Here is a 57,671-nt window from a genome sequence, read left to right on the forward strand (position 1 = left end):
TGGGTGCATCATTTCTGATGCTGTTCTTAAAAATTTTCTCTATAAGAAATTTTCAAGGGTTTGTTGTCTATTGTTTAATTATCAAGGTTCTTTTTTTGTCGTTTTCTCTTCAAGCGACAACTTCCATATTCTATCATGTCCGTTTCATCTTGTCAAGAACTTTTTTATTTATCTTTTTTAGTGCTTTTCTGACCGCTTATGGGTCAGCTTTGATATATTATCATTTTCTGCATCAATTTGTCAAGACATTTTTTACATTTTTTTCATCTTTTCTTAACAAAACTTTCAGCAATACCTTACCGCTTCTAAAATCAGTGTTTCGCAGGCAAGATAAACGGAGAAGGAGGGATTTGAACCCTCGCGCCGCTATTAACGACCTACTCCCTTTCCAGGGGAGCCCCTTCGGCCAGCTTGGGTACTTCTCCAAAATGTCCGTTATTAAATATACACGAAACTGAGTCTCTTGTCTAGTCCTTTTTCCTGTTTTTTTATTTTTCTTCTCTTTTTGCTCTTTATTCCAATTTTCAGACATCTTTTTTCTGCCATATCAATTGCTCCGATACCAATTCGTGTCAAATCTTTTCAGTATTTTGGGATATATAAAACTTCAAAACCTCCTTTCAATTTTAAATAGAATTAATTTAATATCTGATTTACCTCATACAGATTTAGAAGTTATAATAAATGCAGACATAGTATTAACATTATTAATTCGGGAGGGCTTAATATGGAGAACTATCATTTTTTAGTTATGGGATCAGATATGAGGCAGCAATATTTGGCTGAGCTGCTATTGAAAAAAGGTAATCAAGTAACTCAGGCTGAATATTGCCAAGGGGCGATTTACAATGCGGTCTTACTGCCGGTATCCGCTACAGAGGAATATCTGGAAGCGAACTTGAAACACTTTCCAGACAGCCAGCTTATCTATGGCTGCAATTTCCCAAGCAGGCTCGATGATATTTGCCGAACAAAAAATTTTCGTTGTGTAGATTATATGTCTGTTGAAGGAATTGCTGAAAGAAATGCAATTGCCGCATCAGAAGGGGCAATTGTTGAAGCTCTCCTGGCTGGTGAATTGTGTATTGATGGAAGCCTCTGCCTGGTAGCCGGTTATGGACGTGTGGGCTCGGTACTGGCTTCAAAGCTCAAAGCGCTCAATGCTGAAACATCGGTAATGGATCTTAATATCGAGAAACTAGAAGAAGCAAACCAAAGCGGCTATGCTATTATAAGTGTGAACGATAGCGAAAAAGAGCTGCATAGATTTGACTATATTTTCAATACTGTACCAGCTCTGGTATTCACAGAACCTCTTTTAAAAAGAATTGACAAAAATGCAGTCATTATTGATATAGCCTCCAAACCTGGCGGTGTTGACTATGAGTATTGCCGTAAACATAACATAAACGCGAATCACTGCCTTGGTTTGCCAGGTAAATATATGCCGCGGACGGCTGCACTGACGTTATTAAATGCTATTGAAAAGTCAATAAGAACGATTTAATCAGAACAGCAGTGCCCGATGACATCAAATATTTAAAAGGAGAAAGCAAAAGGAACCCTCTCTGTTAATAGGGGGTTCCTTTCAAATTGTGAAACGGAGAGGGTGGGATTCGAACCCACGCGCCCTTGCGGACAAACGGTTTTCAAGACCGCCTCGTTATGACCACTTCGATACCTCTCCAACTTCCTGTATGCTTTTATAACTGTACAGGTTTTCTTTTGTCTGCTTCCGCGACAATGAGTATTTTAGCATATACTTGAAATATATGTCAATATGTTTTTTAATTATTTTTGTCACATTTTAGCCATTCAAATTTTCGACAGTATAGCAAAACGAAGTCAAGCTATGACTGAGCTGCGGCTTACTTTCCTTTATCGTCTTCTTTTAAGGAATACTTCTGCCATTTCCAAGTCTTCGGGAGTCGTTATTTTGATGTTCTCATAAGACCCGCAGACAAGCTTGATTGGAAAACCAAGCATCTGCTCTACTACCATTGCATCGTCTGTCACATTGGTATAGCTTTCCCTCATCAGCATAGAATATGCACCTTTTACTAGGTCATTTTTAAATACCTGAGGTGTCTGTATCATCCATACTCTTCTTCTATCCGGCGTATTTTCCACAAAGTCACGTGCGTCTGCAACCTTAATTGTATCTTTCACCGGCATACCTACTACACATGCTTTATTTTTACAAACCACATCAAATGCTCTTTGTATGATATCTCCATCTACAAACGGACGCGCTCCATCATGAATAAAAACATAACCGTCATCTCCCAATTCCTGAAGTCCGCTCCAGACAGAATTATAACGTTCCGCTCCTCCGGGCAGTATCTTGGTCACCTTGGTAATGTGATACTTGTCCACAATTGTCTGCTGACAATACTCCTCTTCTCCGGCTCCGGTTATGAGATATATTTCATCTATTATATCTGAATCTTGAAATTCTTTCAGCGAATAGTACAATACAGGCTTTTCGTCAAGCATCAGATATTGTTTATGTACCTTTGTTCCCATTCTTCTGCCCTGGCCTGCTGCCAGTACAATTGCCGTACAATGTGCTTCTTTCATATAAACACTCTCCTACCGCTCTCCCAGTCTGAGATTGGGAACTGCGTTCAAATCCCAGCCATGCCTGGTTCCCGCCAAATATTCATAATAAGCGGCGGTGCCTATCATAGCAGCATTGTCCGTACAGTAAATTGGAGATGGACAATAAAAGTCTGCCCCTCTCTCCTCACATGCCCTTTTCATTTCTGCTCTGAGCGCACCATTCGATGCAACCCCGCCTGCAATAGCAAATTTATTCATGCCATACTCTTCCAAAGCATTCATAGATTTTTCTACCAAAACATCTACAACTGCCTTTTGGAAAGCTGCAGCAATATCAGCCGGATTATAATTTTCCCCTTTCATTTTGCATCCATTAATGTAATTCAAAACCGAAGATTTCACACCGCTGAAACTAAAGTCGTAGGGTGCCCCATCGATATTTGCTTTGGGAAATAAAATCGCCTCCGGGTTTCCTTCTTTTGCGAGCCGGTCTATTTTAGGCCCTCCCGGATATCCAAGTCCGATTGCTCTTGCAACTTTGTCATAAGCCTCCCCTGCAGCATCATCCCTGGTCCGGCCTAAAATTTCATAGTCACCATATCCTTTCACACAGACTAAATGTGTATGTCCGCCCGAAACTACCAGGCATAAAAAAGGAGGCTCCAAATCAGGGTGCTCAATATAATTTGCAGAAATGTGTCCTTCAATATGATGCACTCCTACCAGAGGAAGTTTTTTCGCATAGGCCAGAGCCTTTGCCTCTGCTACTCCCACCAGCAGTGCGCCTACAAGTCCGGGGCCATATGTTACACCTATAACATCTATATTATCCAGCGTCATCTTTGCTTCTTTCAACGCTTCTTCTATTACCTGATTTATCTTTTCAATATGCTTTCTCGATGCGATTTCAGGAACCACGCCTCCATACAATTTATGAAGCTCAATTTGTGATGAAATCACATTCGATAAAATTTCCCGCCCATTATGCACAACTGCAGCCGCAGTTTCATCGCAAGAACTTTCAATCGCCAGTACATTAATATTTTCAATCTCTCTCATACATACCTCTGTCTATCTTTTTAACATTCAAATACCAGTTCTGCCGACATCCTATCTTTTCCTGCTTTCGCTCCAGGAAAAATGCTGCGTACTTCTTCCATATATTCTTCCGGCCTGGTCAGGGAAGGACTGTAATGCGTCAGCCACAATTCCTTTACCTGGGCTTCTTTTGCAAGATGTGCCGCTTCATAGAAGGTCATATGTTTATATTCTACGGCCTTCGAAGCTTTTTCCTTTTCTCCGTACATTCCTTCACATATAAACAAATCCGAACCTTTTGCATTTTCACGTATAGAATCTGTAGGCCTTGTATCTGTCGTATAAGTAATCTTAATTCCTTTTCTGGGAGGACCTAAAACCATATCCGGCGTTAGAACCCTGCCGTCAGCCTCCACAGACTCTCCCTTTTGGAGAGGGTTCCAGTATTTTTGCGGAATTCCATGTTCCATGGCTCTTTCCACGTCAAATTTACCTGCGCGGTCGATTTCCAGAGTATATCCATAACATAACACATTATGATTTACCCGGAATGCCGTCAGGCGGTATCCATTCATCTCAAATGTCTGCTGTGGTCCTTCTATTTCCACAAAATGAATTGGGAAAGGAAGCTCCGGGGCTATGACTCTCAAAGAATTCACTACCCTTTCCAGACCTTTTGGTCCAATCAGGGTAAGGGGTTCCCTGCGGTCCGCATTCCCCATAGTAAGAAGCAGACCCGGAAGTCCGCTGATATGGTCACCATGATAATGGGTAAAGCAGATAACGTCAATCGGCTTAAAACTCCACCCCTTTTCTTTAATCGCAATTTGTGTTCCTTCTCCACAATCTATCAGCAGGCTGCTGCCTCCAGTTCTTGTCATCAGGGCAGTCAGCCACCGATAGGGAAGCGGCATCATTCCACCGCTTCCAAGCAAACATACATCTAACATATTATTCCTCTATCTCTACCGGTAGCCTGAAAGAAGCGAGCATTTTATTATAACAGGATTCACATAAATCAAAAGAATGTTTCTCACCATCCTTTTCAGAAAAATATCCCCATGCATAATCTACACTGAAAACACCTTCCTCTGCACGCCCATTCACAACCGGTATTTCTTTCCCGCATTTATTGCAAATAATTTTTGTTACTTCTTTTGTTTCTTTTAATTGATACTGGCGCATACAAATTCCTCCTGTGTTATTTGAATTTCAATTTTGCTACGCCTTCATTATATCGTCTTTAGCCTTGGTTTCCTACTGGGAAGTACTTCCTCGATTATAGGTCGTTTTCCATTGTGGCGATAAAACCTACTATTTGACAGGTATTATGCATTATTTTCCCAGCTCTCTGCTCATCAGCACAGCATCTTCCCTGGGATTATCATAAAAATTCTGCCGGATGCCATCCTCCAGGAATCCTTCTTCCTGATAAAATACCCGGGCTGTCTTATTACTTTCCCGCACATCAAGAAGTATTTTCCGTATATTCTTTTCTTCACATATATCTTCCAATTTCAACATCAGGCGGCTGCCTACCCCTTGCCGCTGCATTTCTTTATCTACCGCGATGCGGAGAATCTCTGCCTCACCTGCTACTTCATAAGCCAGTATATATCCTGCAAGTCTTCCCACTTTCTCTGCGGCTATACAAATAGACTGTGGCTGGCTGATTGTCTCCAATACGCTTTTTTCACTCCAGTAATCTGAAAATATCTTAAATTCAAGTCCGGCAACTGCAGCAGCATCCTCAGCGCTTAAAGCCCTGAGAATCAGCTCCGCTTCCCTTTCCTTCTGGGCACGTTCACGCTCTGCCTGAGATACCCTCAGGTAGTCCGGCTGGTGCTCCATGGCAGTTTCTATTTTTCCTGCTTTATAATACCGGATACCCAGGGCCCCTACTGCAGCAGCTCTCTGCCGGCTCATATGAGGCGGGGCAAAAGAATAAGGAACCTTGAGATTTTGTTTAATTATATCGCTGAATACAGGGACGCCGTCTCCAAGAAACACCACTGGTCTTCTGTACACATTCAAATGACGGATTAGTTCTTCAATGGACACCGCCATCTGCATTTTCAGAACTTGAAATACAGGCTCTACCTGATTTGTGCCTTCTTTTGTTCCGGCCCGTTTTGAAAATGTATACAAACCCGTGTATACCTGGTTCCTTCTGGCATCCATAATTGGACATATAATATCTTCACAGCCATAGACCTGATATGCCAGTCCGTCCACAGTCGGAATGTGTATCAGAGGCTTCTCCAGAGCCAGGCCCAGTCCTTTGGCCGTAGCTGATCCTATGCGCAGCCCGGTAAAAGATCCTGGTCCTCCCGCCACTGCAATTGCATCTATGGTTTCCAAGTCCAATTCAACCATCTTTACCACTTCGTCAATCATCGGCAGCAAGGTCTGGGAATGAGTCTTTTTATAATCAATGGTATATTCCGCTATGGTCCTGTCCTCTTCCACAACTGCCACAGTTGCTGTCAGTCCGGAGCTGTCGATTGCTAATACCCGCATGTTATACTTCCTCTCTAAAGGGGCCAGCACCTGTCTGACCCCTGCTTCTTTTCCTATTAGAGCCCCGCTTTGCAGGCGAGGGGCATCTCTTCAATTGTTATTCTGCGATATTCAAATCCCTGTTCCAGGTCCTTTTCAATCGTAATTTCCGTTCGCTCTCCTGGAAGGATTTCTTCAATAAGGTTTGCCCATTCAATGAGACACACACCCTCACCCATGACATAATCCTCATATCCCACTTCATACATCTCCTCCACGTCACCGATACGGTAGACATCAAAATGATAGAATGGCATGCGCCCCTTATCATACACCTGTACAATCGTAAATGTAGGACTGCTGACAGGCTCTTCTATCCCCAGTCCTTTCGCAAAACCCTGGGTAAATAAAGTCTTTCCGACCCCAAGGTCACCGGTCAATGTATAGACTTTTCCAGGTTTTGCCCGCTTTCCCATATTCACGCCAACCTGAAAGGTCTGGTCGGGGCTTCTTGTTTCTAATACCATACCGAATCCTCTTTCCGATTCTATTTTCAATGAAGTTCTAAACCTCGCTAAGCTCAAAGAACGACCTGCGTGCCAGGCTCGACAATACCTCGCCAATCACTATCAAGAATGAAGTTCTTTTCGCTAAGCTCGTGAAAAACCTTGCTAAGCTCAAAGAACGACCTACGTGCTAGGCTCGACAATACCTCGCCAATCACTATCGGTCAATGATGGAATAGGCGGAGGCCTGTGAAGGTCATGGCCATCTGGTATTTATTGCAGGTCTCGATGACATGATCATCTCTCACAGAGCCGCCAGGCTGTGCTACGTATTTTACGCCGCTTTTATGTGCGCGTTCGATATTGTCACCAAATGGGAAGAATGCATCAGAGCCAAGCGCAACGTCTGTCATTTCATCCAGCCATGCACGTTTTTCTTCCCGTGTAAATGCCTCCGGCTTCTTTTCAAATATATTTTCCCATACACCATCTGCAAGAACATCCATATATTCCTCTCCGATGTATAAGTCAATGGCATTGTCCCTGTCTGCTCTTCCTATGCCTTCCTTGAACTTTAATTCCAGTACTTTGGGATACTGGCGCAGCCACCAGTTATCTGCTTTTTGGCCTGCAAGTCTTGTGCAGTGGATGCGGGACTGCTGTCCTGCACCGATACCAATTGCCTGTCCGCCTTTTACGTAACATACAGAATTAGACTGTGTATACTTCAGTGTAATCATGGCGATGGCAAAATCTATTTTTGCTGATTCCGGGATATCTTTATTTTCAGTTACCACATTGGAAAAGAATTCTTCATCAATCTCCAGTTCATTGCGCCCCTGCTCAAACGTGATGCCAAACACCTCTTTACGTTCCAGCTGTGCGGGTATATAATCCGGGTCTATCTGAATTACATTATAATTGCCTTTCTTTTTCTGTTTCAGCAGCTCAAGAGCCTCTGGTTCATATCCGGGTGCAATAACGCCATCGGAAACTTCTCTTTTAATCAGTCTTGCAGTGTCTGCGTCACAGACATCGGACAGGCAGATGAAATCTCCGAAAGAGGACATTCTGTCCGCACCTCTTGCTCTTGCATAGGCACATGCAAGGGGGGAAAGCTCTCCTAAATCATCCACCCAGTAAATCTTGGCCAGTGTCTCACTCAGAGGAAGCCCCACGGCGGCTCCTGCAGGGGATACATGTTTAAAAGAAGTTGCTGCCGGAAGACCTGTCGCCTTCTTTAATTCCGTTACCAACTGCCAGCCATTGAAAGCATCCAAAAAATTAATATACCCAGGGCGGCCGCATAATACCTGAATAGGCAGTTCACTTTCATCCTGCATATAGATTCTGGATGGTTTTTGATTTGGGTTGCAGCCGTATTTTAATTCCAATTCTTTCATTTATCCTCTGCTCCTTACTGGTTCTTATTTACAATCTTTGTCTCATATGTACCTGATGCAATGTCGATGTAGCGTACAAACAGTGAAACCTTGTTATCCTCATTCAGACTATTCCACAAAAGCTCTGTAAAATCTTCTATATCATCCGGGATGGAAATCCACTTTGGTTCACCCTCAAAGCTTGGCAGCGGGTCACCGTCACACATATACGTGTGAATAAAATGGCCCTCTCCTGCCACAGCGTCCTCATAAGCGAACGTATACCGGCTGCAGCTTCCGGGATTTCCATTGCTGCTCTTCAAAATTGACATTGCATAATTGTATCCGTTCTCGATATGCATAATCCCAGAAATACGAGGTGTATAGTTAGGGCCATCCGGTTCAAATTCCCTTGAGCGCAGGCTTTGCTCAAATGTCATCTGCTTGTCCATACATTCGTATATGGTATCTGTCTGATCGCCATTTGTTACAATCGTCTTATTGCCCAGCACGCGCACCGGAGCATAAATAATAAGGCTTGGATCTGTCAGCTTAGAAGGGTCAAACGCCTGGGTTCTGATTCCTTCCCCATCCTCCACAAATATCCGGTTTCGGCTATTCTCACTTCTTCCCATAATAAAATAAGCAGTTACAGCCTTTTTACCGTCTTTACTCTTTCCGATAACAATGCCTCTTCCAGGATATGAGTTACTTTTCAATTCCTGCTCAATGGATAACATTTTCATAAGATGGCTCTCCTTTGATTCTATGTCTTGTTTACTGAATACAGCTTTATTATACCTTTGATAGAGTGTAAGTTCAATAACTAAGGTGAGATTTTTCTCATGCGGACCTTTGTAATACGGTTTCCTTTGACCTCTTCAATTATAAATTCCATGTCATCTGCTGCTATTGTTTCCCGGCTTTCTTTTCCCGGGATGTATCCGAGACGTTCAATCAGGTATCCCGACAAGGTATCGTAATTCTCCGTTACCAGCTTCAATCCCATCTCCTCATTTAAGTCACTAATCAGAATGCCTCCGTCCAGCAGATATTCTCCGTCACCCAGTACAACAATTTCCTGGACCACCTCTTCATATTCCTCGCTGATTTCACCCATAATCTCTTCCACAAGGTCCTCCACTGTAACAATTCCGGAGAAGCCGCCGTATTCATCTACGAGAACAGCCATATGCTTTCTGGACTTCTGCAGCTCCCGAAACAGCTCATCCGCATCCCTGCTGTCAGGAACAAAAAATGGTTCTCTCAGCAATTTTCTGATATCCAAAGTTTCCCAGCCATTTTTCCGAACTTCAATCATAACATCCTTGATATGTAGGATACCAATAATGTTATCTATATTTTCTTCATAGACAGGAATCCGGGAATGTCTGGATTCTAAGATTTCATCTACCAGCATATCAAAGGGTTCCTCTATATCCAGTACATGCACATCACGTCTGGGCACCATGATTTCCCTGGCACTTCTGTCATCAAATGAAAAAACAGAGTTTATCATTTCCCGTGCCTCATCCTCAAAAGTACCATTTTCATTTCCCATTTTCAGAAGAGCTTTGATTTCTTCTTCTGTGACAGCCTCTTCCTGGTCCTCTGTCTTCAATCCAAGAAGTCTGAGCACCCCCTTTGTAGATACGGACAAAAGCTTAATGAAAGGTGAAAGCAGCTTTGAAATGTAATGGACTGGCATTACCGTTACCATACAGAATGTTTCTGCCTTCTGCAATGCAATCCTTTTTGGTACAAGTTCTCCAAATACAAGATTAAAGAACATCAAAACTAGTGTCACCCCGTTACCGGCGATGGCAGTACTGTACGGTATATGCATTCCTCTCATCCATTCTGCAAGAACCGGCGCAATTCCCGCCGCCGCAGATGCACTGGAATAGAATCCTGCAAATGTTATGGCTACCTGAATTGTTGAAAGAAACTTCGTTGAATCCTCAAAGAGGCTCTGAACCACGGTTGCTTTTTTATTTCCTTCTTCCGCCATGCTGCGGATTCTGTTTTTATTCACAGAAACCACTGCCATCTCGGCACCGGCAAAAAAAGCATTCATGAGTGTGAAAAATAATAAGAGTAACAATTGAAACAAAATCGTGTTCCCATCAGGGTCTGCGTCCATAAAAAAAATAATCCTCCTGTGTTATGTTTATTACGCCTGTGGCGTTTCATCTGAGGGAGAATTTTCCTCCCCCAAAATATTTTTAGAAGAAGTATAACACGAACCTTTTCATTTCGCAAGACTAAATCTTATCGGATTCTGTATACTATACCTCATACTCATATTCTGTCTATGCCAATATCCACGGTTTCTAAAGCTGTGATGTCTGAAATAAGCTCTCTATACCACAGCTCGGCCTGCCCCTCTTCCATGCTGTTGATAAGCACCGTATACTCCGGTAATTCTATCTTCAATATAGGGGAATATCCCCGATACACATAAACTCTATAGTCCCCGGTCTCCTTTTCCCGGAATTTCCCAACAAGCTGCCTGTCATCTGCAAGACCATTCGTTCTGGTAAAGTTACCTTCCGGCATTTCATCCAGCAATTGAAGCCCTTTTATATCATTCACCTTAAACGTAACAGGATACATCGGAGATGATACTTTTGCTATATCTCCATCCAGTTCCAGATACCTTGGCATAAAATCCATCCTGAAAAATATAATAAAGAGTACAAGCATCATAACTGCAGCTCCCCCCAATAATCCAAATGTAAATATCTTTCCGGCTGGTCTTGCCATATTAGTAGAATAATTTAAGGAACAAAATCTGTCCGGTACCCACACTCTTTTATCATTGGGATTGCTGTACCATCCGTTCTTCCAGTACACATCATCCTCCTCAGATGTTAACTGAGTATCAGCCCGCCAGTCATTCTCCATCTTTATGGCATAAAGTCTCTTATGTGTACCAAATAGAAGCCACATGCCCCCTACGCATAGTTCTGCAAGCCACAAGGTCCACACGACTAAAAACACAGAAAAATACCAGAAATTCAAAAGACAGATTGCAATGGAAGCAATACCATTTATGGAATAAAACCATTTTGTTTTCTTGCTGTATTCTTCCACTAAGGATTCAACCTCAGGCTCCCGTACTGCATAATCTGGAATATGTACCCCAAAAAGCATCCCATCATTGTAAGATTGCTTTCCTCCATATACTGCCATACAGATTGCTATGATAAAGATATTTGTAAAAAGAAAAATAATGGAAATTACCATCCCAGGGCTCCCCTTCCACTATGTCTTATAAGAATATCCACTCTGCTCTTGGAAAACACTAATATGTATTTTCATTAGAATCCCAACGGCTGGTCCACAAAGATAATCTCACACTCCATCCCCATAGGGGCACGGTCAATGATAACCGTCATCCGGCAAATACGCCCTGGACTGTTGCAATTATAGCATTTATCTGCCTTTTTAGCGCATGGAGTGTCTGCGCCTACTCTTTGGGCATTTTGTGGAGCAGCCACATTTTTGCACCGGTAAATTGCATCTTCCAGATTTGGAGTTATCTTATTTTTACCTATCACGTAGTAGCACTTTTGAGGACCAAAGGCGGTCATAGACACGCGGTTTCCAGTTCCATCAATATTTACAATCTCCCCGGATTCGGTCACAGCATTTGCACTGGTTATGTATATATTTGCGCCGCTGGCCAAGCGCCTTACATCCGCGGAAGACACCTTATTATGCCATATTACTGCATTGTTTTGCTGTAGTACTTCAAACAAGCCCATCTCAGCAAGAGTCACGCTTCCTCCAAATCCAATGGTTTGTTTTTGCAGGATATTTGAAAGATAATCACAGACCTCTTCCTTTTCGGAAAAAAGCTGCGTGGTAAATCCATGCTTTTCAAAGTTTTTTCTAATCAAAGAATATTCCATTCCTATACCACCTTTCTGTATACTTAGCATTTTTAGTATCATAACGTTGCAATCATTCAGTATATGCTCTCTGTAACTTTCTAGTAAATTGCAGCAGCATCCTGGGAGAGCTGCCTCACATGTTCTAAAAATCCTCTGGCATTCTTACCTTCCACTTCATTATACCGAAATCCTAATCTTTCACCAACATAAAAAGCTGTTTGCTCAAATAAATCACACATTGTAATCACTGCTTCCCAAGCTTCGGATACTATTCCCGAAAAATATGTAGAAAGATATTCTTCCCATTCCACTTTATCCAGCCAGCGATACATATATTTCCCGGATTTCCCAATATTCACTGAAAAATCTGTAAGCAGCCCCACCTTCCATGATAAAAGCGTCTCTAATTGCTTTCGCACATGAAAACTTACCATATCCTGCACATATGGCATTTCATTTCTCCAAAGTCCCTTTGCAACATTATTCAGGCACCACCAAAACTCATTACAGGCACATAAATACTGGGACTCCGTAGGCTTCTCTACCCAATAATCTTTATCAGTTGACTCGGGAAGCTCAGGAAGTATTCCTTTTTTGTCTAATAGAACTTTGCAAAGTTTATCATCTGTAATGTGTTGTTGTGCATGTATTACCGTCTCAACATGCAAGTCTAATCGGTTTCCATCAGTAAATTGTATCAGCTATCCGTAAAAGTGTTCTGACCGCATTTTGGATCCTTCGTTACTGGATTCTCGTTGTTTTAAACACATATATAATACCCGTCGTTTCAAAAAATAACCTTCAACTAAAACATCTATAGTTACATTATATCAGACTAATTATCAGATACAATAAAATCTTACATCTGCGTACCAATAAATGTAATTAATAGAATATAGCCTTTTTGTAATACCCCATAAATCCATGAATAAAAAGGTCTTAAAAATATAAACATTTCTTGTGTTTGTATTTTTAATGACCCTTACTGTATATAAAAAGCCCTGGAATTGCAAGCATTTCCAGGGCGAGGAACTCTTATGTTGATTTGCTGCATACATTTATGCGAAGTATTACTCAGGGCTTTATTGTACGTTTATTTGATTATTATGCAACTGAATTTAATTTGCCCACCATTTCAATAAATTCTTTAATATCCTCTATATATTCATACGGAGCATATTCTGAATAAATGTCCGGATTATCCAATATCACAACCTGAACACCATCAGCCCTTAGGGCCTCCAATGTTCCCGGAAGACATCTAGCCTCATTGACAGTTTTACAACGATAAGCTATGCATCCTTGCTTATCAAATATCTTAGCAATTACATATATTTTTTTGTCGCCCATATTATCCCTCCAGTTCTCTTAATCTTTCTATAAATTCTTGTTCATCTATTATTTTCCCCTTACTGTATTCATCATACAATTTCTTTCCAATTAATGGTGTCATATATTTATACACATATCGATGACTCCAAACATTGAATATATAGTCAATACCACACCATAACTGAATTTCTATGGGATATGCTTTATTGTCTCTTTGATAGTATAAATGTATTGCTCTATACCCGTCATCTATTTGTTTGCCATTTCTTAAATCAACTACGCGAAAAAAATCCGGAAATTCTGACGGATACTCCTCAAGTTTAAGTCTGAAACCTAGTACATCATTAAAGCATTGCTTAAAACCACCATTACTTTTTAATGTTTTGATATATTTCCTCATAATGGAATCATCACTTTTAAATCTTGACCCTATCAGATTTTCTTGAACCAGTATATCAATATAATTAGTTCGATATCTTCCCACATCTTCCAAAATTTCTTCAATAGGAGTATTTTTTAATGAAATCTGTTTTAGACTTCTATCTAATTGTGACGTATATGAAAGTTCATCTAATATTTTCTTTGAAATAAACTGTCTCATCAATTACCTCCTATTTTACGTCATTTTATATTTCTAATCAATATTTTACCACAGTTTTTAAAAATAATATACAGAAAACCTCGTCACAGAAGTTCTGGGAGATTTTGAATCGTTTTGAATTGTAATATGTTACCGAAAGTATTATCCCTTTAGTAACTTTCCGTTATCTGCGAATGCAAGAACCCCCCTGCTTCAATCAAAGCATATAGCAAAAAGCCCCATGAATGCAAGCATTCCGGGGCTTTGTATATACATCTGATTCGCAGGTAACTGCTTATCTCTTTGAAAACTGTGGCGCTCTACGAGCTGCTTTGAGACCGTATTTCTTACGTTCTTTCATACGTGGATCACGTGTAAGGTATCCTGCAGATTTCAGTACTGGTCTGTATTCTGCGTCTGCTTCAAGAAGTGCTCTTGAAATACCATGACGGATTGCTCCTGCCTGTCCTGTGTATCCACCTCCGTGTACGTTTACCAGTACATCAAACTTATCGTTTGTGCCTGTTGCTACAAGAGGCTGGCGAACAACAACCTTCAATGTCTCCAGTCCTAAATACTCATCAATGTCTCTCTTATTTATAGTGATTTTACCTGTTCCAGGTACAAGATATACTCTTGCGATAGATTTTTTTCTTCTTCCTGTTCCGTAATATTTTGCATTAGCCACTGTAATGTCCTCCTTTCAACCTTTCCTTAAAATGTTAATACTTCTGGTTTCTGAGCCTGCTGTTTGTGCTCCGGTCCAGCGTAAACATGAAGTTTCTTAATCATTTCTCTACCTAAAGGTCCTTTTGGAAGCATTCCTTTTACAGCCAGTTCAATAACTTTTTCAGGTTTTTTAGCCATCATCTCTGCCAATGTAGTCTCTCTCATTCCGCCTACATACTCAGAGTGATTATAATATATCTTCTGCTGCATCTTTTTACCTGTTACTTTTACCTTATCTGCATTCACAACTACTACATAATCACCTGTATCAACATGTGGTGTAAATTCTGGTTTGTTCTTACCTCTTAACACTTTTGCAATCTCTGAGGACAGACGTCCTAATGTGCATCCTTCAGCGTCAACCACATACCATTTTTTCTCAACCTTGTCTGGGTTAGCCATATAAGTTTTCATGGGGTGTTCCTCCTAAAATAATCATCACAACTTGCTTTACTTTCTATATGAAATCAGCGCACTCCGGGGCTTGGTGTATGCTGTTTCTCCTTTTGTCATGCTGTATTATTATAGTACGCCCTGTTACAGTTGTCAACATCTTTTTATTATGCATACAATTCTTATAATTTTTACAGTCAAATATAATTAGAAGCCCGATTTTTTACAAATCATGATATACTAACAAGGTGTACTTATTGGGACATTAATGTTCAACAAGTATATTATACCACAGAAAGTCAAAAATATATTTTTAGAAAGCAGGTATTGTTTATGTGGGCTTATCATGAAATTTTTTATCAAATATATCCCATAGGTTTTTGTGATGCACCTGTACATAATGATGGGAAAATAATGCACCGAATCCGCAAGATTGCCGAATGGAGTGAATATTTACAGAAGCTTGGTATCGGGTCAATTATTCTGAATCCGATTTTCGAATCTGACAATCACGGATATGATACAAGAGATTTAAAGAAAATTGATTGCCGTCTCGGCACAAACGAAGATTTTAAATATGTATGTGGCTGTCTTCATTCCCACGATGTAAAAATCATGCTGGACGGTGTTTTCAACCATGTAGGCCGCGGATTTTGGGCATTTCAGGACGTACAGGAGAAAAAATGGGATTCTCCCTATAAAGATTGGTTTTATATTCATTTCGACGGGAACAGCGGATATAACGATGGTTTCTGGTATGAAGGCTGGGAGGGGCATTTTGAACTTGTCAAACTGAATTTGCAGAATCCGGCTGTTACTAGCTATCTGCTGGAATGTGTAAAGTTCTGGATTGAAGAATTTGACATTGACGGCCTGCGCCTGGATGTTGCATACAGTCTGGACCATAATTTTATGAAACAACTGCGCAGTTTCTGTGAAAACCTCAAGCCTGGCTTTGCATTAATCGGAGAAGTCTTGTTTGGCGATTACAATATCATTGTCAATGATGAAATGCTGCATAGCTGCACAAATTACGAATGCTACAAAGGCGTATTTTCCAGTTTCAACAGCATGAACATGTTTGAAATCGCACACTCCCTGAACCGCCAGTATGGTCCCGAACAGTGGTGTATTTACCGCGGCAAACATCTGATGAATTTTGTGGACAATCATGATGTCACCAGAATCGCCAGCATACTTACAAAAAAAGAACATCTTCCTCTTGCCTACGGTATCCTTTTTGGAATGCCGGGAATTCCATGTGTATATTATGGCAGTGAATGGGGAGAAGAAGGCATAAAAGCACCGGATAACGACTACGCCCTGCGCCCTTCTTTCGAAGAGCCAAAACCCAACAAATTGACAGAATTTATCAGTACATTAATCAGGCTCCGAAGAGAAAGCGATGCACTTTGCAACGGCGGGTACCGTAACGTAGTTGTTACAAACCATCAGCTTATCTTTGAGCGGAAAACAGAAAAAGAAAAAATACTTATTGCGCTCAATGCATCAGATTCAGAATATACTGTTAATAATGGAGAACTTCAGGGAAACTGCACCGAATTAGTGTCCAAAAAAGAAGGCACACTGAACGGTTCGCTCTGTATGCCTCCTTATAGTATACAATATTTGTTACTTTCTTAACATTCAGCTTCAAAGGGGACAGACCCTTTTTAGACCTCTTTTACGAGCACTTTTACTATCTCAGCCATATACATTGTGTGGTAGTCTTGATCAGGATACCACTTTGTATCATTCTCAGGGACATCAAAATGTTCCTGAGCCATCGCCTGATGATATTGTTTTTTGCAGACCAGTATCATGCTGGCTTCTTCAAAGGCTGTTGTACCGTCTACATAATAAGGCGTCAGGCCCGCCTCTGCTTCTTTGTCGCAGTCACGTCCGGATTTGCTGCCGCAGATGCCTAATGCCTTTTTATACTTCTCATCATAAAATGACAATGTGAATGTGTCATTGGCATCTACAAACTCTTTCGTGTATCTCTGGGGACGTATATAAACGCTTACCACGTTTTTTCCCCACATCACGCCTACGCCGCCCCAGCTTGCGGTCATTGTGTTATGTTTCTTTTCATCTCCTGCCGTAACAAGCATCCATTCTTTACCTATTTTTGTAAATGGATTGAACTGCATTTCTTCTGCGGATATTTCTTTGAATCCCATTTCTAAAACCTCCTGTCCTTTATTGTTTTTGGTTACAACGGGTACCGGCTATTTTAGCACTACTTTACGGAAACTTTTCTTGCCTTTTTTCAGTACCAGGCCATCTCCGTCAAATGCATTTTCTGCAAGTACTCCATGGATATCAGTGATTTTTTCTCCGTCTGCGGAAACTCCGCCCTGCTCTACCGCACGTCTTGCCTCTGATTTGGAAGGTACAAGACCGCTCTTCAAGAGAAGGGTTAGAATATCGATTGTACCATCTGTAAAATCTTCAGCCGTGAGTTCCGCAGTGGGCATGTCAGCTGCATTTCCCTGACTGAACAGTGCCTTTGCGCTTGCCTGAGCTTTTTCTGCCTCCTCTTCACTGTGAACCATTTTTGTCAGTTCATACGCCAGTATTTCTTTTGCTTTATTTAACTGACTTCCTTCCCAGGAATCCATAGCATTTATTTCTTCTATAGGCAGGAATGTCAGCATACGGATACATTTCAACACATCTGCATCTGCAATATTCCGCCAATACTGGTAGAAATCAAAGGGTGAGGTTTTGTTTGGATCAAGCCATACAGCACCGGACTGGGTTTTTCCCATCTTATTTCCTTCGGAATTCAGGAGCAGAGTGATCGTCATGGCGCTTGCATCTTTTCCTAACTTTCTGCGGATCAGCTCGGTTCCCGCCAGCATGTTCGCCCACTGGTCATCCCCGCCAAATTGCAGGCTGCAGTCATATCTTTGGTATAATGCATAGAAATCATATGCCTGCATAATCATGTAGTTGAATTCCAGGAACGTCAATCCCTTCTCCATTCTCTGCTTGTAACATTCTGCTGCAAGCATGCGGTTTACACTAAAATGAGGGCCAACCTCACGGAGTACATCAATATAATTTAAATCCATCAGCCAGTCAGCATTATTTACCATAAGTGCCTTGTCATCAGAAAAATCTATGAACTTACTCATCTGCTCTTTGAACCTGTCACAGTTGTACTGAATCGTCTCCGGTGTCATCATCTGACGCAGATCGGAACGCCCCGACGGGTCTCCAATCATACCCGTACCCCCGCCTAACAAGGCTATGGGCTTATTTCCTGCCATCTGCAAACGTTTCATCAGGCAAAGTGCCATAAAATGTCCTACGTGAAGACTGTCTGCCGTAGGGTCAAAACCAATATAGAACGTAGCCTTTCCGTTGTTAATCAAATCCTTAATCAAATCTTCATCTGTTACCTGGGCAATCAAACCTCTTGCCTGTAATTCTTCATACAGTGTCATTTCTTTCATCCTCTCTCTAACTAGTAGTCGTATCTGAAAAAGAGTTTGCTTCGCAAACTCTTGCGCTGGAGCGCGGTCGCTTTAGCGGCCATTTTTCCTTATACGCGCAGTGCGCATCCCCCGGTAGGGTTGTCATGTAGCAGGAAACGTAGTTTCCTCCCACATAACAAAAAGAGCCTTCCATCCAAAAGGACGAGGGCTCATAAACTCGTGGTACCACCTTTATTCACAGGCAACTCGCATTGTCTGTCTCATTGAGTACATCTCGCCGTCAAATCAGTATATGCTGATTTCTCCTGCTTAATCACTCAGTACAGTAACGTGTACCATTCCGTCACAGCCTACTTGTGTTTCCAGCCCGGTATGCCGGGAATAAAACCACGTTGGGTGCGAAGCTCCGAGATGTATTCATAACCGGTTGTATCATGCGCCTCTCATCAGCCGGCAGCTTTCTGTTTTCTCCAAATCAGTTACTACTTGTTCTCTTCATTGCTTTTTATATTTTTTGTAATCTTATCCTATTCCAAAACATTTGTCAAGGCTTATCCCCGTACTTTAGATAATGCTGCCGCATCTGCCACTACAATCACATCAGAATGCATCTGCAAGATGGATGCCGGAACCTCAGGTGTTACATCCCCAAATAATGCCTTTTTAACGATTTCTGCCTTTTCTTCGCCGCTTATCACCACTAGAATCCTTCTTGCCTGCATGATGGTCTTAATTCCCATCGTGTATGCCTGTCTCGGCACCTCATCTGCGGAAGCGAAGAAGCGCTTATTTGCTTCAATCGTACTCTCTGTCAAATCTACACAGTGTGTCTCTTTATGGAAAGTGCCTGACGGCTCATTAAATCCGATATGTCCATTATGTCCAAGTCCAAGAAGCTGTAAGTCAATTCCGCCCATAGATGCAATCAGTTCTTCATACCTCTTACATTCTTTGTCTGAGTCCGCCTCCATGCCGTTTGGTAAGTAAGTATGTGCCTTATCAATATTCACACGGTCAAATAAGTATTTGTGCATGAAATAATAATAGCTTTGGTCATTGTCTCTGTCCAATCCTTTGTATTCATCCAGATTCACTGTAGAAACTCCTGAAAAATCCAATTCTCCTGCTTTACATTTTTCCGTCAGCCTGTCATAGGTTCCGATTGGAGTAGAGCCGGTTGCCAGTCCTAAAACACATTCGGGTTTCAAAATAACCTGGGCTGCGATAATGTCTGCCGCTTTCTTACTCAGATCTTCATAATCTTTCGCTTCTATAATCCTCATAGTTTCTTCCTCCGCAATTGCATGTTATTTTTTATTGCTCATTTCATTATATACTGGCATGAACCCCCTGCACAAGCCAGTTATTGATTATATTCAATCCCAACTAACATCAGACCATGAGGCGGCGCTGTGACTCCGGCAGCCTGCCTGTCCTGGGCCTCTAAAATATCTTTCACCTGTCCCGGGGTATAGAAGCCCCGGCCCACTCTCAAAAGTGTACCTACGATAATCCGCACCATGTTATAAAGGAACCCATTTCCAGTAATCCGGATTGTGATCTCATCTCCCCTTTTATCTATATCCACACTATAAACTATACGTACTGTATCTTCCACATTCGTGCGTACATTGCAGAAGCTGGCAAAGTCATGTTCTCCTGCAAGATAGCCTGCTGCCTCTTTCATTTTCTCTAAATCCAGCTTATAAGAAACAAAGTACCGCGTAAGCCTCCTCGTTGGATCAGGAATCTCAGCATTCAAAATATGATATTCATAGGTTTTCACCGAATTACAGTATCTGGGGTGCCAGTTCAAAGGAACCTCCTCTGATTTCACAACCACAATATCCTCAGGCAGACGCTGATTCAGTGCATGAGACAGACGCCCAGGAGGAATTGTGGTATCCGAATCGAATACGGCCACATTCCCCAATGCATGCACACCGGAATCTGTGCGGCTGGCTCCGATTACCCGAATGTCGCTTCCAGTAAGCTTGGACAATTTTTTATTCAAAACTTCTTCTATCGTAATACCATTGGGCTGAATCTGCCATCCGCAGTAGTTCGTCCCATCATAGGCTACTGTAAGTTTAAAACGCTTCATAATTCCCCTCTAAAAAATCCATATATGAAAAGATACAAACCGCCCTATAAAAAATACAAGCAGTACATAAACCACATTTATCATATATGCCAGATAATCTCTTGTTTTATACACCAGGGGCTTCATTTTTGTCCGGCCTTCTCCTCCGTGGTAACAGCGGGATTCCATAGCCATTGCCAGGTCATTGGCTCTGCGGAATGCAGATACAAACAGGGGAACAAGTATGGGGATCATTGCTTTTGCCCTCTGTATGATATTGCCGCTCTCCAAATCCGCCCCGCGGGCTATCTGAGCCTTCATAATTTTATCCGTTTCCTCCAGCAGAATCGGGATGAACCGCAGTGCAATGGACATCATCATTGCCACTTCATGTACCGGAACCTTAATTTTGTTCAAAGGATGAAGTACACTTTCGATACCATCTGTCAGTGAATTCGGAGTAGTTGTAAAGGTCATAATAGAAGAACCCATAATCAGATATATCAGGCGGATTGCAGTATATACAGTTGTCTCAAGCCCTTTATCCGTAATACGGAATATCCAAAAATGAACCAGCTCCTGCCCCTCTCTTGTCAAAAACAGCGTAAACAGTACTGTAATGAGAAGAAGCATAATAATAGGCTTCAATCCTTTCAGGATAAATCCCAGTGGTACCCTGCTCATATATATAACCAGCCCCAAAAATACCGTTGCAGCACCGTAACCAAGTATACTTCTCTGGATAAAAAGAGAGACAAGAAATAAAAGAGTACAGATAATCTTCACTCTGGGGTCCAGTCTGTGAATCACACTTTTCGCCGGATAATACTGTCCGATGGTAATATCTCTAATCATGGAAACTCCTTATAATCTCTTTTGCGGCTTCTTCAACTGTGGTTGCATCTGTGTGCACATTCATCCCCCGTGCCTTTAACGCATGCATAATATATGTCACCTGGGGGGCTGCAAGCCCTACTTCCTCCAGTTCCCTATAGTGGGCAAAGACCTCCTTAGGGCGACCGTCAAACATCTTTTCTCCGCGGTTCATCACAATGATTCTGTCCACATGTCTGGCAATGTCTTCCATGCTATGTGACACTAAGATAACTGTCATATTCGTACTTTTATGGAGATGTTCTACCTGATTCAGTATCTCGTCCCTGCCTTTTGGGTCCAGCCCCGCTGTCGGTTCATCCAATACAAGCACGCCCGGACGCATAGCCAGTACTCCTGCAATAGCGGCACGCCGTTTCTGCCCCCCTGATAATTCAAACGGAGACTGCTGGTAGTACTTTTCAGGAAATCCAACCAAATCCAAAGCTTCTTTTGCTCTTCTTTCACACTCTTCCTGAGAAAGCCCTTGATTTTTAGGACCGAAACATACATCACTCAATACATCTGCTTCAAAAAGCTGGTGCTCCGGATACTGAAAAACCAGTCCTACCTGACTGCGCAGCTCCTTCATGCTGTATCCTTCTTCATATATATTTTCCCCATTGTAGTACAGCGCTCCTGCTGTGGCTTTTATTAACCCATTAAAATGCTGTATTAATGTGGACTTGCCGGAGCCCGTATGACCAATAATTCCCACAAATTCCCCCTGGGATATTTCCAGGCTGATATTTTTAAGAGCCTGCTTCTCATAGACCGTTCCCGGACTGTATATATAATTTAGGTGTTCCAGTTTAATTGACATAATGCCTCCACCAACTCCTCTGTTTTCAAAATCCCACTGGGAAGCTGCAATCCGCTTTTCCTTAGTTCTTCTGCCAGCATAGTCACCTGAGGCACATCCAGCCTGTAGCGTTTTAGTTCCTCCACCCTGCTGAATATCTCCCTTGGATTTCCATGCATCACAATATGTCCATTATCCATCACATACACATGGTCTGCATCAATGACTTCTTCCATGTAATGTGTAATCAGGATTACCGTTACTTTCTTTCGCCTGCGCAGCTCCTGCACGGTCCTTATAACTTCTTTCCGTCCATTCGGATCCAGCATTGCCGTAGGCTCATCCAATACGATGCACTTAGGTTGCATAGCAAGAACACCGGCAATCGCAACCCTCTGCTTCTGGCCTCCTGAAAGCTTATTGGGAGAATTAGAGCGATATTCCAACATACCCACAGACTTCAGGCTATCTTCCACCCGTTTCCATATTTCATCAGTGGGAACCCCCAGATTCTCGGGTCCAAATCCCACATCTTCTTCCACTACAGTCCCTATAATCTGATTATCCGGATTCTGGAACACCATCCCCGCAGACTGACGGACATTCCAAAGCTCCAAAGGATCTTTTGTATCCCGGCCGTCCACCCACATTGTCCCTCCTGATGGAACCAGGATTGCATTCATGTGTTTGGCGAGGGTGGATTTCCCGGAACCGTTATGCCCCAGTATCGCAACAAAGTCACCTTCAGAAATGTCGATATCCACACCGTCAATTGCCCGGTTCATACCAATTACATTTCCCTCTTCGTCCCGTTTCTCATATTCAAAAATCAGTTTTTCGGATTGCACCATTTTCATACGGCAATGCCTCCATCTGTTATATTTAAGTAAAGTAGTCTTATTTACGGCTGTTTACCATAATAATTCCTGTGCTTACCAGCAGCAGTGCAGACAGGCTCCTCAGCGATAAAATCTGCTCTCCCAGAATTATTGCCGAAAATACCGTGCCAAATATAGGAATTGTAAAACCATAAACCGCCACTTTTCCTACCAGATTGTATTTTAACAGTACTGTCCATATACTAAATGCGGCAGCAGACAAAAGAGCCAGATATATCAGCAATAAGGTGGATTTCACGGTAAAGCTTCCCACATGCCCGCCCAGAAAAAGTCCAATCACAATTAAAAAGACACTCCCTAACAAAATCTCATATGCAGTGATTGTCATCGGGCTTTCCTTGTCCGAAATCATCTTGAGTAAAACCGTACTGATTCCATATACAGTGCTGCACAGGACAATCAGGCCTTCACCATTTAGAGAAAAGCCTGTTCCCCATGCACCCGGGACAAGATTAATCACAATAATGCCTGCAAGCCCAAGCCCGCAGCCAATTCCCTTCTTCCATGTCATTTTCTCAGATTTCAACATAAAGTGGGCGGCAACAATTGATATGAATGCATTAGAAGCATTAATAATAGAGCCTTTTGTCCCTGTCGTATGAGCCAGGCCCACATAAAAACAAACGTATTGAACCGTTGTCTGCAGCAGTCCCTGGCGCAAAATGTATGGTATGGAGGAGGGTTTCATCACCAGGATTCTTTTTTCCAAAACGCAGCCTGCAATAAATGTTAAAACACCAGCAAGGAAAAACCGGTAACCAGCAAACAATATCTGGCTTCCGGTTCCTTCTATACCAAACCATTCGTATCCAATTTTTACACTCGGAAACGCACTTCCCCACAGCCCACAGCAAATAAGTGCCAAAAGGCAGACAACTGCCGGATTTTGCAGTCTCTTTTCTATCCGTGGTTTCCGGTTCATTTTATACTCTTTCCGGTTCTTCGTAATCTTCTCCAAAAGTATCCACAGTCACTTTCTTTAAAACCTGAGGTTCCAATGGCTTATCACTGTAATCTGTTGCCGTCTCCGCAATCTGATTTACGATATCCATACCCTCTGTAATCTTCCCAAATGCCGCATACGCCCCATCCAGATGAGGGGATTTCTTATGCATAATAAAAAACTGAGAACCAGCAGAATCCGGGTGCATGGAACGTGCCATAGAGAGAACTCCCTCATCATGAAGCAGGTTGTTCTCAAATCCGTTCTGAGAAAACTCCCCCTTCACCGTATATCCCGGGCCGCCCATACCTGTTCCATCGGGGCATCCTCCCTGAATCATAAAACCATTGATAACACGGTGGAACTTCAGTCCGTCATAAAAATTCTTATTTACAAGAGAGACAAAATTCTTCACAGTATTAGGTGCGATTTCCGGATATAACTCCGCTTTCATAATATTTCCATTTTCCATTTCAAACGTAACTATTGGATTAGCCATAATCGTAACTCCTCTTTTCTATAAAAATTCAATACATCCATTGTAGCGGATAATAGGCTGTTCGTCAATTATTCTGCTCCATAAGCTGAATTAATCCGCCTTTTTCTTCATACCCGGTTTCCCACAAATCTTTTAGTACAAATGTGCTTGCGCCTCCGTAGGTAGCCACTTTTATCAGGAAATCCTTTCCCCTTTCTTCATACCCAAAGCATAAAAACCAATGCCACACAAAGTCTTTATATTGGGGGTTTTTATGTTTTAACATGAGGTAGGGAACCGGGAATCCTCCGTCAATCTGTTTCTTAATTAAATCCATAGCTTCCGAAGCGGTATGTTCCCCGCTAAATCCTGTCATAGTAAGCCGCTTATCTCCTGTATCCTCCAGATATTTTGAAAATCCTTCTATAAACATGGATAACTTCTTTACCCCGCCTACTCTGGGTTTGATGTACGGTTTCATTTTCATGGCAAACTGAATATATTCTTCCTTTGTCAAGTGTCCTTCGTTATAGGGATAAAGATGTCCCTGTCCCTGGCGCAGTGCAAAGTAAATACAGCAATCGCAGGCAGTAGCTGCCGCGCAGCCTCCGAAATGCATTACCACATTGCGGAACCAGTCCTGATTTCCACCCAGGGCTCCATCTATTGTAAAATAATTCAAAGTTTTCTTCATATTTATTTAACCTCCATTGTGCCCGGCTGTATTTTAAAAGGCCGTTGTTTTAGTCTTCCTTTCTCCCTCATAAAATACACCTTAGTATAGCATACTTATGGTTGAAGTCTACACAATTATCTCTTTTTTTTGGTTACTCGTGATATTGCTGCTTTTTTAAATATTTACTATACTTGTTTCATAAGCACAGAGAAGAATAAAAAAATATTTTTAAGGAGGCTGTTTAAATGGCAAGTTTATCATTAAAAGGAATTCAGAAAGTATATCCTAACGGGTTTCAGGCAGTAAAAGACTTTAATCTGGATATTGCCGATAAAGAGTTTATTATCTTTGTAGGACCATCCGGCTGCGGAAAATCCACAACACTTCGTATGGTTGCAGGTCTGGAGGATATTTCAGGCGGTACACTGGAAATTGACGGTAAGGTTATGAATGACGTAGAACCGAAAGACCGTGATATTGCAATGGTTTTCCAGAACTATGCCCTCTATCCTCATATGACTGTATATGACAACATGGCATTTGGTCTGAAACTGCGTAAAATGCCAAAAGACGAGATTGACAAGAAGGTTCGGGAAGCAGCAAGAATTCTTGACCTGGAAAAACTTTTAGACCGTAAGCCAAAGGCTTTATCCGGTGGACAAAGACAGCGTGTTGCCATGGGCCGCGCAATTGTACGTCATCCTAAAGTTTTCCTTATGGATGAGCCGCTTTCCAACCTGGATGCAAAATTGAGAGTACAGATGCGTATTGAGATTTCCAAGCTTCACGAAAACCTGGGCGCAACGATCATCTACGTAACTCATGACCAGACAGAGGCTATGACACTGGGAACCAGAATCGTTGTTATGAAAGACGGAATTGTTCAGCAGGTAGATACTCCTCAGAATTTATATAATACGCCTTGTAACTTGTTCGTTGCAGGATTTATCGGCTCTCCTCAAATGAATTTCATGGATGCGGCAGTAACAGTATCCGGTGAGGATGTAACTCTTACAGTTGGCGAGCATGTTCTGAAAGTACCGGCTTCCAAGAAAAAAGCTTTAATCGAAGGCAACTATAACGGTAAAACAGTTGTTCTTGGTATCCGCCCGGAAGATGTACATGATTCAGAAGCATTTATTACCAACTCACCTGATAGTGTTATCAAATCCAAGATTAAGGTTTACGAGCTTCTTGGTGCAGAAGTATTCCTGTACTTTGATGTAGAAGGCACTCAGATGACAGCCCGCGTCAACCCACGCACTACACTGAGAACAGGCGATGATGCAGTTTTTGCTCTGGATATGGAAAAAATCCATGTATTTGACAAAGAAACTGAGTTGACGATTGTAAATTAATGTTTTAAAATATTAGAATAACTAAAAGGGGCTGTGCTAAAAAAGTGCAGCCTCTTTGATTCTATGGAGCTTCTATCAATATGTATGGAGGATTGTGATGAAACACACGCCGGAGTTGGATAAAGCGTTATCTGAACTGAAAAAAATTACGGGAATCAGCCTGGAGGTCCATGCAGGAACCGCTGAGGAACAGGAGCTTGCACTTGCACAGATCCGCAGTCTTTCTCTTGCCTACAAGGAAAAGTATAATAAAAGTTTTTTTCTGCAGAGCCTGATGACTGAAGGCATCTCCTCCTATGATATTTTAAGCCGCGCATCCCGTCTTCATATTGATCCTGAAGCTCTCCGGGTTTTATTTCTGGTAGAGACAAAGACTATACTGGATGATACGGTAATACAGGTTCTAAAGAGCCTCTTTCCCTCCCAGTCAAAAACATATCTCGTATCTATGAGTGAAAGAAGTATCGTTATACTCCATCCTCTGAAATCATCCGAAGAGACCAAAGACATGGACCAGCTTGCCCATACGATTGTGGATACACTGAATATGGAAGCTCTCACCCCTGTTCAGGCAGCATACAGCGGAATTATGAATACCCTTTCGGAACTTCCGGCTGCATTCAAAGAAACCAGCCTGGCTCTTCGTGTGGGAAAGCTTTTTTACTCGGGACAAACCGTATTCCCCTGCAGCCGGCTCGGTATCGGACGGCTGATTTATGAGCTTCCCGTCAGTATCTGTGAGAACTTCCTAAAAGAAATTTTCGGCAGTGATATCCCAAAGTCCTTTGATGACGAAACAACTGCCGCCATCAACAAGTTTTTCCAGAATAACCTGAACATCGCCGAGACATCCCGGCAATTACACATGCACAGAAATACACTTATTTACCGCCTGGAACAGATAGAGAAAAGAACCGGTTTGGACATCCGCAAATTCGAGGATGCCATGACTTTCAAAATTGCCACTATGGTTATCAATTATTTACAGACAGAAAGGGACTCCTGATATGAATGATAGTTTTTACGAACAACTTGTAGCACGACGGTCCTGCACTAAAAATATCGTCATCCACATCGCGATTATTGCAGCCATCGCTTTGTTTTTGATTTTGACAACACCTCTGTTGGGCTTTTTTAGTGTGATTATAACAATACTGCTGGCTTTCGGGGCATACTATTTTGTTTTTCTAAAGCTCAATGTAGAATACGAATATACACTGTTGAATTACGATATGGAGATCGATGTCATTTACAGCCGTTCTAAAAGAAAGAAGCTGCTGTCCTTTGATATCCGGCAGGCTGAAATCATGGCCCCCAAAGACTCTCCGCGGCTGAACTCCTATCATCCTGAAAAGACTTTGGATTTCTCCTCGGGAGACAGCACAGCTAAAATATTTGCCGTCATGACTCCTGTAAATCAGAAAAATACCCGCATTCTTTTAGAGCCAGATAAAAAAATGCTGGAACAAATGAAATCCTGGATGGGAACGAGATTTTGTATAGATTGAATCCATGACGTGAAATCTCTCACGGAAAGCACACAGGCCGTCTGCCCTTACGGGCAATCGGCCTATTTGTTTGCTGACATCTGAGAGAGCACGCTCCCTCTAAGTTGTTTCCAACATATGCAGACTACTACATTCCTGCAATATATTTGCAGGCAGCCAATGCTGCTACTGCTCCATCGGCTGCTGCAGTTGTGAGCTGGCGTACTTCTTTGGTACGGCAGTCTCCTGCTGCAAATACTCCCGGACGTGAAGTCATACAATCTTCTGATGCTAAAATAAATCCAGCACTATCCAGCTTTACATAATCACTAAATACCTGATTCTGCGGAATCTGTCCGATTGCAACAAAAACCCCCGCCACATTTATCTGAAAATCTTCCCCGGTTTTCTTATTATTCAGCAGGACACCTTCAACCATCGTCTCTCCGATAATATCCTTTACTGTAGCACTGAGCACAAACTCTACATTGTCTCTCTTCTTCAGCACTTCAACCATGCTGGCGTCGCCCCGGAATTCATCTCTTCTGTGAACCAGATAAACCTTATTACAATAGTTGGAAAGGAATTCTGCATCTTCCAATGCAGTATTTCCGCCTCCGATCACTGCTACATCCCGTCCGCGAAAAAAAGCACCATCACAGGTTGCACAGTAGGATATCCCTGAACCAGTGAGCTTAATTTCTTTTTCCACTCCAAGATGCCGGTGTGTCACTCCTGACGCAATAATGACCGTTTTACATGGATATTCTTTTCCTGATGTCTCAATAATTTTCATCTCACCATCATCACGGATTCCTGTGACTTGCTCCACGGCAGTTTCCGCTCCGAGATTCACAGCCTGATCTAATAGGTTCGTGGAAAACTCACTTCCGCTTACACTTGCAATCCCAGGGTAATTTTCCACATTATGTGTGGAAACAATCTGTCCCCCAAAGCTCATATTTTCCAGGATAATCGTACGCTTTCCTGCCCTCTGTCCATAGATGGCAGCCGTCATACCGGCCGTACCACCTCCTATAATTCCAATATCATACATATAGTCATTCCTCCTTGTTCAAACGCAGTTTCAAAAGCGCCCAATTCGTAACTGTTCATGGGTTCTGAACAGATACCCCAATCCTATTGTTTCTCGGCATATGCTTTAATATTCGAAGCATTTACCAACTTCTGTACGCCATCCTCTTCAACTACTACCAGAGTGGGAGCCTGCATCACACCATATTGTTTCACAAGCTCTTCATTCTTCTCTGCGTCTATCACCTCATAAGTTATATGAGCTTTTTCCAACGAAGTTGTTGCAACCTTACAATTGGGACAGGTCTTCGTCGTAAACAGAAGAAATTTTGCCCCATCTTCCGCTGTTTCCGCTTCTATCTGCGGCCTGACTGTCTCCTGGTGTCCCGCACGGAGATGAGAGTGGGAAATATCATAAACTCTGCGGTCCTTAAATTCCTGGGTTTTCCCGTCATTCCAATTTTTCACCGGACGGTAATAGCCTGTAATACGGCTGTAAACCTCGGTCTCTTCCCCACAGTGAGGGCACTTGTAATGTTCGCCGGAAATATACCCGTGGTTTTTGCAGATGGAATAGGTCGGTGACATTGTATAATATGGCAGCTTGTAATTTTCTGCAATCTTTTTCACCAGCACCGCTGCTGCCTTCCAATCCGGAAGCTTTTCGCCCAGGAAGGTATGGAATACAGTACCCGATGTATACAAGGTCTGCAGTTCATCCTGAATTTCCAATGCTTCAAATACGTCTTCCGTATAGCCCACCGGCAAATGAGAGCTGTTTGTATAGTAAGGAGTTCCGTCGCCGTCCGCTGCAGTGATGATATCCGGGAACTGTGCAACATCATGTTTGGCAAGACGGTAGGTGGTAGACTCGGCAGGTGTCGCCTCCAGGTTATATAAATCGCCATACTTTTCCTGGTAATCAGACAGGCGTTCCCGCATGTGGTTCAGCACCTCCTTGGTAAACTGCTGTGTAGCCTCATCTGTCATATCTTTTCCAAGCCACTTCGCATTTAGTCCTGCTTCATTCATACCAATCAAGCCGATGGTAGAAAAATGGTTTTCAAAGGAACCAAGATATCTCTTTGTATAGGGATACAGTCCTTCCTCCATCAGTTTTGAGATGACAACTCTCTTTGTATGAAGAGATTCAGCTGCAATATCCATCATTTTATCAAGGCGCTTGTAGAAGTTTGCCTCGTTAGTAGCCATATAAGCAATTCTCGGCATATTGATGGTAACAACACCGATAGAACCGGTACTCTCACCACTGCCGAAAAAGCCTCCTGATTTTTTACGCAGCTCACGGAGGTCCAGACGCAGACGGCAGCACATACTTCTGACATCACTTGGCTCCATCTCGCTGTTAATATAGTTTGAAAAGTATGGAGTTCCATACTTGGCGGTCATTTCAAATAACAAACGGTTATTCTCCGTATCACTCCAGTCAAAATCCCGGGTAATAGAGTAGGTAGGTATTGGATACTGGAATCCCCGACCCTGGGAATCCCCCTCTATCATTGTCTCGATGAATGCCTTATTAATCATATCCATCTCAGCCTTACAGTCTCCATATGTAAAGTCCTGCTCTTCCCCGCCCACGATAGCAGGAAGATGCGCCAAATCACCTGGTACAGTCCAGTCCAATGTAATATTGGAAAATGGTGCCTGTGTTCCCCAGCGTGAAGGTATATTTACTCCATATATGAAGGATTCAATGCATTTCTTTACTTCCGGATAGGTCAGATTATCTGCTTTGGCAAATGGAGCCAGGTACGTATCAAAAGAAGAAAAAGCCTGTGCACCTGCCCACTCGTTCTGCATAATTCCCAAAAAGTTTACCATCTGATTGCAAAGTACACTCAGGTGTTTTGCAGGAGCAGAGGTGATTCTTCCTGGAATTCCGCCCAGCCCCTCCTGAATAAGCTGCTTCAGGGACCAGCCTGCACAATATCCTGTAAGCATAGACAAGTCATGAACATGGATATCCGCATTCTTATGAGCTTTTCCAATCTCTTCATCATAAATCTCTGAAAGCCAGTAATTCGCTGTGATAGCGCCTGAATTACTCAAAATCAGCCCGCCCACAGAATATGTAACTGTAGAGTTCTCTTTTACTCTCCAGTCTGTAATCTTCACATAACTATCTACAATCTCTTTATAATCCAGCAGAGTAGAATTCAGATTACGAATCTTCTCTCTCTGTTTCCTGTATAAAATGTATCCTTTTGCAATATCTGCATATCCCGCCTTAATCAATACGGCTTCCACGCTGTCCTGGACATCCTCCACGGAAACAAGATTGTCTTTTATCTTAGGCTCAAAATCCGCCGTAACCTTTAACGCAAGTAAATCAATAATATCCTGATTATACTGCTTCTCCTGAGCTTCAAAGGCTTTCCTTATAGCTTCACAAATTTTAGTCAGATTAAAATCTGCTATTTTCCCATCTCTTTTTGTCACCTGATACATACTGTATACCAGCCCCTTTCTCTATATAAAAGTCCGATAATTTTGCCCAACCTTCCTCAGTTGGGCACTTAAAAGTATTTTATCATCCCAAATCTGCATTGTCAACAGACAACAACAATATATAGTATTTAACTTTTCAATAAAAATCTATATATTGTTATTCTAAAACATTATATTTTCGCACTCTTACATTCAATTTCCACAAATTACCTTAACATCCTGCCTATTAGTTAGAAAAATAAGACAATATCAAATCTATATCTGAGATATCCAAAATAAAAAAAATCACAGCGGGGTCATATGATTATTCAATGCTCCACACTGTGACTTCTTTATTCTCCGGCAGGCATCCTGCCGTTTATTCCCTAAGCTTTTTGTATCTGTTCAGAACCATGAACAGTTACGCTTTTTTACATAAATAACATGCCACTTTATGTCCTGGTTCTACCTCTGTCAGCTCCGGCATATGCTCCCTGCACTCTGCCATTGCATAGGGACACCGCTCTACAAATCTGCAGCAGTCTTTTGGATTAATCGGACTTGGTATCTCTCCGGATATGGCAATCCTCTGACTCTCCCTGGCCTTCACCGGATCTGCTATTGGTATAGAGGACAGCAGCGCCTGGGTATATGGATGCAGCGGGTTTTTATACAAAGTATCTGAATCTGCGGATTCCACAATTGTACCCAAATACATTACAACTACTTTATCTGAAATATATTTCACCACACTTAAATCATGGGCAATAAATAAATAGGTCAGCCCCATCTCTTCCTGGAGGTTTTTCAGCATATTGATAACCTGTGCCTGAATAGACACATCCAAGGCAGAAATGGGCTCGTCACAGACAATGAACTGCGGGTCTACTGCCAAAGCTCTTGCTATTCCTATACGCTGCCTCTGCCCGCCGCTGAACTCATGAGAGAACCTTGACATATGGTCTCTGCCCAGTCCAACCTTTTCTAACAGTGCCTGTACTTTTTCCTCCACCTCTGCATTACTTAAGTTCGTATGAAGACGCACCCCTTCTCCCACAATATCTTTTACCGTCATTCTGGGATTCAGGGAAGAATAGGGATTCTGAAAAATCATTTGCACGTTTTTACAAAACTCCTTGTTCTCTGCCTTTGTATACTTCGTAATATCCTTGCCATTATAATAAATGTGCCCTGCTGTAGGTTCATATAGTTTAACCAGACATCTGCCTGCGGTTGACTTTCCACAGCCGGATTCTCCTACAAGCCCCACAGTCTCGCCTTTATAGATATCAAAGGAAACACTGTCCACAGCTTTCAGAATGTCATTCTTTGTTATTTTAAAATGTTTGCTCAACTGGTCTACGCGCACCAGCGGTTCTCTGCTATTTTCCATTGCCTTCCTCCTTTATCTCACCGTTTGTCAAGTCTACTTCCGGTGCATCTTCATGCTGAAGCCAGCAGCAGGAGCGGTGGCCTTCTGCAATGTAATATTCCTCTGGGAATACCTCATTACAGATTTCCATACAATACTCACATCTGGCAGCAAAAGGACATCCGGCAGGAGGGTTGAACAAATCCGGAGGAGTTCCTTCTATAGGAGTCAGTTTTTCTCCCTTTTCCATATCCAGCTTTGCAATAGACTTCAAAAGTCCTGCTGTATATGGATGTTTTGTGTGATAAAAAATATTCTCAACCGTACCTCTTTCCACAATTTTACCGCCGTACATAACCATAACCCGGTCACATAGCTTTGCGATAACACCCAGATCATGTGTGATGAGGATAATAGATACGTTAAACTTCTCTTTCATTTCTTTTAAAAGTTCCAAAATCTGAGCTTCAATCGTTACATCCAGAGAAGTAGTAGGCTCATCTGCTATTACAACGCTTGGGTTTCCAACCAATGCTATAGCAATCATGACACGCTGTTTCATTCCCCCGCTCAGCTCATGGGGATACTGTCCGTATCTGCGGGCTGCATCAGAGATTCCAACAGTAGACAGAATGTCCAGTGCTTTCTGTTTCTTTTCCTCTTTACTCATGCTTTTATCGTAAGCAAAAACTTCCTCTATCTGCTTTCCAATTTTCATAGTAGGGTTGAGAGATGTCATTGGGTCCTGGAAAATAAAACCAATTTCCTTCCCCCTGATTGCTCTCATTTCCTTTTCATTCTTTTGGAGCAGCTCTTCGCCGTTATATTTGATAGAAGAGTCTCCGCCGAAAAACCCCGGCGGTTCCGGGTTCAGACGCATGATGCATTGGCAGGTAACACTTTTTCCGCAGCCGGATTCACCTACAACACCCACAATCTCTCCCTGTTCTATATCAAAACTTACATCTCTCACTGACTGTACAACGCCGCCATATGTCTTAAAGGAGAACGTCACATGATTCAGCTCTAATAATTTACTCATCTATTGGTTCCTCCTATTCCGTTCCTCTGAGTTTCGGGTCAAATGCATCTCGAAGTCCATCACCCAAAAGGTTCAATGCCAGCATTGTAGTACAGATAAAAAATGCCGGAATAAACAGCTCATGAGGTGCCACCCTGAGCATCTTTGTTCCTTCTTTTGCCAGAATCCCCCAGCTGCTGTCCGGAGGAGCAATACCCAGCCCGATATAACTTAAAAAGGCTTCCTGAAAAATTGCATTTGGAATTGCAAGCGTCAGGTTCGTAATCAGAATTCCCATAACGTTAGGAAGAATATGTTTGACAATAATTGTGAGATTGGATACTCCCAAAACTTTGGCAGCAGCTACAAAGTCCTGCTCCTTCTGCTTTAGTACTTCTCCCCGGACAACACGGCAGGTTCCAATCCAGCCCACAATAATCATGGCTATAATCAGGCTCTGTATACCTGCCCCCAAAACTACCATAACAAGGATTGTCACAATAAGACTTGGAATACCATAAATGACATCTACGATTCTCATAATAAGCATATCAGCCTTACCGCCATAATATCCCGCAACACCGCCAATCATGGAGCCGACAACTGTGTTAATCAGTGTTGCAACGAAACCGATTGCCAGGGAAACTCTCGCCCCCATCCAGACACGTACCCACAAGTCTCTCCCAAGCGCGTCTGTTCCAAACCAGTTTTCTTTTGAGATAAACTGATTCATGGCATCGGCATTTTGTTTCGCCATATCATGACTGCTCAGAATAGGAGCAAAAATTGCCAGCAGTATATATAAACTAATCGCCATAAGGGAGAAAAATGCTACCCTGTTCTGACGGATTCTTCTCCATGCGTCCTGCCAGTATGACAGATTCGGCCTGGATATGGATTCCATATGTTCACTATTTTTTCCGATTATTTTAAACTTGTCTTTTGAAATTGTCTCCATTTTATCTCCACCTACTTTCCTGCCAGACGTACTCTCGGATCAATAAAACCATACACAATGTCTACCACCATGTTGGCAACAACAAGAAATGTACCGTAGAAAATCGTCATCCCCAGTATCATTGTATAATCCTGCATTTGTACGCTCTCCACATAATATTTACCCATACCTGGAATGGCAAACAAGGACTCAATTACAAAAGTACCTGTAAGCACTGCAGCCACAATAGGACCTAATATGGTAATGACCGGCATAATTGCATTTCTCATCTGATGTTTCAGCGTAATCCTCGCTTTTGACAATCCCTTTGCCTTGGCCGTCTTAATATAATCCTGCTCTACAACCTCCAGCATACCTGCTCTCATAAGCCTGGATACGCTGGCCAGTGTATAGAATCCGATTGCCACTGACGGAAGAATGGTATATTGAAAGCCCAGATATTGAGCCACGGGGAATAGTCCCCACTTAATTCCAAAGAAAAACTGCAGGATAGAACCCATAATAAAATCAGGTACAGAAGTACCGATAATTGCAATAAGAATGCAAATAAAGTCCAGCTTTTTTCCCCGGTTCAATGCTGCAATAATTCCCAGCACCAAGCCAAAAGAAATTGCAAATACCAGCGCCCTTATCCCCAAATCAAAAGAATATGGGAAAGACCCTTTAATAGTATCTACCACCGTACGGTTTGTGTATTTCATGGAGTACCCCAGGTCCCCATGAGCCAGATTATTCAAATATTTCACATATTGTACAGGAAGAGGCTTGTCAAATCCATAGTATGCCTCCATATTGGCCTGTATTGCAGGCGTCATCTTACCATTGTTGAACGGGTCCCCGGGCATTAATCTGACCAGGAAAAATACAACCGTAATCAACAGGAGAATAGTAACAACAGACATCCCGACTCTTTTCAAAATATATTTTGTCATAGCCGTATTTCCTTTCTTTCTCTTTCTTCTTCACTGAATATAAGTAGGTTCACTTCTTTCAAAATGAATATAATTATATTCGGTGAACCCCAATAAGTATATACTTCCCCTCAACATATCAAGACGGCAGACAAACTGCCGTCTTGAATTGATTATAAGCTCTCTGATGTCTTATTCAAAATATGCATGTACAAAATCATAGTTAATACCTACAAAGTAAGTTTTAAGACCTTTCAGGTTTTCACTGGTCAGCATTTCTTTCTGACGTAACTGAAGAGGTGCTACAACTCCATCTTCGCAGAATGTTTTCTCTGCCGCAAAAAGAGCATCCATTCTTTCTTTTAAATCAGTTGTTGTATTAGACACCTTGATATAGTTGTCATATGTTTCGCTGGAATATGCTGCATGGTTATAAGAAGAATCCGTTGTCCACAGTTCCAGGTAAGAAATCGGATCTGGATAATCCGGAACCCATCCTGTTACAACCATCTGATAATCCAGGTCTGCTTCCATCTGAAGTCTTTGCTTATATGGAACCTGCTTGATGTTTACTTTGATGCCCAGAGTTTCCTGAAGCTGAGACTGAACAACCTCTACTTCTTTCTTGTTATCCTCTGTATCACCTGTGAGCAGTTCAAGTTCAATATCAGATGCAGCTGCTGCTCCAAGGTCAGTCAAGGCGGCCTCAAGATACTCTTTCGCCTTATCTGGATCACCCTTCAGCGGGAATGCTTCATATGGATACTCGTCACCATACTCGCCCTCTAAACCACTCACCTGTGGAAGTACATAGCGGGTATTTGGTGCATAGATACCGTCATGAGATAACTTTGCATAGTTTTCCCTGTCCAGTGCATAGTTAATCGCAAGTCTTAAATTCTTGCTTGCCAGAGGGCTGCCCTCTGACTGATTCATCATGATATAGTCATTGGCTCCATCATAGTAAGGCGTTGTCTTTCCTTCGTAATTTGCACTCAGAGCTGTAGGTACATCTGCAAAATCCAGCTCGCCTTCATCAAACATGGCAACTGCTGTAGCCTGCTCCTGAACCGTGAGAATTTCTGCTCCATCCAGTTTTACACTGTCGGCATCCCAGTATTTGTCATTCTTCTCTAATGTAATTCTATCCCCATGAGCCCATTTTGTAAGTTTAAAAGGTCCATTGTATACGTTGTTTTCCGGCTCTGCTGCAAAATCTTTTCCGTATTTCTCAACCAGATCCTGACGGGATGGCATGAATTGTGCATTAGAAAGCATGGAAAGGAAATAAGGTGCAGGATACTCTAATGTAATCTCAACTGTAGATTCATCTGGTGCAGAAACGCCAAGCTCCTCTACTGCCATCTCCCCTGCGTTAACTGCAGCCGCATTCTTAATAATCATACCGATAAATGCATATTCACTTGCTGTAGCAGGATCTTCCAGACGCTGCATACCGTACACGAAATCCTGTGCCGTAACCTTTTCACCGTCACTCCAATATGTTTCTCTCAATTTGAAGGTGTAAGTGAGTCCATCGTCAGATACTTCATAAGACTCTGCCGCTGCAGGCTTAACATCACCTTCTTCATTTCTCATAAGACCATCAAAAAGGTGATAGCATACCGTAGCACTCGGAATAGAGTTGGCAAGCTGTGGATCTAATGTCGGAGGCTCTGCTGTCAGCGAGTAGCGGATGACATTGCTGCTGGTGCTGGCGCTGTCAGTGTTCTTATCCTTATCATCTACAGATGATGTCGGAGTTGAACAGCCCGCCAGTGTGCCTACAACAAACGTTGCTGCCATTAGCACTGCAAGAATTTTCTTTTTCATAAAATCTTCTCCTTTTTTGTTTGTTTGGTAAAATCTCCCTTTATAATTTAATAAGCTTTTTTGTCCCGCTTATAAAATTATCGGCTTCATAATTGTTAAAACAATCCCTTTTATAATACCACTTTGTTTAATATTTATCAATCCTATTTTTAAAACCTATGCGCAAAATTAACATTTGTTCAACAACTTTTCCACCGGAAATAGACATGATATGCCTCACTTGAAACCTGATATAACGGTATAAATTTCAGTGTCTCATACTGGAAAGTAAGAGGTCTTTCTTCTCTTGTAAACAATTCTTCCAATGTATCTTCTCTGAGAGGTAAGTTCAGGTAATCATCTTTCCTAGAAAGTGCCGCAAGTATATAGGGACCATAAGCCAATGCCGCAAGTTCTGCATTGTCAGGAGCAGGCTCCAGGCGAAGGCTGCATGGAAAATGAATCAGAATAGAAATGCCGCTTTCTGCCCCCTTCCACTCACCATCCCAAATGGTAAGATTCAGATATCCATCCTCCTGGACCGGACATATTTTTGTTTTTCCATTAACCGTCACTCTATGCTCACCTGCACACCAATATGGCCGTCTGATTTTCAGGTGACATTTCCTGCCCTCAGGTGTCTGGCTTTTATATTCCTCTCTTTCAGATTCCTGGTTTTCACGCTGTAAATATAATGTAATTTCCCCCGGCCTCTCTTCCTGAACTTCCTGTCTGATAGAAATTCCATGCTCTCGCCAATAGGCCTTCGATTCAAGAAAAAGATTTACGTACAAGGTATCTCTGTCCCGAAAGTAGATAGACTCAATGTACTTGAAATGATTCTCCATACCGGTACCATGACAGCATGTATTTTCTCTTTCAAATTTTTTGGAGAACCCGGGACCAAGAGGCAGAAAGTAAACGGTCTCTCCGCTTGGTTCTTTGTCCAAAGATGCCAGAATATGATTCTGCATTGTCCTTTCGTAGTAGTCCATATAGGAGGCCAGCGGCTCATATTGATACAAAAGCTTCGTCAGCTTCAGCATATTATAAGATGCACAGCTTTCTGCGGTATTCTCCGTCAAAAAGCTTCCAATCCTATTTTTTCCATGAAACATCTCTGTCTCTCCGGTCCCGCCGATTGCATAGCAATGCCCCGATGTAACCGACTCCCAGAAAAACTTTGCAATATCATAATACTTTCTATCTCCTGATGCTTCATAAATTTTCATTGCCCCTATAACCTGGGGAATATGCTGATTTGCATGCATTCCGTCAAGTGCATCCTGCTTCATCTCCATAGGCAAAAACAAACGGTCATTATCGAACATCTCCGCTGACTGCAAATGGATTTCTTTTCCTGTTCTTAAATATAGTTCTGCCAGGCTTTCATTAATTCCCCCGAATTCTCCGGCAATGTAGATGCTCCACATCTTCATCCGCTGCCCCTCATTCAGCCTGGTCAGGCGCCGGAATATCCATTCTCCTATCTTATCCGCAATCTCTAACGCCTCTGCAATGCCTGCCCATTTTTCACAGTCCAGCAAGCCTGCAAGAATTTTATGCAGTGTATAATAGGGTGCCCATATTTCCGGATATGGCGTATATACTTCCAGGAGATCAAACTGTTCCTCCGGATAAGCGCTTAAAAATCCCGGATGATATCCCTTTTGCTCCGACAGCGCCTTCTGGCACTGTCCCAGACTTTCTACCATATATCCCGCCTTTTCGAGAATCCGAGTCTCCCCTGTAGCGCGAAAGCACAATGCCAGTGCAGACAGATAATGCCCCGTAGTATGTCCGCGCACCAGACAGTCAGGAGAATCCCAGCCAATCATAGGGGATGCCTCTTTTGTATCCAGCCCTGCCTCCTTACGGAAATTATAAAGCATCTGGTCATCGTCTGCCCCAAGCAGGAATGTCAGCATACGCTCCTGCGCTTTGAAAAACTCATTCTCACCGGCCAAAGTAATGTTGCGGTCTTTGCCGTCGGCAAGGCTGGTTACCTTCACTGCATTTTCCATGCTTGTACGGCCTGCTGCCTCTGTGTTTCCACCTTCCGGTATATATTCTTTCCCATTTTTCTTTTCTAGTATATGGACGTAAGCCACTGCCGGAATTTTTCCTGTTTCTCCATCCTTTGGGTTCTTCCACTTTCTGTCTTTGAGATATCCGGTAACTTCATGTATGCCAATTTCTTCACTTTGGAATCCCGTCCCGCACCCCCAAATGACTTCATGCATAAGGTATCCGTCTTCAGTGCGCACAGGTACATAAAAAGGCAGATAACATACATTGTTTATCTGCCCCTCCAACTGAATTGGATAGACTTCCAATACCTGCATTTCTTTCTTCTTTTCCAACAGGGTTACTTTAAACTCCCGTTCTTTTGCTGCACTCCCATAAGTAAGAAAAGCTGTAAGCTTTACAGTCCGGTTCCCGGTTCCGTATGATGGCCTTGTTACCCTTCCTTCAGGTGTTATGTAATGCTCCTGCTCAGATTTCCAGCAAATATGCGCCCCATATTTTCCTCTCACCGGGAGTGTCAGGTCTGCTTCTACTGTATTTATATTTCCTATATAAAGAGCTTCTGCGTCTTTCTGCACAACTTCTCTGTCCGTTAATTCCATCATTCCACTCCCCTTAATTCTGCGTTTGGAACATTCCTCCTCACAATTTCCAGGGCCTGTTCCATGATATCTTTTGTGTATCCCCGAAGTCCCGGCTGAATCAAATCACCTGAATCTACAAATCCTTGCAGATAATATTTTTCAGCTCCCCTGATCCAGCGTCCGATAGCAGCAAAGTCCTCCCGCTTATGCAGCTCCCTTACTACTGTAGTCCTAAATTCATAAGGCACGGCACCGGACAAGAGAAAATCTGCACTCTGCAGAATATTTTCCAGGTGATATTCTTTAATCCCTATGGTTTCCCCATATTTTTCAGGTGCGTTTTTAATATCCATTGCCACATAATCAACCAAACCTTGCTCCACCATCCGCCGCAGAAGCACTGCATTACTTCCATTCGTATCCAGCTTTATAGCATAACCGATATTTTTCACTTCCACGAGAAACTCCTCAATGTCAGGCTGCAGCAAAGGCTCTCCCCCACTGATGCACACCCCGTCCAAAATCCCCTGGCGCTTGCGCAAAAATCCCAGGACCTCTTCCTTTTGCATTTCGTTGTGAGGGTCTACATGTGTCACCAGTGATGCATTATGACAGAAAGGACACCGGAAATTACAGCCTGCCGTAAAAATTGTACATGCCACCTTTTCCGGATAGTCCAAAAGTGTCAGTTTTTGTAATCCCTGAATATTCATCCCCAATTCCCCCAGTCATCACACTAGCCTTCCTAAGGATAGGTATACTTATAACTTAAAATATCCCATCATAATGGGCATATATTCCTTACTGTATTCACCCAGTGAATAATCGCCTTTACTAAGGCACCAGTCAGAAACCAAAGCCCTCTCACATAAAGAATAATATTTTGTAATCTCGCCTATTGATTTGTCAGAGCGTATCTCACCCTTCTTTTGTCCTGCTTCCACAATTCCTGCAATCAGACGGTAATACACCCTGTTCTGGTCAAGAAGATGTCTTTGTCCCTTCGCAGTCAACTGAGTAGAATACAGTGAGGACAGCAAGTCAATGTTGATTCTCTCCTCCATCATAGTATGGATTTCGTAATTCAGATACAGGAGCTTGTCATAATTATTCATTTCCTGATCCATTTCTGCAGATAAGGTTTCATAATAATCATCCAATACAGTGGACAGCGTGCTCAGCAGTTCATCCTTTGTACTGAAATAATAATAAAACGACCCTTTTGACGTACCTGACAGTTCAATAATGTCATCCACCGTAGTCTGATCATATCCTTTATCATAAAACATCTGCCATGCCGCAGACACAATTCTGGCTTTTACACTTTTCTTTTCCATTGGTTCTTTCATATATTATTTATTCCTTCTCTAATCAAATTTCCCCAACTTCATTTTAACACAAAATGAAAGACATGCAAAGAGTTCTTCAAAGGAAACAACGCAAGGGAAACGCTGCAAGGGGGACAGTCCCTTTTGAAAAGGGACTGTCCCCCTTGCTCTTCTTTTTCACTCAAAAAGGGGCAAACTCCGATAGAGTCTGACCCCTTTTAATGTTTAAATAAGTATTCTGAAATTACAAACTCTTGGATATTTCAGTACATGCCTTCATTGCTTCTATCACAGCACTTCTGAATCCATTTCTTTCCAGCACACGTACTGCCTCTATTGTAGTTCCTGCCGGTGAACATACCATGTCTTTTAATTCGCCTGGATGTTTTCCGGTCTCCATTACCATTTTAGCACTTCCATATACTGTCTGCGCTGCAAATTTATAAGCCTGTGGTCTCGGCATACCGTCTGCAACTGCTGCATCAGCCATTGCTTCAATAAAGAGAAATACATAGGCCGGAGCACTTCCGCTTACTGATACGACAACATCCATCAGCTTTTCTGATACAACCTCCACCTGACCGAATGCACTTAAAATACTAACCGCATATTTCAGCTCTTCTTCCGTTACATATGTGTTCGGGCATGCTGCTGTCATTCCTTCTCCAACCATAGCAGGGGTATTTGGCATTGTACGGATAATTTTAACCTTTTTACCAAACTGCTCTTCCAGCCATGCCAGAGTCTTTCCTGGTGCGATAGTAATAATTATCTTATCATCTGTTACCAAGTCTTTAATTCCGGCAATGGTATCCGCATAAAACTGGGGCTTAATAGAAAGTATAATGATCTCCGACTTTTCTACCACTTCCCTGTTATCCGCAGTTACATGAATGCCGTAGTCAGCTTTTGCTTTTTCTCTTCCTGGTGCAAAAATATCAGATCCAATCATCTCTTCCGCCTTGAAGACACCTTCCTTGATAATTCCGCCCATGATAGCACCTGCCATATTGCCTGTCCCGATAAATCCTAATTTCATAATACTCCTCCTTGTTTTATTTTTATTTATCAGCTCTAAAAGAATCGTATGCTTTTTGCCGCTCTTTATTTATAAGAACAGCAGTAGTCTGCATATCCCTCTACTTTTACCTGAAAACTGGACTGTGCAGGTACTGAAAATGCACTTCCCTCGCTGTAAGAAACAAAAACATCGCTGTCCGGTAATTTCACTTCCATGGTACCTCCCAGGACCTCCATAAGCTCCGCTCCCGCAGTACTGAATTCATAGTCTCCTGCAAGCATAAAACCAAGTGTCTTTCTTTCGCCATCCGGCATATAGAATGTTCTGCTTGTTACTTTTCCATCAAAATATACGTTGGCTGCTTTCACTAATTTTACGTTTTCAAATTCCATTTCGAGTCTCCTTCTTTTGATATCTCATTTTATCAATTTCCACCTTGTATACATTATTATTTTTTGTATACAATATTGCTCGTTGAATACAATATAACACTTTGTGTAATTCTTGTCAATTATAATTTCATAAAACCCTGTTTGATTTACTACCTGACTGAGAAGCCATTCTCCTCCTTCAGAGGTATCTCCTCTGTATCCATCCACTCTATTGTTATAAACCGCCCCTGATTTAGTCCTCCCAAAAGTTTATCGATCATAGGCTCCCTGCCCTGAACCTCCATACTCACAGTACCGTCCCATTCGTTTTTTACCCATCCGGTCAGTTTCAGGGACTGGGCAAGATACCTTGCCGTATAGCGGAAACCAACACCCTGAACTCTCCCATGAAATACAATATGCTTTCTCACCTCTGCCATTTTTTCCACCTCTTTCCTAATTTCAATGTCATCCATGCTTTCTTTATTTTTTAATTTTATTACCGTTATACAGGAAAATCAATAACCCATTCTGTCTCTCCGGGTTGCATTCTTACATCTTTTCCTATATAATTCGTATACAGTAAATAACTTTGTATACAATAGAGGTACTATTATGACAGAAAAACATATTTCTTTGGCGGACCGGGCCTATGAAGCCATCCGCACCAATATCCTGAACCTGACTTATCCGCCGGGCACACAATTGACAGAGGCAAAACTGACTGCTGACCTGAATATGAGCCGCAGCCCTGTCCGTGCTGCAATTAAAATGCTGCAGGCGGAAGGTTTAATTGTTACCGACTATTATAAATCCATGACAGTGAAGGAACTCACCGATAAAGATATCCGGGAAATCTATCAGCTCCGTGAGCTTTTAGAGAGCAGCGCTTTTCAATTGATTTTCACTTCCGGCCGCTGGGAAGAGTATTCTTACCGGATTGAAGAAAAGGTCGTCCGCATGTGTGCGGCAGCAAGTGATATTTACCAGTGGGAGCTTGCCGACACAAATATGCACCTGGAAATCATTAGTATTTTCGATAATGAACGTATCAACCGTATTTATGAAAATAACATGTCAGAGCTTATCCGCATGGGTCAATGTTCCGTAAAAAATGGAATGGATATCCAGGAAACAAATGAAAACCTAAAGAAAATGGTCCTGCATATGCGTGAAAATAATTACGAAACTGCCTATGCAATCTTGAAAAGCGACCACTTCACAACCGGAAAGGAGACTGCACTGGGGTAAGCCAGCCACTGTTATGCTTCTTACAATAAAGAGTTTGCAAAACAAACTCTTGCGCCTGGGTTGGTCGCATAGCGACATCTACCACTTACGCCGCAGTGCGCATCTCTCGAAGGTTTTTTATATGATAAGAAACTTCGTTTCTTATCATATAAAAAAGTCCCCATACTGCACTGAGTATGGAGACTTTTTTAATTTGTAGTAAATTTTCTATCTAGTTAAAGTTTTGCTCTGTTCTTCCGATAATCTCATCCTGCAGAGCCTTGCTCAGATTTCTGAAATGGTCACTATATCCAGCTACACGTACAATCAAATCTCTGTATTCCTGAGGATTCTGCTGAGCTTTGATCAGAGTTTCTCTATCAATAACGTTGAATTGGATATGATGTCCGTCCATATTGAAATATGTGCGCACCAGGTTTGCCATATGATCCAGTCCTTCTTCGCCTGCTACAACTGCCGGTGTAAATTTCTGGTTCAGCAGAGTACCACCCGTCTGCAGGTGATCCATTTTTGCACAAGACTTCACAACTGCTGTAGGTCCATTCACATCTGCACCCTTCTCAGGAGAAATACCTTCTGATACTGGTTTGTGTGCCAGACGTCCGTTTGGACTTGCCATCATAACTTCACCAAAGTATACATGGCATGTAGTAGGCAGCATGTTGATTCTATAAGTTCCGCCCAGCATATTTGGCCTTCCTGTCACCTGGCTTCTGTAATATTCAAATACATCCTTCATAATATCATCTGCGTATTCATCATCATTACCAAACTTCGGTGTCTTATTCGTTACCAGATTCAGGATTCTCTCATGGCCTTCAAAGTTGTCTTCCATTGCCTTCATCAATTCTTCCATCGTAAATGTCTTCTTATCAAATACATTGTATTTAATAGCTGACAGACTATCTGTGATGGTTCCAATACCTACGCCCTGCAGATATTTTGTATTGTATCTTGCTCCACCGCCGTTATAATCCTTACCTCTGGAAATACAATCATTTGTAATAATGGAAAGGAATGGAGCCGGCATATTCTCTGCATAAATCTTCTCAATTACATTACTTCCCTGGATCTTGATGTTTATAAAGTACTCTATCTGCTTTTTAAATGCATCATACAGTTCCTCATAGCTCTTGAAATCTGTAGCGTAACCAAGCTGTAATCCAAGCTGTTTGTCTGCCACTTTATCATACCCATTATTCAGAGTCAGTTCGAGGATTTTTGGAATATTGAAGTATCCTGTCAAAATATAAGCTTCATTTCCAAATGCTCCTGTCTCTACGCAGCCGCTTGTTCCGCCGCATCTTGCATCTGCAAGACTCTTTCCTGCATTGAGCAGCTCCTGAACAATAGCTTCTGTATTATAGAATGCCGGCTGTCCCCATCCTCTTCTGGAAATCTCGCAGGCACGTTTCAGGAATTTCTGGGGTGTCTTTCTACTAATCTGCACGTTGGAGCTTGGCTGAAGAAGCTGCATCTCATCCATACAGTCCAGAATAAGATAGCTTACGTTGTTTACACCATTTTCTCCATTCGGAGTAATACCACCTGTGTTCAGGTTAGCAAAGTCTGTATAAGTGCTGCTTTCTTTCAGCGTGATTCCTACTTTAGGAGGAGCCGGCTGGTTGTTGAATTTTACCCAAAGGCATTCCAAAAGCTCCAGAGCCTTCTCATCATCTAAAGTTCCCGCATCTACATCTTTTTCATAGAATGGATTCAAATGCTGATCCAAACGTCCCGGGCTGTATGCATCCCAAGGATTCAGCTCTGTTGTTACACCCAAATGAACAAACCAGTACATCTGGATTGCCTGCCAGTAAGTCTGTGGTTTGTGTGCCGGAACCACATCACAGTTAGCAGCAATCTGAAGTAATTCTGCTTTTCTCTGTGCATCAGTCTCTTTTTCAGCTAATTCTCTCGCATAAGCTGCATATCTTTCGCCCAGAATCATAATTGCATCGCAGGCAAGCTTCATACCTTCCAGCTCATTTTTCTTATCCAGTGCTTCCGGATCGTTCATGAAATCCAGACTGTCAAGTGATTTCTGGATATCTTCTTTGTAATCCAGGAAACCTTTCTCATAAATCTTTGCAGAACCAACGGTGTGTCCCGGCCCTCTCTGCTCCATGAATTCAGTAAAAATACCTGCTGCATAAGCTTCTTTCCACTCCGGAGTCATATGATTTAAAATTTTGCTTCTGATGGAACGTTTCTCCCAGTACGGAATCATAACCTCTTCCTGTACTTTATAGTCCTCATCTTTTACTTTAAAGCAAATCAGCTCTCTGTCATTCATAACATGCATATCTTCCAGTGTATGGCAGCAAAGCTCAGGAAATGTGGGAGATGCCTGAGGAGACTCTCCTTTTTCGCCTACAATCAATTCACCATCACCAATATACAATGGTTTTGTTGAAAAATAATCTTTCAGTACCTGACCGCGTAATTCGGGTATTGATAACACACCCTCATACTTCTTGTAAGTTTCAGTTTCGCTGATCGCACGACCCAAATCAATGTGTGCAGGTGTGTCTACACTCTGTTTTCTAAGTGCTTTAATACGATCGTTCATTCCTCTTCCTTCCATGTCCTTAACCTCCTATTTTTACATTATGGAATCCTGCTTCTTGGAACAGTTCTACAAAATGTTTCATTTCTTCATTACTTGGTGCATGTAAATCATCGCCTTCATAACATTTTCCTATTTTTAAATACTTGCCCGAGCCTGTATTATGGTATGGCAGTAAATTTACTTTATTGGCATTAATCTTCTTCTCCTGAAGGTAGTCAATCATTGCCTTCATCGCCTCATCATTTCCATTTACTTCCTTCACCACGGGGATTCTGATATACAGTTTTGTTCCCGTCTGGTTCAGCTTTTCCAGGTTAGATAAAATCAGTTCGTTACCAGTTCCCATGTACTGTTTATGTATCTCAGTATCCATCTGTTTGATATCATACAGAAAAGTATCTACATACGGCAGAATCCTCTCATAGTTCTCATATGGCGCCTGTCCGCATGTGTCTATTGTGACAGGTATACCCAGGCGATGGAGTTTCTTTACGAGTGCTTCCAGATAGTCTATATCTACTGTCATCACTTCACCGCCGGACAGCGTAACGCCTCCTCCGGACTCCTCATAAAACATCTCATCTTTTCTGAGCAGTTTGACCAATTCGTCTACTGAGTATTCTTTGCCGGCTATCTCACGCAGATTCAAATAACATGCATCTACGCAATCTCCGCAAGCTGTGCATTTTGTTCTGTCTGTAACAGCCTTGCCATCCTTCAGGGTGATGGCTCCAGTGGGACAGACCGGAACGCAGTTACCGCATCCGATACACTTTTCTTCATCAAAAAGCAGTTCCTTTGTATAGCTCTGTGTCTCGGGATTGTGGCACCATGTACATTTCAAATGGCATCCTTTAAAGAAGACTGTCGTTCGTATTCCGTCTCCATCATGGATAGAATACTTCTGGATATCAGTTATCAGACTCATAATGTCTCACCTCACTTGTTCTCCTTATTTTTGTTGTTTTTTTCGTCTTTTAGACTAACGTTTCGACTATAGTCTAAATGTATCACAGTTCCTTCGCTTTGTCAATAATTTATCAATATTTTCCGCAGCAAAATAAAATCAAATTTATAGGTGTATTATCCCTGTTTTTAGTATCCGATAGCCTCTTCCCTTGTCATCCAAAAATGAATCCCTGTAGTCGAATCATTCCATCTGTCCTCATCAAAATCAGGAACTTCCACCCATTCTCCTCTGTGGTAAACAAATTCTTCATCTACCAGAGACCACGCCTCTTCATAATACGTTGAACAGTCAACGCTTTTTATTATAAGTACTTTTGCTCTGCTGCATCTGCAAGTATTCAATGTGGCTGAGGACCGTTTTGCATCACCAGGTATCAGCAGCTCTGCAATCCTGTCAAAGCAGCATTTTTTATATCCTAAAAATGCACCTTTTTCAGGACAATGCAGCCGGAAATACTGTGTTTTCTCATCTGAAATAATTCCCTCCAGCTTCGCTTTCTCCAACACCGCACAATATAAATTCGCTCCCCGGATATCACATTCTCTCATGTCAGCTTTTCTAAGCATGCAGCTCTCCATATCCGCATCCCGCAATATTGCACCATGAAGAGAGCTGTCCTGAAACCATGCATTTTTTAGTTTACAGCCGGAAAGATCCACACCCTCAAGACATACATTCTCAAAGGTCACTCCGGAAAAATCCACCCTGGTCAGATTGGCGCCGGTCAAGTTCATATTTTTCAGAGTAATCTCCTGCATGTCCAGCAGCCCATCCCCCTTATGCCGATTTACAGCCTCTATTAACTCCGCCTGCAAAACCCGACGCATACCCTGTCACCCCTTTCTTTAAATTCCTTTATATGGTATATTCTATTATTTTTGTGAATATTATAACATATTTTTCTTACAAAACATGCACAATGTGCACAAAAACAGAAACGCTTTTCACCTTTTATTGTCAAGAATTATTCTCTGTGATATAATTGTTTTAAATCCGTTCTGATTACAAAGGGATGCACCTGAGTAAAAAGGCGACAGAGATGTAAATAGCGAGATGTACTTGTATTTCGTTGGGGGAGATATCTGCCCTGTTTATAACCTGCGCCATTGGTGCAGGTTTTTTTACTTTATAAGACGTATGCCCTATAAAGCTCAAAATCCTCCCTGAGGAATGCGCACTGGGTTGTATAAGGAAGATGCCGCTATGTGCGGTCAACCCAGGCGCGAGTTTCGCAAGCGGAACTCTTTTCTTAATACAATTCAATAACGTTCGGAGAAGGAGGTTTTATGGACACAAGGATTGCCCTGGTTGGAATCATTCTCAGCAATACGGATTCTGTAGATGAATTAAATCATCTGCTCAGCCAATATGGCGGGTATATCGTCGGCAGGATGGGAATTCCGTACCGGGAGAAAAATATTTCCATCATTAGTATTGCGATGGATGCGCCCAATGACATCATCAGTGCACTTTCCGGGAAATTAGGGATGCTGCCCGGGATCAGTACAAAAACCATATATGCTAAAACAAAGTAAACGCAGAATTTTATGAGGTGAATTTTATGAAAAATCTTGTGGATAAACTGGAACAGACCGGCTTCCTTTCCAGGGAAGAATGGTCGGCTCTCATCCGTGGCCGCACGCCGGAGACAGCGGAGTATTTGTTTGAAAGAGCGCGGGAAGTCCGGCACAAATTTTACGAGCATGATATTTATATGCGCGGTCTGATTGAATTTACAAATTATTGTAAGAATGACTGCTTCTACTGCGGTATCCGCAGGAGCAACAAGGAAGCACACCGCTACCGTCTTTCTAAAAAGGAAATACTGGACTGCTGTGAAAAAGGGCATGAACTTGGCTTCCGTACTTTCGTCTTGCAGGGCGGGGAGGATGGACACTATACTGATGAAATCATGGCGGATATCGTACAAAGCATCCGAAGCCGTTTCCCTGACTGTGCCATTACTTTATCACTGGGAGAACGTTCCCGGGAAAGTTACCAGCTTCTTTTTGACGCTGGTGCCGAGCGTTACCTGCTCCGTCATGAAACTTATGATTCCGGGCACTACAGTATGCTTCATCCGGAATCCCTGTCAGCGGCCCACCGCCAGCAATGTCTTTGGGACCTGAAAGATATCGGTTATCAGGTAGGCACAGGCTTCATGGTGGGTTCCCCCTTCCAGACACCGGAGAACCTGGCAGATGATATGCTCTTTTTAAAGGAGCTGAATCCCCAGATGGTGGGAATAGGGCCTTTCATTCCCCATCATGAAACCCCTTTTGCTGAGAATCCCGCAGGTACTTTGGAGCTGACTCTTTTCATGCTGGGGCTTATCCGCCTGATGCTGCCAAAAGTCCTGCTCCCTGCAACGACAGCTCTCGGCACCATTGACCCAAGGGGCAGGGAAAAGGGTATTTTAGCTGGAGCAAATGTAGTGATGCCGAATTTATCTCCAACAGAGGTAAGAAAGGATTACCTGCTCTACGATAACAAAATCTGTACTGGTGATGAAGCTGCAGAATGCCGCATGTGCATGGAAAACCGAATGAACCGCATTGGTTATGAGGTAGTCGTATCCCGCGGCGACTCATTGAATGGAGGAAATGTAAATGTATGATGTAAACTCAAAACATGCCGATGATTTTATTAATCACGACGAAATTTTAGCAACCCTCGCCTATGCAGACGAGAACAAGAATAATGTATCCCTGATTGATTCTCTTATAGAGAAGGCCAAGAAAAGGAAGGGCCTTTCCCACAGGGAAGCTTCCGTTTTGCTTGCCTGTCAGATTGAAGAGAAGAATCAGGAAATCTACGCCCTTGCGGAACAAATCAAAAAGGACTTTTACGGCAACCGTATTGTAATGTTCGCACCTCTTTACCTGTCCAATTACTGTGTTAATGGATGTACATACTGTCCATATCACCTCAAAAATAAACATATTGCCAGGAAGCAGCTTACTCAGGAGGAAATCCGCAGAGAAGTGATTGCACTTCAGGATATGGGCCACAAGCGCCTCGCTCTGGAAGCCGGAGAAGATCCTGTGCGCAATACAATGGATTATTATCTGGAATCCATCAAAACGATTTACAGCATCAAACACAAGAATGGTGCTATCCGCCGTGTAAATATTAATATTGCAGCAACTACCGTTGACGATTACCGTCTGCTGAAGGAAGCAGGTATCGGCACCTATATTTTATTCCAGGAAACTTATCATAAGGAAAGTTACCTCCAACTCCACCCAACCGGACCCAAACATGATTATAACTATCACACAGAAGCAATGGACCGTGCTATGGAGGGCGGCATTGATGATGTGGGCATAGGTGTACTCTTTGGCCTGGATAAATACCTCTATGAGTTTGCAGGTCTTCTGATGCACGCGGAGCATTTGGAAGCTGCCTTTGGAGTAGGGCCTCATACGGTCAGTGTCCCTCGCCTGCGTCATGCCGATGATATTGATGCAGATTCTTTCGATAATGGAATTGACGATGATACCTTTTCCAAAATCGTAGCCTGTATACGGATTGCCGTGCCTTACACCGGTATGATTATCTCCACGAGAGAAAGTAAGAAATGCCGGGAGAAGGTACTGCACCTTGGAGTTTCCCAAATCAGCGGCGGTTCCCGCACAAGTGTGGGAGGGTATCACGAACCAGAGCCAGATGATGCCAAGTCTGAGCAGTTTGATGTCAGTGACACAAGAACTTTGGATGAAATCGTACAGTGGCTTATGAAAATGGACTATATTCCAAGTTTCTGTACCGCCTGCTACCGGGAAGGGCGTACAGGTGACCGTTTTATGGCTTTATGTAAGAGCGGACAGATTCAGAACTGCTGCCACCCAAATGCACTGATGACGCTGAAAGAATATTTGATGGATTACGCATCTCCCGAAACAAAGGCACTTGGAGATAAGCTGATTGAAAAAGAGGTGCTGAACGTACCAAACGAGAAAGCACGTGCTGTTGTAACAGAAAACCTGCGTCTGATTGAGCAGAACAACCGCAGGGATTTCCGTTTCTAAGAATTCTTCGAAAGATTATCACTGAACAATTACAAGGAGGTTACATATGAGTTTAAATGCCACACCATCTTCAGACAGAGTGCACGTTGGTATATTCGGCAAACGGAATGCGGGTAAATCCAGTATTATCAACGCCATCACCGGACAAAACCTGGCGATCGTTTCCGAAATCAAGGGCACCACTACCGACCCCGTTTTAAAAGCAATGGAACTTCTTCCCCTGGGTCCTGTTGTCATCATTGACACGCCAGGGCTGGATGACGAAGGCGAACTGGGTGCTCTGAGAATCCAAAAGGCATATCAGGTTCTGAACAAAACAGATATTGCTGTTCTTATTGTGGATGGCTCCCTGGGAATGACAAAAGAAGATTTCGGGATTCTTGAGCGGATTCAGAAAAAACAGATTCCTTACGTTATTGTATATAATAAATTAGATTTAACTGCTAAAGCATCTGCTGAACCTGCAGCTTTAGATATCCCAGGGGTTCCTGCTGAAAATATCATTGCAGTCAGTACGACTACGGGAAAACATATTCATGAGCTGAAAGAATTGATTGCACGGCAGGCTCCTGTAGAAGACGGGACCCGTCGGATTGTGGGGGATTTAATACATCCGTCAGACTTTATTGTTTTGGTTGTTCCTATTGATACGGCAGCACCCAAGGGTCGGTTGATTTTACCCCAGCAGCAGACCATACGGGATGTATTGGAAGCCGGTGCGGCTGCAATTGTTGTAAGAGAAACTGAACTGAAAGAAACACTGGAGCATTTGGGAAAAACACCCGATTTGGTCATAACCGACAGTCAGGCGTTTGCCAAAGTATCCGCGGAAGTTCCGCCTGAAATACCGCTGACCTCCTTTTCCATTTTATTTGCCAGATATAAGGGAAATCTGGAGACCGCAGTAAAAGGGGCAAAGGCTTTAGATAAACTGGCTGACGGGGATACTGTTTTAATTTCCGAGGGCTGCACCCATCACAGACAGTGCGAAGATATTGGAACGGTAAAACTCCCTCACTGGATTAACAGCCATACTAAGAAACAATTGAATTTTGAGTTTACAAGCGGAACAGAATTTCCTGTAGACTTATCAAAATATGACCTAATCATTCATTGCGGAGGCTGTACACTGAATGAGCGTGAAATGCAATACCGCTTAAAGTGTGCAGAGGATCAGGGAATTCCTATCAGCAACTATGGAATTGCCATTGCACACATGCAGGGAATTCTGGAAAGAAGCACAGCAATCTTTCATCTGTAATACATTTATTTAAATAAGATACTTCCATTGAAAATTAAATGGGAATAAGTAGACACTTCAAAATTTTTGAGGTGTCTATTTTTTACCCGCATATACATGCTTAATGAAACGAGAAACAACAAAATGCATTATTGTAAGAAAAACGTAAGAAATTATTGTGAAAAAATTCGTATTTCCTTTAATAAAAAGAGAAAAAGAGCATTTTTAACTTTGGTACTATAAATGTATCAGTTAAAGATGCTTTTTATTTGATGACACGGTTTAGTTGAAAAAGCACTTATTGGTAAATCAGTTATTGTTGGAATACCTAATAAAAAAACACGTATGCAAAGGAATACTAGTATGAAAAAGTTTTTAAACTTACAAAAAAAATTAATTATCGTGATTGTTATTATATTTGTATTATTTACAGTAGGTGGGGAAATCCATGAATATTTTTCTACCTTAAGTTATGATGAATATACCAGAAATAATAATGGATATACCAGAAGAAATGATGGATATACCAGTCCGCACATTTATCTGCTTGATAGAGAAACAGAGAATGTCATCTATGAAAAAGATGCACATTCTAAAACATATCCTGCTTCACTGACGAAAATAATGACGGTGATTGTCGCCTTAGAAAATATTGATGACTTATCGGAAATTACCCCAATAGATGCAGAGACATACCAAAATATGGTTAATCAAAACGCTTCAATGGCAGGATTTTATAGTAGAGAAGAAGTCACTTATCGAGATCTTCTGTATGGAACGATTCTAAGTTCGGGTGGTGAAGCAGCCAACTCCTTAGCCATTCATGTCGCTGGAAATGTAGAAGGCTTTGTTCAAATGATGAATGCCAAGGCTGTTGAACTAGGGCTAAAGGACACACACTTTACTAATCCTGAAGGACTTCACAACAAAAATCAATATACAACAGCTTATGATATGGCAAAACTTTTAGATTATGCATTAGATAATGGTCACTTTAAAGCAATTATTACAAAAGAGACATTTCAAACAACATCAACGCCCGATCACCCTGATGGACTTTTATTAAAATCAACTGTCCTTAAGTTTCTTAACAAAGAGGAACAAAATGGTTTTGAGATTATTGGCGGAAAATCAGGTACAACCTATGAAGCAGGGCAATGCTGGGCAACGCTTGGTCTAGTAGAAAATCATGAGTATATAAGTATTGTCATGGGCGCACCACTAGAAGATATTGATCATCCAGACCACGCACAAATAACAGATACGTTGATGCTATATGAAAATATCAAGACTAGAAAATAGTCCATTTATCTCGATATTAAATAAAAGATCGGGGTATAGCACCGTCAAATGCTATACCCCAGTTTTTTACAAGTCATCTATTCCCGCAATATCTTCAGAATTTATATCATCGGCATCACTGCCCTGATTAAACCGTAAACCGTCAAAATGGTTCCCACTAAAAACAGCAGGACCGAAATTATAATCAGGGCAATCACCGTACCTGGTTTCCCGCTAGGGAAAAGTTTCTCCCTATAGCCAGGAGTATGACTGTGCAGAAGGTAATTTCCAATATACAGGCACGCAGGGGCGGCAGCACACATTATCATATATATACCCACACTTGTCACCAATGTCTCCTGATATCCGGGCGTACTCCATACTTCCATCCCTTTATGCATATTTTCATATACATCCTTATACACATCCTTCATGCTGAAAAGCAGGATAACCGGCAGAAGATTATTAATAAAGTGGAAAAAGCAATTATAGAACATATTTCCACTTTCCAGCAAAATATAAGCCATCACCACTCCGCCAATGGCTGTAGGGACGAACCGGAACACATCCCCGTGAAAAATCCCAAATATAACCCCGCATATCAATATTGCCGCCCACTTATGCTTCTGCGGATTCAAGCTTTTCAGGAACACTCCGCGGAATACAACCTCCTCACATATGGCAGGCGTAACCGCAATAATCAAAAAGGCTGCCAAAAACGGAACACTGACCAGACTCTCGCTAAGCCCTGCATTAACACTCAAAATATCCTCCGGGAAAAAGATACTCAAGATCAATATAAGAGTTATCTCCACTAAAAAAGCGCCCACCCACATCAACAGAGTGCCAAAAATTCCGCTGCCCGTAGGCCTTTTCAGCGGAATAAGCTCTGCCGGGCGGCTCCCAAATGCCAGTACAAGCACCAGGGTAACCACCAGCATTAGCCACTCTGCAAGCAGAGAACCATACATCCCCAAAGGTCTCAGAAAGACAGGTGCCGCCACAAAAATAATAACTGCTGCTAAACCCAGAACTAATAGTCCCTGCCAAAGTTTGATTTGTTTGTAATCCTTATACATCAGTATCTCCCATCCCAAAATCCAGATGATTTCCGATTAAATTGTAAAACAATTCTGAAAACGGCTTGCATAGGGGTCTGACCCCTATTTAAAAAATATAATCTCCACTTTATACAGGTCTGCGTCTGCGGATATTTTCAGGGAACCATTCTGCAGTTCTGTGAAGCTTTTTGCAATTGCAAGCCCCAAACCGGAGCCTTCCGTATTTCGTGATGCATCTCCCCGGACGAACCTGTCGGTTATCTCGTCCGTATCGAAGTCTAATTCTGCTGCGGATATGTTTTTCATGGAAATGTATACCTGGTCATCCAGCTCTTTCATCTCCACATATACTCTTGTATGCGGCATTGCATATTTTATAATGTTTATAATCAGGTTCTCAAAAATACGGTAGGTCTTCTGGCTATCCAGCCATAATACAATTTTCTGCTCCGGAAGTGTCCATCGGAAATCTAGATTTGTTTCTTTTATCTTACTATCATACTCCAAACCTACCTGTTTTAGCAAATCCACAATATCAATCCACATAAAATTCATAATTACATTATTGCTTGCAGCCTTGCTGATTTCAAACAAATCTTCTATTAATACCTTTAAACGCAGGGATTTCCGCTCCAGAACCTGGATATATTCTTTTCTCTTTTCCTCCTCTGTCTCATTTTTCAGCAAATCAGTATAAGTGATAATCGCAGTCAGCGGTGTCTTTAAGTCATGAGAAACATTGGTAACCAACTCCGTCTTCATCCTCTCACTTTTCACTTCCTCTTCCACCGCTTTTTTAAAGCCGTCCTGAATCTTTTTCAGTTCTTCCTGAATTGGGTTGAAAATGCCCATGTCTTCTTCTATAGGAGTATCCAAATCCCCTTCCGCCAGCCGGTTTGTTGCCTGGAGCAGCAGTTTATACCGGGCCTGTATGTCTTTAAAATACTTTTTCAAAAACAGGAACAACACTGCAGAATAGATAATCAGTGCCAGGATTCCATAGAACCACATGCTGCATATAAGCACCAGAACTGCAAAATTAAAGGCTACAATTTCAAAAATGGTACGGTTTGTTTTATCTTGAAAATCGAGATGTAGCAACATATCATACTGCCTGCTGCAAAAGTTTTTTGTTTTGTTCCAAACTCCATCTGCTCCCTTTCTTACTTTTTTTCCATATGCATTGCTGCCGTTTTTCATCCAGCGTAAGAACCTGGCACATAATGTCCTTTGTGTCCAGTAAGCTTTCTTCATTGTAAACATAGCACTAAGGCATATAAATCCCCAGAATACAATTCCAAATATTACAAACCACATAACCACATTGACAAAGGCAGAAAAGAATCCGTTGGAGCCGCTGCCACCGCCTGTTAAATAGGCCGTCAGGCCTTCACTTATAGTAAGCCACACTACCTTTGTCACAAAATATTCAGTTCCTAACATACCAACCAGCACACACACCACAATTTCAAAAGGGGTACTGAATATCCTATGGTTTCCAAGAGAGGTGTTTTGTTTCACAGAAAGGAAAATGGCTGCCGCTGCAAGAATCAATACAAATACAGTTATAAACCTGACAAACAACTCGTTTCCCATCATTTTATACACAGAGAGATTTTCTATGTCCTGATTATTTTCTATATAAGAATTCAGGTTTTCTTCTGTTATTCCATATATTACCTGTACTTCTTCCGGTCCGGACATCCCCATCCATGACTCGCCGGCATCCCGCCATACCAATAAACGCTGTTCTATATTGTACTGGATTCTTTCATCGGTCCGACTTCCATTTACCCGTATATCAGACATTTGCCCATATTCCTGGAATGTAAATGCTACCCGCAGTGCATAGGCGGTATCTTCCTTTTTTGCCAAAGCAGCCAGCGTTGTTTTGCTGTTATTATTCAAAAGCGCATTCCCCGCCCAGTCAAACACCTCATAGTCCATATATTTGCGAAGCAAGTCAAACTGGTCGCCGCCATATTCCTGTAGTATATATGCCCTGTCAAGCACTTCCGTGGCTTCATTGTACAAGATATAATTGCCCTTAACCAGGTGTTCACATATTTCTGTCAATATATCCTCACTGATACTATCCTCTTCCAGCCGCTCCTGCAGTTCCCTGGAAAATACCGGATAGGACATCACCATCCCTACAGAGCACACAAGCAGTATTGTCAGTATCAGTACAATCGTCAGTCTATGACTGTTTTTCAATTTTATATCCAACTCCCCACACCACCTTTAAATATTTTGGATTTTTCGGGTCCACTTCAATTTTCTCCCGGATATTCCTCACATGTACCATAATTGTATCAGTATTAATCGCCTTCTCCTGCCATACCCGTTCATAGATTTCTTCCGCACCAAAAACGCGCCCTGGATTTTTCGCAAGGAGCAGAAGAATC

56 protein-coding genes, 2 tRNA genes and 1 other annotated feature (1 of these 59 running past the window's edge) are annotated in these 57,671 nt (G+C 42.2%); of the genes, 11 read left to right on the plus strand and 47 right to left on the minus strand.

Features of this window, described 5'->3' with window-relative positions:
* Positions 1-335: 335 nt before the first annotated feature.
* Positions 336-425: transfer RNA gene (locus A8805_RS19370), tRNA-Ser, on the minus strand.
* Between the two features lie 302 nt (positions 426-727).
* On the opposite strand from A8805_RS19370, the gene A8805_RS19375 reads away from it, so the two are divergent.
* A complete protein-coding gene (locus A8805_RS19375) occupies positions 728-1,507 on the plus strand; it encodes an NAD-binding protein (RefSeq protein WP_109714245.1) in 780 nt (259 codons plus the stop codon).
* 94 nt (positions 1,508-1,601) lie between these two features.
* On the opposite strand, the gene A8805_RS19380 is transcribed toward A8805_RS19375, so the two are convergent.
* The 17 genes from A8805_RS19380 to rplM all read right to left on the minus strand — a co-directional run bounded on the left by A8805_RS19380 (position 1,602) and on the right by rplM (position 14,941).
* Positions 1,602-1,687: transfer RNA gene (locus A8805_RS19380), tRNA-Ser, on the minus strand.
* 191 nt (positions 1,688-1,878) lie between these two features.
* Positions 1,879-2,580 (minus strand): 2-C-methyl-D-erythritol 4-phosphate cytidylyltransferase, encoded by a 702-nt coding sequence (gene ispD, locus A8805_RS19385; protein ID WP_109714247.1) that lies wholly within the window; start codon positions 2,578-2,580, stop codon positions 1,879-1,881.
* A gap of 12 nt (positions 2,581-2,592) precedes the next feature.
* On the minus strand, positions 2,593-3,621 hold the full coding sequence (gene tsaD / locus A8805_RS19390; protein WP_109714249.1) for a tRNA (adenosine(37)-N6)-threonylcarbamoyltransferase complex transferase subunit TsaD: 1,029 nt from the start codon (positions 3,619-3,621) through the stop codon (positions 2,593-2,595).
* A gap of 20 nt (positions 3,622-3,641) precedes the next feature.
* Positions 3,642-4,550 (minus strand): ribonuclease Z, encoded by a 909-nt coding sequence (locus A8805_RS19395; RefSeq protein ID WP_109714251.1) that lies wholly within the window; start codon positions 4,548-4,550, stop codon positions 3,642-3,644.
* A 1-nt stretch (position 4,551) separates the two neighbouring features.
* A complete protein-coding gene (locus tag A8805_RS19400; RefSeq protein WP_109714253.1) occupies positions 4,552-4,785 on the minus strand; it encodes a hypothetical protein in 234 nt (77 codons plus the stop codon).
* Between the two features lie 150 nt (positions 4,786-4,935).
* Entirely contained in the window at positions 4,936-6,120 is a 1,185-nt protein-coding gene (gene tsaB / locus A8805_RS19405) for a tRNA (adenosine(37)-N6)-threonylcarbamoyltransferase complex dimerization subunit type 1 TsaB (RefSeq protein ID WP_109714255.1), read from the minus strand.
* Positions 6,121-6,176: 56 nt separating this feature from the next.
* Positions 6,177-6,626 (minus strand): tRNA (adenosine(37)-N6)-threonylcarbamoyltransferase complex ATPase subunit type 1 TsaE, encoded by a 450-nt coding sequence (tsaE, locus tag A8805_RS19410; protein WP_109714257.1) that lies wholly within the window; start codon positions 6,624-6,626, stop codon positions 6,177-6,179.
* A 203-nt stretch (positions 6,627-6,829) separates the two neighbouring features.
* A complete protein-coding gene (locus A8805_RS19415) occupies positions 6,830-8,008 on the minus strand; it encodes a phosphoribosylaminoimidazolecarboxamide formyltransferase (RefSeq protein WP_109714259.1) in 1,179 nt (392 codons plus the stop codon).
* 14 nt (positions 8,009-8,022) lie between these two features.
* Positions 8,023-8,733 carry an IMP cyclohydrolase gene (locus A8805_RS19420; RefSeq protein ID WP_109714265.1) on the minus strand — a complete coding sequence of 237 codons (711 nt, stop codon included), beginning with the start codon at positions 8,731-8,733 and terminating at the stop codon, positions 8,023-8,025.
* An 80-nt stretch (positions 8,734-8,813) separates the two neighbouring features.
* A complete protein-coding gene (locus tag A8805_RS19425; RefSeq protein ID WP_109714267.1) occupies positions 8,814-10,130 on the minus strand; it encodes a hemolysin family protein in 1,317 nt (438 codons plus the stop codon).
* A gap of 158 nt (positions 10,131-10,288) precedes the next feature.
* Positions 10,289-11,236 (minus strand): hypothetical protein, encoded by a 948-nt coding sequence (locus tag A8805_RS19430; protein WP_109714269.1) that lies wholly within the window; start codon positions 11,234-11,236, stop codon positions 10,289-10,291.
* Between the two features lie 74 nt (positions 11,237-11,310).
* Positions 11,311-11,904, minus strand: coding sequence for a lactate utilization protein (locus A8805_RS19435; RefSeq protein WP_109714271.1), 594 nt, complete (start codon positions 11,902-11,904; stop codon positions 11,311-11,313).
* Positions 11,905-11,984: 80 nt separating this feature from the next.
* Complete coding sequence (locus A8805_RS19440; protein WP_109714273.1) at positions 11,985-12,587, minus strand: aminoglycoside 6-adenylyltransferase; 603 nt, start codon at positions 12,585-12,587, stop codon at positions 11,985-11,987.
* 403 nt (positions 12,588-12,990) lie between these two features.
* Positions 12,991-13,236, minus strand: a complete 246-nt coding sequence (locus tag A8805_RS19445; RefSeq protein WP_109714275.1) for a DUF6718 family protein — start codon at positions 13,234-13,236, stop codon at positions 12,991-12,993.
* Between the two features lies 1 nt (position 13,237).
* Positions 13,238-13,819, minus strand: a complete 582-nt coding sequence (locus tag A8805_RS22680) for a hypothetical protein (protein WP_242992494.1) — start codon at positions 13,817-13,819, stop codon at positions 13,238-13,240.
* 274 nt (positions 13,820-14,093) lie between these two features.
* Positions 14,094-14,486, minus strand: a complete 393-nt coding sequence (rpsI, locus tag A8805_RS19455; protein WP_109714277.1) for a 30S ribosomal protein S9 — start codon at positions 14,484-14,486, stop codon at positions 14,094-14,096.
* A gap of 26 nt (positions 14,487-14,512) precedes the next feature.
* Positions 14,513-14,941: a 50S ribosomal protein L13 gene (rplM, locus tag A8805_RS19460; RefSeq protein ID WP_109714279.1), complete on the minus strand. Its 429-nt coding sequence runs from the start codon at positions 14,939-14,941 to the stop codon at positions 14,513-14,515.
* A 312-nt stretch (positions 14,942-15,253) separates the two neighbouring features.
* Here rplM and A8805_RS19465 point away from each other — a divergent pair, with 312 nt between their 5' ends.
* Positions 15,254-16,564, plus strand: coding sequence for an alpha-amylase family glycosyl hydrolase (locus A8805_RS19465; RefSeq protein WP_109714281.1), 1,311 nt, complete (start codon positions 15,254-15,256; stop codon positions 16,562-16,564).
* A 29-nt stretch (positions 16,565-16,593) separates the two neighbouring features.
* Here A8805_RS19465 and A8805_RS19470 read toward each other — a convergent pair whose 3' ends face one another.
* The 10 genes from A8805_RS19470 to A8805_RS19515 all read right to left on the minus strand — a co-directional run bounded on the left by A8805_RS19470 (position 16,594) and on the right by A8805_RS19515 (position 25,138).
* Positions 16,594-17,103, minus strand: a complete 510-nt coding sequence (locus A8805_RS19470) for a flavin reductase family protein (protein WP_109714283.1) — start codon at positions 17,101-17,103, stop codon at positions 16,594-16,596.
* Between the two features lie 48 nt (positions 17,104-17,151).
* Positions 17,152-18,375 carry a tyrosine--tRNA ligase gene (tyrS, locus tag A8805_RS19475; RefSeq protein WP_109714285.1) on the minus strand — a complete coding sequence of 408 codons (1,224 nt, stop codon included), beginning with the start codon at positions 18,373-18,375 and terminating at the stop codon, positions 17,152-17,154.
* A 185-nt stretch (positions 18,376-18,560) separates the two neighbouring features.
* Positions 18,561-18,874 (minus strand) — a binding site (T-box leader).
* Positions 18,875-18,917: 43 nt separating this feature from the next.
* On the minus strand, positions 18,918-19,649 hold the full coding sequence (gene nagB / locus A8805_RS19480) for a glucosamine-6-phosphate deaminase (protein ID WP_109714287.1): 732 nt from the start codon (positions 19,647-19,649) through the stop codon (positions 18,918-18,920).
* 80 nt (positions 19,650-19,729) lie between these two features.
* The gene (truA, locus tag A8805_RS19485) at positions 19,730-20,470 is read right to left on the minus strand and encodes a tRNA pseudouridine(38-40) synthase TruA (protein ID WP_109714289.1); all 741 of its coding nucleotides are present in this window, start codon (positions 20,468-20,470) and stop codon (positions 19,730-19,732) included.
* Between the two features lie 9 nt (positions 20,471-20,479).
* A complete protein-coding gene (locus A8805_RS19490; RefSeq protein ID WP_109714290.1) occupies positions 20,480-21,304 on the minus strand; it encodes an energy-coupling factor transporter transmembrane component T family protein in 825 nt (274 codons plus the stop codon).
* Positions 21,297-22,145 carry an energy-coupling factor transporter ATPase gene (locus tag A8805_RS19495; protein ID WP_109714292.1) on the minus strand — a complete coding sequence of 283 codons (849 nt, stop codon included), beginning with the start codon at positions 22,143-22,145 and terminating at the stop codon, positions 21,297-21,299. The genes A8805_RS19490 and A8805_RS19495 overlap by 8 nt, the downstream gene beginning before the upstream one ends.
* Positions 22,121-22,981 carry an energy-coupling factor transporter ATPase gene (locus A8805_RS19500; RefSeq protein WP_109714294.1) on the minus strand — a complete coding sequence of 287 codons (861 nt, stop codon included), beginning with the start codon at positions 22,979-22,981 and terminating at the stop codon, positions 22,121-22,123. Before A8805_RS19500 ends, A8805_RS19495 begins: the two co-directional genes overlap by 25 nt.
* A 40-nt stretch (positions 22,982-23,021) precedes the next feature.
* On the minus strand, positions 23,022-23,945 hold the full coding sequence (locus A8805_RS19505; protein ID WP_242992496.1) for a DMT family transporter: 924 nt from the start codon (positions 23,943-23,945) through the stop codon (positions 23,022-23,024).
* A gap of 1 nt (position 23,946) precedes the next feature.
* A complete protein-coding gene (locus tag A8805_RS19510; protein ID WP_109714296.1) occupies positions 23,947-24,465 on the minus strand; it encodes a peptidylprolyl isomerase in 519 nt (172 codons plus the stop codon).
* A gap of 64 nt (positions 24,466-24,529) precedes the next feature.
* Positions 24,530-25,138 carry a hypothetical protein gene (locus A8805_RS19515; RefSeq protein ID WP_109714298.1) on the minus strand — a complete coding sequence of 203 codons (609 nt, stop codon included), beginning with the start codon at positions 25,136-25,138 and terminating at the stop codon, positions 24,530-24,532.
* 227 nt (positions 25,139-25,365) lie between these two features.
* Here A8805_RS19515 and A8805_RS19520 point away from each other — a divergent pair, with 227 nt between their 5' ends.
* The 3 genes from A8805_RS19520 to A8805_RS19530 all read left to right on the plus strand — a co-directional run bounded on the left by A8805_RS19520 (position 25,366) and on the right by A8805_RS19530 (position 27,986).
* Positions 25,366-26,478: an ABC transporter ATP-binding protein gene (locus A8805_RS19520; RefSeq protein ID WP_109714300.1), complete on the plus strand. Its 1,113-nt coding sequence runs from the start codon at positions 25,366-25,368 to the stop codon at positions 26,476-26,478.
* A 97-nt stretch (positions 26,479-26,575) separates the two neighbouring features.
* Positions 26,576-27,484, plus strand: a complete 909-nt coding sequence (locus tag A8805_RS19525) for a PucR family transcriptional regulator (protein WP_109714301.1) — start codon at positions 26,576-26,578, stop codon at positions 27,482-27,484.
* Between the two features lies 1 nt (position 27,485).
* Positions 27,486-27,986 carry a DUF6106 family protein gene (locus tag A8805_RS19530; protein WP_109714303.1) on the plus strand — a complete coding sequence of 167 codons (501 nt, stop codon included), beginning with the start codon at positions 27,486-27,488 and terminating at the stop codon, positions 27,984-27,986.
* A gap of 127 nt (positions 27,987-28,113) precedes the next feature.
* Here A8805_RS19530 and trxB read toward each other — a convergent pair whose 3' ends face one another.
* The 13 genes from trxB to A8805_RS19595 form a co-directional block, all read right to left on the minus strand.
* Positions 28,114-29,022 carry a thioredoxin-disulfide reductase gene (gene trxB, locus A8805_RS19535; protein ID WP_109714305.1) on the minus strand — a complete coding sequence of 303 codons (909 nt, stop codon included), beginning with the start codon at positions 29,020-29,022 and terminating at the stop codon, positions 28,114-28,116.
* A gap of 83 nt (positions 29,023-29,105) precedes the next feature.
* The gene (locus A8805_RS19540; RefSeq protein ID WP_109714307.1) at positions 29,106-31,472 is read right to left on the minus strand and encodes a ribonucleoside triphosphate reductase; all 2,367 of its coding nucleotides are present in this window, start codon (positions 31,470-31,472) and stop codon (positions 29,106-29,108) included.
* 400 nt (positions 31,473-31,872) lie between these two features.
* Positions 31,873-32,844 (minus strand): ABC transporter ATP-binding protein, encoded by a 972-nt coding sequence (locus A8805_RS19545; protein WP_109714309.1) that lies wholly within the window; start codon positions 32,842-32,844, stop codon positions 31,873-31,875.
* Complete coding sequence (locus tag A8805_RS19550) at positions 32,834-33,865, minus strand: ABC transporter ATP-binding protein (protein WP_109714311.1); 1,032 nt, start codon at positions 33,863-33,865, stop codon at positions 32,834-32,836. Before A8805_RS19550 ends, A8805_RS19545 begins: the two co-directional genes overlap by 11 nt.
* Before the next feature lie 13 nt (positions 33,866-33,878).
* Positions 33,879-34,802, minus strand: a complete 924-nt coding sequence (locus tag A8805_RS19555) for an ABC transporter permease (RefSeq protein ID WP_109714313.1) — start codon at positions 34,800-34,802, stop codon at positions 33,879-33,881.
* Positions 34,803-34,813: 11 nt separating this feature from the next.
* Positions 34,814-35,734 (minus strand): ABC transporter permease, encoded by a 921-nt coding sequence (locus tag A8805_RS19560; protein ID WP_109714315.1) that lies wholly within the window; start codon positions 35,732-35,734, stop codon positions 34,814-34,816.
* A gap of 171 nt (positions 35,735-35,905) precedes the next feature.
* A complete protein-coding gene (locus A8805_RS19565; protein ID WP_109714317.1) occupies positions 35,906-37,546 on the minus strand; it encodes a peptide ABC transporter substrate-binding protein in 1,641 nt (546 codons plus the stop codon).
* Positions 37,547-37,725: 179 nt separating this feature from the next.
* The gene (locus A8805_RS19570) at positions 37,726-40,158 is read right to left on the minus strand and encodes a beta-L-arabinofuranosidase domain-containing protein (protein ID WP_109714319.1); all 2,433 of its coding nucleotides are present in this window, start codon (positions 40,156-40,158) and stop codon (positions 37,726-37,728) included.
* On the minus strand, positions 40,155-40,850 hold the full coding sequence (locus A8805_RS19575; RefSeq protein WP_109714321.1) for an anaerobic ribonucleoside-triphosphate reductase activating protein: 696 nt from the start codon (positions 40,848-40,850) through the stop codon (positions 40,155-40,157). Before A8805_RS19575 ends, A8805_RS19570 begins: the two co-directional genes overlap by 4 nt.
* 48 nt (positions 40,851-40,898) lie before the next feature.
* The gene (locus A8805_RS19580) at positions 40,899-41,486 is read right to left on the minus strand and encodes a TetR/AcrR family transcriptional regulator (RefSeq protein ID WP_109714323.1); all 588 of its coding nucleotides are present in this window, start codon (positions 41,484-41,486) and stop codon (positions 40,899-40,901) included.
* Between the two features lie 223 nt (positions 41,487-41,709).
* Complete coding sequence (gene proC, locus A8805_RS19585; RefSeq protein ID WP_109714325.1) at positions 41,710-42,504, minus strand: pyrroline-5-carboxylate reductase; 795 nt, start codon at positions 42,502-42,504, stop codon at positions 41,710-41,712.
* Between the two features lie 65 nt (positions 42,505-42,569).
* Positions 42,570-42,878 (minus strand): pyrimidine/purine nucleoside phosphorylase, encoded by a 309-nt coding sequence (locus A8805_RS19590; RefSeq protein WP_109714327.1) that lies wholly within the window; start codon positions 42,876-42,878, stop codon positions 42,570-42,572.
* Between the two features lie 149 nt (positions 42,879-43,027).
* Positions 43,028-43,297, minus strand: coding sequence for an acylphosphatase (locus tag A8805_RS19595; protein WP_109714329.1), 270 nt, complete (start codon positions 43,295-43,297; stop codon positions 43,028-43,030).
* Positions 43,298-43,472: 175 nt separating this feature from the next.
* Here A8805_RS19595 and A8805_RS19600 point away from each other — a divergent pair, with 175 nt between their 5' ends.
* On the plus strand, positions 43,473-44,108 hold the full coding sequence (locus tag A8805_RS19600; RefSeq protein ID WP_109714331.1) for a GntR family transcriptional regulator: 636 nt from the start codon (positions 43,473-43,475) through the stop codon (positions 44,106-44,108).
* A gap of 211 nt (positions 44,109-44,319) precedes the next feature.
* On the opposite strand, the gene hypD is transcribed toward A8805_RS19600, so the two are convergent.
* The 3 genes from hypD to A8805_RS19615 form a co-directional block, all read right to left on the minus strand.
* Entirely contained in the window at positions 44,320-46,695 is a 2,376-nt protein-coding gene (hypD, locus tag A8805_RS19605; RefSeq protein WP_109714333.1) for a trans-4-hydroxy-L-proline dehydratase, read from the minus strand.
* A gap of 4 nt (positions 46,696-46,699) precedes the next feature.
* Positions 46,700-47,608: a trans-4-hydroxy-L-proline dehydratase activase gene (locus tag A8805_RS19610; RefSeq protein ID WP_109714335.1), complete on the minus strand. Its 909-nt coding sequence runs from the start codon at positions 47,606-47,608 to the stop codon at positions 46,700-46,702.
* Positions 47,609-47,775: 167 nt separating this feature from the next.
* Positions 47,776-48,477: a pentapeptide repeat-containing protein gene (locus A8805_RS19615; protein WP_109714337.1), complete on the minus strand. Its 702-nt coding sequence runs from the start codon at positions 48,475-48,477 to the stop codon at positions 47,776-47,778.
* A 459-nt stretch (positions 48,478-48,936) separates the two neighbouring features.
* On the opposite strand from A8805_RS19615, the gene A8805_RS19620 reads away from it, so the two are divergent.
* The 5 genes from A8805_RS19620 (at position 48,937) to A8805_RS19640 (ending at position 54,223) form a co-directional block, all read left to right on the plus strand.
* Positions 48,937-49,185, plus strand: coding sequence for a TM1266 family iron-only hydrogenase system putative regulator (locus A8805_RS19620; protein ID WP_109714339.1), 249 nt, complete (start codon positions 48,937-48,939; stop codon positions 49,183-49,185).
* A gap of 26 nt (positions 49,186-49,211) precedes the next feature.
* Positions 49,212-50,267 (plus strand): [FeFe] hydrogenase H-cluster radical SAM maturase HydE, encoded by a 1,056-nt coding sequence (hydE, locus tag A8805_RS19625; protein ID WP_109714341.1) that lies wholly within the window; start codon positions 49,212-49,214, stop codon positions 50,265-50,267.
* Complete coding sequence (gene hydG / locus A8805_RS19630) at positions 50,260-51,681, plus strand: [FeFe] hydrogenase H-cluster radical SAM maturase HydG (protein WP_109714343.1); 1,422 nt, start codon at positions 50,260-50,262, stop codon at positions 51,679-51,681. Before hydE ends, hydG begins: the two co-directional genes overlap by 8 nt.
* 46 nt (positions 51,682-51,727) lie before the next feature.
* The gene (hydF, locus tag A8805_RS19635; RefSeq protein ID WP_109714345.1) at positions 51,728-52,942 is read left to right on the plus strand and encodes a [FeFe] hydrogenase H-cluster maturation GTPase HydF; all 1,215 of its coding nucleotides are present in this window, start codon (positions 51,728-51,730) and stop codon (positions 52,940-52,942) included.
* 342 nt (positions 52,943-53,284) lie between these two features.
* Complete coding sequence (locus A8805_RS19640; protein ID WP_109714348.1) at positions 53,285-54,223, plus strand: D-alanyl-D-alanine carboxypeptidase family protein; 939 nt, start codon at positions 53,285-53,287, stop codon at positions 54,221-54,223.
* Between the two features lie 101 nt (positions 54,224-54,324).
* Here the strand turns inward: A8805_RS19640 and A8805_RS19645 are convergent, their stop codons facing one another.
* From A8805_RS19645 to A8805_RS19655, 3 genes are all read right to left on the minus strand, one after another.
* A complete protein-coding gene (locus A8805_RS19645) occupies positions 54,325-55,281 on the minus strand; it encodes a type II CAAX endopeptidase family protein (protein WP_109714350.1) in 957 nt (318 codons plus the stop codon).
* Between the two features lie 84 nt (positions 55,282-55,365).
* A complete protein-coding gene (locus A8805_RS19650) occupies positions 55,366-57,492 on the minus strand; it encodes a sensor histidine kinase (RefSeq protein ID WP_109714352.1) in 2,127 nt (708 codons plus the stop codon).
* On the minus strand, positions 57,464-57,671 hold the 3' portion of the coding sequence (locus tag A8805_RS19655) for a response regulator transcription factor (RefSeq protein ID WP_109714354.1). Its footprint extends 491 nt past the window's final position; only the last 208 of its 699 coding nucleotides appear in the window; its start codon lies beyond the right edge, outside the window; the stop codon is at positions 57,464-57,466. Before A8805_RS19655 ends, A8805_RS19650 begins: the two co-directional genes overlap by 29 nt.

Origin of the sequence: Faecalicatena contorta, assembly GCF_003149105.1 — a bacterium.
GTDB lineage: Bacteria > Bacillota > Clostridia > Lachnospirales > Lachnospiraceae > Muricomes > Muricomes contortus_C.

What these genes read in the sequence shown, in the direction of transcription:
- A8805_RS19375 (WP_109714245.1), top strand. Translation starts at nt 728, where the DNA reads ATGGAGAACTATCATTTTTTAGTTATGGGATCAGATATGAGGCAGCAA.
- ispD (WP_109714247.1), bottom strand. Translation starts at nt 2,580, where the DNA reads ATGAAAGAAGCACATTGTACGGCAATTGTACTGGCAGCAGGCCAGGGC.
- tsaD (WP_109714249.1), bottom strand. Translation starts at nt 3,621, where the DNA reads ATGAGAGAGATTGAAAATATTAATGTACTGGCGATTGAAAGTTCTTGC.
- A8805_RS19395 (WP_109714251.1), bottom strand. Translation starts at nt 4,550, where the DNA reads ATGTTAGATGTATGTTTGCTTGGAAGCGGTGGAATGATGCCGCTTCCC.
- A8805_RS19400 (WP_109714253.1), bottom strand. Translation starts at nt 4,785, where the DNA reads ATGCGCCAGTATCAATTAAAAGAAACAAAAGAAGTAACAAAAATTATT.
- tsaB (WP_109714255.1), bottom strand. Translation starts at nt 6,120, where the DNA reads ATGCGGGTATTAGCAATCGACAGCTCCGGACTGACAGCAACTGTGGCA.
- tsaE (WP_109714257.1), bottom strand. Translation starts at nt 6,626, where the DNA reads ATGGTATTAGAAACAAGAAGCCCCGACCAGACCTTTCAGGTTGGCGTG.
- A8805_RS19415 (WP_109714259.1), bottom strand. Translation starts at nt 8,008, where the DNA reads ATGAAAGAATTGGAATTAAAATACGGCTGCAACCCAAATCAAAAACCA.
- A8805_RS19420 (WP_109714265.1), bottom strand. Translation starts at nt 8,733, where the DNA reads ATGAAAATGTTATCCATTGAGCAGGAATTGAAAAGTAACTCATATCCT.
- A8805_RS19425 (WP_109714267.1), bottom strand. Translation starts at nt 10,130, where the DNA reads ATGGACGCAGACCCTGATGGGAACACGATTTTGTTTCAATTGTTACTC.
- A8805_RS19430 (WP_109714269.1), bottom strand. Translation starts at nt 11,236, where the DNA reads ATGGTAATTTCCATTATTTTTCTTTTTACAAATATCTTTATCATAGCA.
- A8805_RS19435 (WP_109714271.1), bottom strand. Translation starts at nt 11,904, where the DNA reads ATGGAATATTCTTTGATTAGAAAAAACTTTGAAAAGCATGGATTTACC.
- A8805_RS19445 (WP_109714275.1), bottom strand. Translation starts at nt 13,236, where the DNA reads ATGGGCGACAAAAAAATATATGTAATTGCTAAGATATTTGATAAGCAA.
- A8805_RS22680 (WP_242992494.1), bottom strand. Translation starts at nt 13,819, where the DNA reads ATGAGACAGTTTATTTCAAAGAAAATATTAGATGAACTTTCATATACG.
- rplM (WP_109714279.1), bottom strand. Translation starts at nt 14,941, where the DNA reads ATGAAAACTTATATGGCTAACCCAGACAAGGTTGAGAAAAAATGGTAT.
- A8805_RS19465 (WP_109714281.1), top strand. Translation starts at nt 15,254, where the DNA reads ATGTGGGCTTATCATGAAATTTTTTATCAAATATATCCCATAGGTTTT.
- A8805_RS19470 (WP_109714283.1), bottom strand. Translation starts at nt 17,103, where the DNA reads ATGGGATTCAAAGAAATATCCGCAGAAGAAATGCAGTTCAATCCATTT.
- tyrS (WP_109714285.1), bottom strand. Translation starts at nt 18,375, where the DNA reads ATGACACTGTATGAAGAATTACAGGCAAGAGGTTTGATTGCCCAGGTA.
- nagB (WP_109714287.1), bottom strand. Translation starts at nt 19,649, where the DNA reads ATGAGGATTATAGAAGCGAAAGATTATGAAGATCTGAGTAAGAAAGCG.
- truA (WP_109714289.1), bottom strand. Translation starts at nt 20,470, where the DNA reads ATGAAGCGTTTTAAACTTACAGTAGCCTATGATGGGACGAACTACTGC.
- A8805_RS19490 (WP_109714290.1), bottom strand. Translation starts at nt 21,304, where the DNA reads ATGATTAGAGATATTACCATCGGACAGTATTATCCGGCGAAAAGTGTG.
- A8805_RS19495 (WP_109714292.1), bottom strand. Translation starts at nt 22,145, where the DNA reads ATGTCAATTAAACTGGAACACCTAAATTATATATACAGTCCGGGAACG.
- A8805_RS19500 (WP_109714294.1), bottom strand. Translation starts at nt 22,981, where the DNA reads ATGAAAATGGTGCAATCCGAAAAACTGATTTTTGAATATGAGAAACGG.
- A8805_RS19505 (WP_242992496.1), bottom strand. Translation starts at nt 23,945, where the DNA reads ATGAACCGGAAACCACGGATAGAAAAGAGACTGCAAAATCCGGCAGTT.
- A8805_RS19510 (WP_109714296.1), bottom strand. Translation starts at nt 24,465, where the DNA reads ATGGCTAATCCAATAGTTACGTTTGAAATGGAAAATGGAAATATTATG.
- A8805_RS19515 (WP_109714298.1), bottom strand. Translation starts at nt 25,138, where the DNA reads ATGAAGAAAACTTTGAATTATTTTACAATAGATGGAGCCCTGGGTGGA.
- A8805_RS19520 (WP_109714300.1), top strand. Translation starts at nt 25,366, where the DNA reads ATGGCAAGTTTATCATTAAAAGGAATTCAGAAAGTATATCCTAACGGG.
- A8805_RS19525 (WP_109714301.1), top strand. Translation starts at nt 26,576, where the DNA reads ATGAAACACACGCCGGAGTTGGATAAAGCGTTATCTGAACTGAAAAAA.
- A8805_RS19530 (WP_109714303.1), top strand. Translation starts at nt 27,486, where the DNA reads ATGAATGATAGTTTTTACGAACAACTTGTAGCACGACGGTCCTGCACT.
- trxB (WP_109714305.1), bottom strand. Translation starts at nt 29,022, where the DNA reads ATGTATGATATTGGAATTATAGGAGGTGGTACGGCCGGTATGACGGCT.
- A8805_RS19540 (WP_109714307.1), bottom strand. Translation starts at nt 31,472, where the DNA reads ATGTATCAGGTGACAAAAAGAGATGGGAAAATAGCAGATTTTAATCTG.
- A8805_RS19545 (WP_109714309.1), bottom strand. Translation starts at nt 32,844, where the DNA reads ATGGAAAATAGCAGAGAACCGCTGGTGCGCGTAGACCAGTTGAGCAAA.
- A8805_RS19550 (WP_109714311.1), bottom strand. Translation starts at nt 33,865, where the DNA reads ATGAGTAAATTATTAGAGCTGAATCATGTGACGTTCTCCTTTAAGACA.
- A8805_RS19555 (WP_109714313.1), bottom strand. Translation starts at nt 34,802, where the DNA reads ATGGAGACAATTTCAAAAGACAAGTTTAAAATAATCGGAAAAAATAGT.
- A8805_RS19560 (WP_109714315.1), bottom strand. Translation starts at nt 35,734, where the DNA reads ATGACAAAATATATTTTGAAAAGAGTCGGGATGTCTGTTGTTACTATT.
- A8805_RS19565 (WP_109714317.1), bottom strand. Translation starts at nt 37,546, where the DNA reads ATGAAAAAGAAAATTCTTGCAGTGCTAATGGCAGCAACGTTTGTTGTA.
- A8805_RS19570 (WP_109714319.1), bottom strand. Translation starts at nt 40,158, where the DNA reads ATGATGGAATTAACGGACAGAGAAGTTGTGCAGAAAGACGCAGAAGCT.
- A8805_RS19575 (WP_109714321.1), bottom strand. Translation starts at nt 40,850, where the DNA reads ATGAATATTCAGGGATTACAAAAACTGACACTTTTGGACTATCCGGAA.
- A8805_RS19580 (WP_109714323.1), bottom strand. Translation starts at nt 41,486, where the DNA reads ATGAAAGAACCAATGGAAAAGAAAAGTGTAAAAGCCAGAATTGTGTCT.
- proC (WP_109714325.1), bottom strand. Translation starts at nt 42,504, where the DNA reads ATGAAATTAGGATTTATCGGGACAGGCAATATGGCAGGTGCTATCATG.
- A8805_RS19590 (WP_109714327.1), bottom strand. Translation starts at nt 42,878, where the DNA reads ATGGAATTTGAAAACGTAAAATTAGTGAAAGCAGCCAACGTATATTTT.
- A8805_RS19595 (WP_109714329.1), bottom strand. Translation starts at nt 43,297, where the DNA reads ATGGCAGAGGTGAGAAAGCATATTGTATTTCATGGGAGAGTTCAGGGT.
- A8805_RS19600 (WP_109714331.1), top strand. Translation starts at nt 43,473, where the DNA reads ATGACAGAAAAACATATTTCTTTGGCGGACCGGGCCTATGAAGCCATC.
- hypD (WP_109714333.1), bottom strand. Translation starts at nt 46,695, where the DNA reads ATGGAAGGAAGAGGAATGAACGATCGTATTAAAGCACTTAGAAAACAG.
- A8805_RS19610 (WP_109714335.1), bottom strand. Translation starts at nt 47,608, where the DNA reads ATGAGTCTGATAACTGATATCCAGAAGTATTCTATCCATGATGGAGAC.
- A8805_RS19615 (WP_109714337.1), bottom strand. Translation starts at nt 48,477, where the DNA reads ATGCGTCGGGTTTTGCAGGCGGAGTTAATAGAGGCTGTAAATCGGCAT.
- A8805_RS19620 (WP_109714339.1), top strand. Translation starts at nt 48,937, where the DNA reads ATGGACACAAGGATTGCCCTGGTTGGAATCATTCTCAGCAATACGGAT.
- hydE (WP_109714341.1), top strand. Translation starts at nt 49,212, where the DNA reads ATGAAAAATCTTGTGGATAAACTGGAACAGACCGGCTTCCTTTCCAGG.
- hydG (WP_109714343.1), top strand. Translation starts at nt 50,260, where the DNA reads ATGTATGATGTAAACTCAAAACATGCCGATGATTTTATTAATCACGAC.
- hydF (WP_109714345.1), top strand. Translation starts at nt 51,728, where the DNA reads ATGAGTTTAAATGCCACACCATCTTCAGACAGAGTGCACGTTGGTATA.
- A8805_RS19640 (WP_109714348.1), top strand. Translation starts at nt 53,285, where the DNA reads ATGAAAAAGTTTTTAAACTTACAAAAAAAATTAATTATCGTGATTGTT.
- A8805_RS19645 (WP_109714350.1), bottom strand. Translation starts at nt 55,281, where the DNA reads ATGTATAAGGATTACAAACAAATCAAACTTTGGCAGGGACTATTAGTT.